Origin of the sequence: Enterobacter sp. KB-221C9 (assembly GCF_041320715.1) — a bacterium.
Classification (GTDB): Bacteria; Pseudomonadota; Gammaproteobacteria; order Enterobacterales; family Enterobacteriaceae; genus Enterobacter; species Enterobacter asburiae_D.
Window position 1 is genome coordinate 57,672 of sequence record NZ_JBGIWG010000014.1, and the last position, 57,671, is coordinate 115,342.

A 57,671-nucleotide genomic window follows, 5' to 3' on the forward strand; every position below is an offset into this window, starting at 1 on the left:
GGTTGGCCTCCGGGTCGAGCTGGACGTTGCGAAAGAACTTGCCGGAACCGGTGACGATAAACGGCGTGTTGGCGAGCAGCGGCATCGGCTGGCTCAGCGCGATATAGCGCGGCTTCTGGTGGAAATCGGCCGCGAACGGTTCGATATCCGCGTCGTCCAGGCGCAGCGTCAGGTTGCCGCCGTTGCGCTCGTCCCAGCCCTTCAGCCAGGCGTCGGAGGTGGCTTTGATCATGCCCTGGACGAACCAGGAAGTGGTGATGGTCTGCATACTGTGGTTCCTTTGAAAGTGCCGGGTGGCGCTACGCTTACCCGCCTACTCTTACCTGTAGGCCCGGCAAGCAACGCGCCGCCGGGCGATGTTTTTACTGACGAGCGGCGAGAACGTCTTTCTCATACGCCCGCACGTTGTCCAGCCACTGGCTGCCCGCCGGGGCGTCGTTACGCTGGCAGTACATTTCCCACACTGCCTGCCACGGCAGGGATTTCTGTTCTTCCAGCAGCGCCAGACGCGCGGTGTAGTCGCCGTTCGCCTCCAGCAGTTTCAGCGCGGCGACAGGCTCCAGCAGCGCGCGGAGCAGGGCTTTCTTCATGTTGCGGGTGCCGATAACCCACGCCGCGATGCGGTTGATGGAGGCATCGAAGAAGTCGAGGCCGATGTGCACGCGGTCAAAGAGGTCGTGGCGGATGATTTCGCTGGCAATCGCCTGGGTTTCGTCATCCAGCAGCACCACGTGGTCGCTGTCCCAGCGCACCGGACGGCTGACGTGCAGCAGCAGGCGCGGCACGTAGAGCATGGCGGCGGAGATTTTGTCGGAGATCACCTCTGTCGGGTGGAAGTGGCCGGCATCCAGACACAGCGCGGTCTGACGGCTGGTGGCGTAACCCATATAGAACTCGTTCGAGCCAACGGTATAGCTCTCGGCGCCAATGCCGAACAGCTTGCTCTCTACGGCGTCGATGTGGTGCGCCGGGTCCAGCTTCTCGCTGAGAGCCTCATCCAGCGCGGCCAGCAGGCGCTGGCGCGGAGCCAGACGATCGACGGTGATGTCCTTCATGCCGTCCGGGATCCAGATGTTCATCACCGACGGCGTGCCGAGCTGCTCGCCGAAATACGCCGAGACGCGGCGGCTGGCCTTCACGTGGTCGATCCAGAACTGGCGGATGTCGTCGTCCGCGTGGGCGAGGGTAAAACCGTCCGCGCTCAGCGGATGTGAGAAGCAGGACGGATTAAAGTCCAGGCCCAGCCGGTTGGCTTTCGCCCACTCTACCCAGTTCTTAAAGTGCTCCGGTTTGATTTCATTACGCGCCACCGGCTCGTCGGATTCGAGATAAATCGCGTGCAGGTTCAGGCGTTTTGGCCCCGGGATCAGGCTCAGCGCCAGCTCCAGGTCGGCGCGCAGTTCGGTCGCGTTACGCGCTTTGCCCGGGTAGTTACCCGTGGCCTGAATACCACCCGTGAGGGAACCGCCCGGGTTCTCGAAACCGGCGACGTCATCGCCCTGCCAGCAGTGCATGGAGACGGGCAGACGGTCGAGCTGGCGCAGCGCCTCTTCGACATCCACGCCGACGGCGGCGAAACGCTGTTTAGCCAGGCCCCAGGCTTGTTCTAATTGAGTTGTCATGCACAAAGCTCCTTAGTCACTCGGTTTTGCTGAAACTGCGCCCGAAAGCGAGCAATTTCACGGCAGGGATTGGGGGTAAAGGTGGTCAGGCTGGCGTTAGCCGCCACCACCGAACGGAAGTCGTCAACGTTGGAAAGTTCGTCCAGGGTCATCAGCTGAACGCCGATATTCCCGAGCGTGGAGGCCTCCACGGGACCTGCCACCACGGTGATGCCGCAGGCATCGGCGCAGAGCTGGTTCAGCAGCTGATTCTGGCAGCCGCCGCCCACGATATGCAGCTGGCTGAACGGTTTTCCGCGAAGGCTCGCCAGCTCGCTGAGGGTGTCGGCATACAGCAGGGCGAGGCTGTCAAAAATGCAGCGCGCCAGTTCGGAAGGGCTGGACGGCACCGGCTGCCCGCCCTCAACGCAGGCGGCCTGAATTTCCGCGCTCATGTGCGCCGGGTTGATAAAGCGGTCATCGTTCGGGTTGATCAGGAACGTGCAGGCCTTCAGCTTCTCGGTTTCGGCGATAAGCGCGGGCAGGTCGTTAACATTCTGCTCTTTCAGCACCCGCTGGAGCAGCCACAGCCCCATGATGTTTTTCAGTACGCGGTAGCGCCCTTCGGCACCGCCTTCGTTGGTAATGTTTGCGGCCATCGCGGCATCGCTGGCGTACGGGGTTTTGCTCTCAAAGCCCATCAGCGACCAGGTGCCGGACGAGAGGTAAGCCGCGTCTTTGCTGGCGAGCGGCGAGGCGATAACCGCGCTGGCGGTATCGTGGCTGGCGACGGCAACCACGGAGATTTCGTTCCCCTGCGGGCAAATCCAGTGGCCGATCACGTTGCCCGGATGGGTTGGCGTGCCGAACCAGGACGGTGACGCCCCCGTCCAGGCCAGCAGATGTTCATCCCAGCTATCCGAGTTGATGTTGACCAGCTGCGTGGTGGTGGCGTTGGTATATTCCCAGTTCATGTTCCCGGTCAGGCGGTAGCTCAGGTAGTCCGGGATCAGCAGCGCATGGGCCACGTCCGCGACCAGCTCCGGCTGTTGCTCGACCAGGGCACGCAGCTGATAAAGCGTGTTAAACGGCAGAAACTGAATGCCGCTGCGCCCGTAGATGTTGTCCTTGCCAAGCTGGGCGATAGCGTGCGCCATCAGGCCGTCGGTGCGGCTGTCGCGATAAGAAACCGGCAAGCCGACGCGCTCGCCATGGCTATCAAGCAGAACGTAGTCCACGCCCCAGGTATCAATGCCGATGCTGTCGATGCGAATGCCATCGTCGCAGACGTTGTTCAGTCCGATACGGATCTCCGCCTCCAGGGCATCGATATCCCAGGCCTCAAAACCGTCCTGCTTTTGCAGGCAGTTGGCGAAACGGTGCATTTCGCGAAGCGAAAGCGTGTGCTGCTCACGGTCCCAGCTCGCGAGCATTACGCGGCCGCTGGATGCGCCTAAATCGACAGCCACACAATGGCGAAAAGTCATGGTCGGGTCCTTTCTTAAGTCATTAGCGGTGAGTGTAAAAAAGGGAAGAAAAAGTCACCTTCTCACCACTGACAGGCCAAATCTCGCGCTGGCAAGAAAGCAAAGGTGAATGTGAGGGAGTTCACAGTTTCCGGCAGTGGCGGGATTCTCAGGCAGTGTGACGCTGGCCGCATTTCCCGATCTTTCCCCCTGTTTCTTGAAAAATGGACAGCTTTTGCGAGGTTTACTGCCAAAAATTGAAGGTGAGCGTGGGAGGCCTTAATTACTATTTTGAGAACATTTTTCATTGGTGGGGGCCGTTATGACCGTACTGCACAGCGTGGATTTTTTTCCTTCAGGAGGTTCGCCTGTCGCGATTGAGCCGCGGCTTCCTCAGGCCGCGTTCCCGGAGCATCATCATGATTTTCATGAAATTGTGATTGTTGAGCGCGGGACGGGGATTCATGTCTTCAATGGCCAGCCTTATACCATCAGCGGCGGTACGGTGTGCTTCGTGCGCGACCACGATCGGCACCTGTATGAACATACCGACAACCTGTATCTGACGAATGTGCTCTACCGTTCCCCGGACGCGTTCCAGTTTCTTTCGGGGCTGAGTAAGCTGTTGCCCCAGGAGCAGGACGGACACTATCCGTCGCACTGGCGGGTGAATCAGTCCATCCTGCAGCAGGTGCGTCAGCTGGTGGGCCAGATGGAGAAGAGCGAGGACGGGCAGGAGACGCACGCCATTGCCACGCGCGAACTGCTGTTTATGCAGCTTCTGGTGCTGCTGCGTCGCAGCAGCCTGGTGGAAGGGCTGGAAGATAACAACGCGCGCCTGAACCATTTGATGGCCTGGCTGGAAGATCATTTCGCCGAGGACGTCTGCTGGGAAACGCTTGCGGATGATTTTTCACTGTCGCTGCGCACCCTGCATCGCCAGCTTAAGCAGCACACCGGGCTGACGCCGCAGCGCTACCTTAACCGTCTGCGCCTGATCAAAGCGCGTCATCTTTTACGTCATACCGACGAAAGCGTCACAGATATTGCCTACTGCTGCGGTTTTGGCGACAGCAATCACTTTTCTACGCTGTTTCGCCGGGAATTTAGCTGGTCGCCGCGCGATATTCGTCAGGGGAAAGACGCGATGCTTCAGTAACGCGAGGGCAGTCACCGTTTTATTTTCGCAAAAAAGCTAATAGTGTCAGGTTATTCGGCGTAGAGGTCGTGGTGTGGCTGCTCAGTTAATCCTTCGCAAAGATGATTTTTATGCCTCCGCGAGTCAGGCCGTCACGGTGGCCGATCGCTACCCGCAAGACGTGTTTGCCGAACATACCCACGAGTTTTGCGAGCTGGTGCTGGTGTGGCGCGGTAACGGCCTGCACATCCTCAACGACCGTCCCTACCGCATCACGCGCGGCGATCTGTTCTACATTCGCGCGGAGGATAAACACTCCTACGCCTCGGTTAACGACCTGGTGCTGCAAAACGTTATTTACTGTCCGGACAGGCTCAAGCTTAACGTGGACTGGGCCGCGAGCATTCCAGGCTTTCTTAATGCTAAGGGTTCTCCGCACTGGCGCTTAAGCAGTAACGGCATGGCTCAGGTCCGGCAGGTTATTTCTCAACTGGAGCAGGAGAGCCAGAAGAACGACCCCGTGGCTAACCAGCTGGCGGAGTTGCTTTTCGCCCAGCTGGTGATGACGTTGAAGCGCTATCGTTACGCCACTGATAACCCCCCCGCCACGACGCAGGAAGCGCTGCTGGATAAGCTCATCACCCGGCTTGCGGGTAGCCTGAATAAAAACTTTGTACTGGAGAAATTCTGCGAGCAGGAACAGTGCAGCGAGCGCGCGCTGCGCCAGCAGTTCCGCACCCTGACCGGGATGACGGTGAACCACTATCTGCGCCAGCTGCGCATCTGCCATGCACAATATCTCCTCCAGCATACGGAGTGGATGGTCAGCGATGTGGCGATGTGCTGCGGCTTTGAGGACAGTAACTACTTTTCAGTGGTGTTTAACCGCGAGGTGGGGATGACGCCGGTACAGTGGCGTCATCGCAGTCGAAAAGGGTCGTAATCAGTTTGCCATGCCGAGGCCGACGATATTGGCAGCGATAATAATCACCACGCAGCCGAGGCTCAGTACGCCAACCGGACGACGTCCGGCGTTCTTCCACTCTTTCAGCACCAGCCCTACCAGCCCGCCGCAAAGTACGTAGAAACTCATGTGCAGCATCCAGCTTATGTAGTCGTATTGCGCCGGAATGCTGGCGTGGCCCCAGGCGTAAAAGAAGAACTGCAAATACCACATCAGGCCGCCGAGAGCGGAGAGCAGCACGTTGGTGATGATGAGCGATTTTGCCAGCGAGAAATCGGTTTTTACCGACAGGTTTTTGACTTTTGCCAGACGAATGAAGCAGAAGCCCAGGTTAACCATCGCGCCGCCACCCATAATCACGACATAGCTTGGCAGCGCAACGTACAGCGGATCGACGCCCAGCGCGGCGGCGGCTTCGTGCATCGGTTTGGCGGCGTTCATGGCGAACGACATACCGGCCGAGAAAATGCCGCACATCACCGCCAGCAGAAGGCCTTTCTTCAGGTTAAAATCCTCGGCTTTAATGCCCATCTTGCGCTCTTTCAACTGCCCCGCGCGAGTCACAATTCCAACGCCAATGACCGCTACCAGCACGCCCAGGAGCGTCATCCGCCCACCCTGAGTATTAATAAGCACGTCGAAGTTGCCGTTAAGAATTGGCGTCATCAGGGTACCGACGATCAGCGTGATGCCAATCGCGATACCAATGCCCATCGACATGCCGAGATAGCGCATGGTGAGGCCATAGTTGATGTTGCCGACGCCCCACATCGCGCCGAACAGGAACACCGGCAGCAGGGTAGAGGCGCTGAAGGAGGAGAAGTAGCCCCAGAAATCGGGCAGCAGCATGGCGCTAATGGTCCAGGGCAGAATCAGCCAGGACACGATCCCGCCAACGGACCACATGGTTTCCCATGACCAGCCCCTCACTTTTTTAAACGGAGCATAGAAACAGGCTGCACTGGCAGCGCCTATCAAATGCCAAAAGATACCCATCGTAATCGCATGATTCATTTTTACACCCTCATCGTTTTTATCGTCAGTGGCTTCCCACCGACCTGAGGAGTGTAAAAATTAAGCGGTTTGGGCACCTTCAGAAGGTTGCCGCACATGTGTTCTGGATGGCAATCAGCACGTTAACCGCGTGAGCAGACTCACATTTCCGCTATTAATCGAAAAACGAATAACCATATAAAAACTACGGCATTGATAATCATTTTCAATATCATTTAATTAACTATAATGAACCAACTGCTTACGCGGCATTAACAGCTGTGCCGCCCGACAATAATGGAGAGGATTATGAGTTATACACTGCCATCCCTGCCGTATGCCTACGACGCACTGGAACCGCATTTCGACAAGCAGACGATGGAAATCCATCACACAAAACACCACCAGACCTATGTGAACAACGCGAACGCCGCGCTGGAAAGCCTGCCAGAGTTCGCTAGCCTGTCTGCTGAAGAGCTGATCACCAAGCTGGACCAGCTGCCAGCGGACAAGAAAACCGTTCTGCGTAACAACGCTGGCGGCCACGCTAACCACAGCCTGTTCTGGAAAGGCCTGAAAACCGGTACCACCCTGCAGGGCGACCTGAAAGCGGCTATCGAGCGCGACTTCGGTTCTGTTGACAACTTCAAAGCGGAATTCGAAAAAGCCGCTGCAACCCGTTTCGGCTCTGGCTGGGCGTGGCTGGTTCTGAAAGGCGACAAGCTGGCGGTAGTGTCTACTGCTAACCAGGACTCCCCGCTGATGGGTGAAGCAATTTCTGGCGCATCCGGCTTCCCAATCGTGGGCCTGGACGTGTGGGAACACGCTTACTACCTGAAATTCCAGAACCGTCGCCCGGACTACATCAAAGCCTTCTGGGACGTGGTGAACTGGGACGAAGCAGCAGCACGTTTCGCCGCTAAAAAATAAGGTTGCATTGACGCCTGTGAGAAGCGAGTCTTATGACTCGCTTTTTTTGTATCTGCGTAATGGAGGCAGCAATGCATTACCCGGTGAACGTGTTTACAGGCAAGGTCAGGGAGTACGACGGCAGCCGCCCGAGCGCCATCGCTAAAATTCAGGTCGACGGCGAGCTGACGTTAACCGACCTCGGGCTTGCGGGTGACGAGCAGGCCGAAAAGAAAATCCACGGCGGGCCCGAGCGCGCGCTGTGCCACTATCCGCGCGAGCACTACCAGCACTGGAAAACCGAGTTCCCCGAGCAGGCTGACCTCTTCGTCGCTCCCGCGTTTGGCGAGAATCTCTCCACCGAAGGGCTCACCGAAGAGAACGTGTTTATCGGCGATATCTACCGCTGGGGCGATGCCCTGATTCAGGTGACGCAGCCACGCTCGCCGTGTTTTAAGCTCAACTTCCATTTCGGTATTCATGACATGTCGGCTCAGATGCAAAGCGCGGGTAAAACCGGTTGGCTGTACCGCGTGGTGCTGGCTGGGCAGGTTTCAGCGGACGCGCCGCTTGAGCTGGCGTCGCGCCTGAGCGATGTGTCTGTTTATGACGCCTGCGCCATTGCCTGGCATATGCCGTTTGACGACGAGCAGTATCACCGCCTCCTGTCGGCTGCGGGGTTATCCACCAGCTGGACGAGAACGATGCAGAAGCGGCGTTTAAGCAACAGGATCGAGGATAATTCGCGGAGATTGTGGGGGAAATAGTCCTCCGCAGAGAGTAGGCCGGGTAAGGCGAAGCCGCCACCCGGCACTAACAGCTACGAACGCTTATACAACGGTAGCCACAGCGTTAACCGTAGTCCACCCAGCGGGCTGTCGTCGGCTTTCACCCAGCCACGGTGCTGCTGCATGGCGGTTTCAACAATCGCCAGACCCAGTCCCGTACCACCCGATTCACGGTCGCGCGCTTCGTCGGTACGATAGAACGGACGGAAAATCTGCTCGCGGTCTTCCGGGCTCACGCCAGGACCGTCGTCATCGACAATGACCGTAATCCCGTCTTTATCCACCGAGAACGCCACCTCAATCTTCGTATGCGAGTAGCGCAGGGCGTTACGCACGATATTCTCCAGCGCGCTTTCCAGCGTGTTGGGGTTACCGTACAGCGGCCACGGGCCCGGCGGGAAGTTGACGGTGAAGGATTTACCCATCTGTTCCGCTTCGAACGCCGCGTTGTCCAGCACCTCGTGCCACAGGTGATTGGCTTTCACCGTTTCGCTGACCAGCGCGTTTTTCTGCTGATTGCGCGACATCACCAGCAGGTCGTTGATCATGCTGTCCAGGCGGTGAGCTTCCGTTTCAATACGCTCCAGCTCCTTGCTCTCACCGCTGCGGCGGCGCAGGAGCGCGGTGCCAAGCTGCAAGCGCGTAAGCGGGGTACGCAGCTCGTGTGAGATATCCGACAGCAGACGTTGCTGTGCGGTCATCATGCGATCGAGAGCGCTCACCATCTGGTTAAAACTGGTCCCGGCGGCAAGGAACTCCTGCGGTCCGGCTTCCAGTTCAGGGTGTTGTCGCAGGTTACCCTGCGCCACTTCATCGGCGGCATTCTTCAGCTTACGCGCCGGTTTTGCCAGGCTCCACGCCAGCCATAACAGCAGCGGCGAGCTGACCAGCATGGTGACAATCAGCAGCAGGAGAGGGCGGTCAAACAGTAGGTTGATAAAATCAGACTGGGAGTTGCTCGCAGGACGGATCAGGTAGAGCTGATAGTTATCCTCTCCGTCTCTGACGGAGAAAGGCCCGACCATCTCTACGCGGCCATATTTCTTCTTCTGGGGATGATCGGCGTTATCCGCCTGGCCAATGAAGTTACGGATAATCTGCATTTCATTGCGATCGGCCCCAATGACGCGGCCTTCGCTGGTCACCAGCAGCAGGCGTTGTCCGGGCGGCGCCCACTTGTCGATAGCGCGAAACAGCCTGCGCCACCACATTAAATCGTTCGGCGGATCGTTTGCCAGCTCGGCTTCCACGTGCTGCTCGATCATCACGCCCTGACGTTGCTCGCTGTCGAGAAGCTCCGTCATCTGCCGTGAGTCGAGTTTTGGCAACATCAGTACGAGCATTAAAACCAGTGCCAGCGTCAGCCAGAAGATGGCGAAGATGCGGGCGGTTAAGCTTCCTATCATGAAGCGGAAACCATCAGATAACCGCGACCACGCAGGGTTTTAAACCATGGATGACCGTCTTTACGCTCCGGCAGCTTGCGGCGCAGGTTAGAGATGTGCATGTCGATGGCGCGGTCAAACGGGGTCAGACGTTTGCCCAGCACTTCCTGACTTAAGTGTTCACGCGATACCACCTGGCCGAGGTGCTGTGCCAGCAGATACAGCAGGGTGAACTCCGTGCCGGTCAGTTCCAGCGTCTGGCCATCAAAGCTCGCTTCCTGACGGCCCGGGTTCAGGCTCAGGGAGTCGACTTCAAGAGTCGGTGAGCTGTTGTCGGTATTTTGCTGCTGCTCGCTCCAGTGGGAACGACGCAGGATAGCGCGAATACGGGCAACCAGTTCACGGTCGTTAAACGGCTTCGGTAAATAGTCATCCGCGCCCAGCTCAAGGCCGAGTACGCGGTCAAGTTCGCTGCCGCGTGCGGTCAGCATAATAACGGGGGTCTGGTGTGTCTGGCGAAGCTCTTTCAACGTATCAATGCCGTTTTTCTTCGGCATCATCACGTCGAGCAAAAGTAAATCGATGCTGTCGTCAAGGAGACTCAGCGCCTGCTCGCCATCATGGGCAACCAGGACGTTGAAACCTTCCATGTCGAGCAACTCCTTTAAAAGGGATGTGAGCTCTCGGTCATCATCAACTAACAGGATTTTATTCATTGTTTAAATACCTCCGAGGCAGAAATTACGACATCAAGGCTGTCTAATCCATGACTTTACGTTGTTTTACACCCCCTGACGCATGTTTGCAGCCTGAATCGTAGACTGTCTCTCGTTGAATCGCGACACGAAAGATTTTGGGAGCAAGTGATGCGCAAAGTTACCGCTGCCGTCATGGCCTCAACGCTGGCGTTCAGTGCGTTTAGCCAGGCTGCTGTAGCTATCATCAGCGATAACAGTCCCTTACAAGAGGGTGCAACGCAGAACAGCAGCCAAAGCCATATGTTTGACGGCATAAGTTTAACCGAACATCAGCGTCAACAGATGCGAGATCTGATGCAGAGGGCACGACACGACCAGCCCCCTGTTAATGTTAGCGAAATGGAGACAATGCATCGCCTTGTCACCGCAGAAAATTTTGACGAAAGCGCTGTACGCGCTCAGGCCGAAAAAATGGCACAGGAACAGGTTGCCCGCCAGGTAGAGATGGCGAAGGTCCGCAACCAGATGTTCCACCTGCTAACGCCCGAGCAGCAAGCGGTTTTGAACACCAGACATCAGCAGCGAATGGACCAGCTGCGTGAGGTTGCACGGATGCAGCGAAGCTCAGAAACGACGTTTTTCAGTAGCAATAGCAGTACCCGTAGTAACCAGTAAACCCTGTTTTCCTTGCCATAGACACCATCCCTGTCTTCCCCCACATGATGTGGGGGTTTTTTTTGCCTGTCATTCTCTTTTGTTAACCGTTTATTCATCCTTCGACTCCCCATGCTTCCGTTATAATAGCGGCATGACATGACAGGAGCGTTTATGAATCAATCCTATGGAAGACTGGTAAGCCGGGCCGCAATGGCCGCGACGGTAATGGCGTCGTGTTTGCTGGTCATCAAGGTTTTCGCGTGGTGGTATACCGGCTCGGTCAGTATTCTGGCGGCGCTGGTGGACTCGCTGGTGGATATTGCCGCCTCGCTGACCAACCTGCTGGTGGTGCGTTACTCGCTGCAGCCAGCGGATGAAGAGCACACGTTTGGTCATGGCAAAGCGGAGTCGCTGGCCGCGCTGGCGCAAAGTATGTTCATTTCAGGTTCTGCGCTTTTCCTGTTTCTTACCGGCATTCAGCATCTCGTCTCGCCGACACCGATGAACGATCCCGGCGTGGGCGTGATTGTGACGATCGTTGCGCTTATATGCACACTTGTTCTGGTAACGTTCCAGCGCTGGGTTGTTCGCAAAACGCAAAGTCAGGCAGTACGGGCGGATATGCTTCATTATCAATCTGATGTTATGATGAATGGGGCTATTCTTATTGCGCTCGGTCTGGCCTGGTATGGCTGGCATCGCGCCGATGCGTTGTTTGCGTTAGGGATTGGTATCTATATTTTATATAGTGCCCTGCGGATGGGGTATGAAGCGGTGCAATCACTGCTTGACCGCGCCCTCCCTGACTCAGAACGTAATGAAATTTTTTCTATTGTGACCTCCTGGCCTGGCGTCAGCGGTGCACACGATCTTCGAACGCGGCAGTCAGGGCCGACCCGCTTTATTCAGATTCATATTGAAATGGAAGACAACCTGCCACTGGTACAGGCTCACGTTATTGCTGAGCAGGTCGAGCAGGCGATTTTGCAGCGTTTTCCTGGTTCAGACGTCATCATTCACCAGGATCCCTGCTCGGTTGTACCCGGTCATGTTGGGCTTTCGTAATTCGTTGTAAAAAAGTGAGCCAGGCCAGCATTTTGTGTATAAATTACCGCCATTTGGTCTGACCTGAATCAATTCAGCTGGAAGGGATTGATATACTATTTGCAGTATTCGTTGGTCGATAAGTTTCTTCCGGCAACAGATTTCAATTTTGCATTCCTAAGTTCAGAGGTAGTCATGATTAAGAAAATCGGTGTGTTGACAAGCGGCGGTGATGCGCCGGGCATGAACGCGGCAATTCGTGGTGTTGTCCGTGCAGCGCTGACGGAAGGCCTGGAAGTTTTTGGCGTTTATGACGGTTATCTGGGCCTGTATGAAGATCGTATGGTTCAGCTCGACCGTTACAGCGTGTCTGACATGATCAACCGTGGCGGTACTTTCCTCGGTTCTGCACGCTTCCCGGAATTCCGTGATGAACACGTTCGTGAAGTGGCTATCGAAAACATGAAGAAACGCGGCCTGGACGCCCTGGTGGTTATCGGTGGTGACGGCTCCTACATGGGTGCAAAACGTCTGACCGAAATGGGTTTCCCGTGCATCGGTCTGCCGGGCACCATCGACAACGACATCAAAGGTACTGACTACACTATCGGCTTCTTTACTGCACTGGGTACCGTTGTTGAAGCGATTGACCGTCTGCGTGACACCTCGTCTTCTCACCAGCGTATCTCTATCGTTGAAGTGATGGGCCGTTACTGCGGCGACCTGACGCTGGCGGCAGCCATTGCGGGCGGTTGCGAATTTATCGTCGTGCCAGAAGTCGAATTTAGCCGTGAAGATCTGGTGGCTGAAATCAAAGCGGGCATCGCGAAAGGTAAAAAACACGCGATCGTGGCTATCACCGAGCACATCTGTGACGTTGACGAGCTGGCGAAGTACATCGAAGCCGAAACCAAACGCGAAACCCGCGCGACCGTACTGGGTCACATCCAGCGTGGCGGTTCCCCTGGCCCTTATGACCGTATTCTGGCGTCCCGTATGGGCGCGTACGCTATCGATCTGCTGCTGCAGGGTCACGGCGGCCGCTGCGTCGGTATTCAGAACGAAAAACTGGTTCACCATGACATCATCGACGCGATTGAAAACATGAAGCGTCCGTTCAAAGGTGACTGGCTGGACTGCGCGAAAAAACTGTACTGATCGGCTCTGTTGCCCGGTGGCGCTGCGCTTACCGGGCCTACAAAAGCACGACTCGTAGGCCGGGTAAGGCGTAGCCGCCACCCGGCTTTTTTATGCGCGCACGCTTTTTTATTCCACTACGTTATAGCCAATCTTTTTTTATTCTTTAATCCTCGATTCGCTTTCTGGCACGCTGCATTCATCAAAACACTACATAAGAGAGCTGGGCGATGAATAAATGGGGCGTGGGTTTTACATTATTGCTGGCATCGACCAGCGTTCTGGCAAAGGACATCCAGTTACTGAACGTGTCATACGACCCGACGCGTGAACTGTACGAGCAGTACAACAAAGCGTTTGCAGCACACTGGAAGCAGGAAACCGGTGACAATGTCGTGGTTCGCCAGTCTCACGGTGGTTCTGGCAAGCAGGCGACCTCGGTTATCAACGGGATTGAAGCCGACGTGGTGACCCTGGCGCTGGCCTACGACGTTGACGCGATCGCCGAGCGTGGCCGCATCGACAAAAACTGGATCAAACGCCTGCCGGATAACTCCGCGCCATACACGTCGACCATTGTTTTCCTGGTACGTAAAGGCAACCCGAAACAGATCCATGACTGGAACGACCTGATCAAACCGGGCGTTTCTGTGATTACCCCGAACCCGAAAAGCTCTGGCGGCGCTCGCTGGAACTACCTGGGCGCGTGGGGCTACGCGCTGCACCACAACAATGGCGACCAGGCCAAAGCGCAGGAATTCGTGAAAGCGCTGTATAAAAACGTCGAGGTGCTGGACTCCGGCGCGCGTGGCGCCACCAACACCTTCGTCGAGCGCGGGATTGGCGACGTGCTGATCGCATGGGAAAACGAAGCCCTGCTGGCGACCCACGAGCTGGGTAAAGACAAATTCGAGATCGTGACGCCGAGCGAATCTATTCTGGCTGAACCGACCGTCTCCGTGGTCGATAAAGTGGTTGAGAAGAAAGACACCAAAGCGGTGGCGGAAGCTTACTTGAAGTATCTCTACTCGCCGGAAGGCCAGGAAATTGCGGCGAAAAACTTCTATCGCCCACGCGATCCGGCCGTTGCGAAGAAATACGACAGCGTATTCCCGAAACTGAAGCTCTTCACCATTGATGACGAGTTCGGCGGCTGGACGAAAGCGCAGAAAGAGCACTTCTCTAACGGCGGCACTTTCGACCAGATCAGCCAGCGCTAACCCTTAGCCAATGACACGGTAACCCGGCGTGAGAAATCCGCCGGGTTTTTTATTTGGTCATCATTTTGCGTTACTCTTTTGCCTCTATTGAAAACAGGGAACGCGTTGTGAAAAAAATTATCTTATTGATCCTCATTGTCATCGCCCTTGCCGCAGGCGGCTGGTACTGGATGAAGGCGGGTAATCCGAATGCGTTGCGACATATCGTTCTCGACCAGTGTGTGCCGAATCAGATCCAGAACCGTAACCCGGCACCGTGTGCGCAGGTGAAAACGGATGCAGGCTATGTGGTATTTAAAGATCGCAACGGGCCGCTGCAGTACCTGCTGATGCCGACATATCGCATCAACGGTACCGAGAGCCCGCTGTTGACCGAAGCGCATACGCCGAACTTTTTCTGGCTGGCGTGGCAGTCGCGCAGCTTTATGACCCTGAAGCGTGGCTCCGAGGTGCCTGACAGCGCCATTTCGCTGACGATTAACTCCCCGACGGGTCGTACGCAGAACCATTTCCATATTCATATCTCCTGCCTGCGCCCGGACGTGCGCGAGAAGCTCAACGCGGCACAGGGAGAAATCAGCACCCAGTGGCTGCCTCTTCCTGGGGGGCTGGAAGGACATGAGTATCTTGCTCGCCGGGTGACGGAGAATGAACTGGTCCAGCGCAGCCCGTTTATGATGCTGGCAGAAGAGCTGCCGGAAGCGCGCGACCATATGGGGCGCTTTGCCCTGGCGATGGCGCAGCAGTCGGACGGTTCGTTTGTTTTGCTGGCGACCGAGCGAAATCTGCTGATGCTCAACCGCGCGTCGGCAGAGGAATTGCAGGATCATCAATGCGCTATCCTGAAGTAACCCCACCATAAATCGCGTTTACTCGGGCTGCCTGTCACCGTAGACTTGCTGAAAAATTCTACAGGAGACAGGTATGTCGCTCTGGTTAACGCATCCTCTGCTGCTGCCCTCACTGATCGTTGGCGTCACCATCGTGCTGTGGGCGACGTCGCTATTGCCGGAATTTATCACCGCGCTGCTGTTCTTCACGGCGGCGATGACCGCCAGAATCGCCCCGCCGGAGGTCATCTTCGGCGGTTTTGCCTCCTCGGCTTTCTGGCTGGTATTCAGCGGCTTTGTGCTCGGCGTGGCGATCCGTAAAACCGGACTGGCGGACAGGGCCGCCCGGGCGCTGTCGTCAAAGCTCACCGACTCCTGGGTGTTGATGGTGGCGAGCGTGGTGCTGCTGAGCTATGCGCTGGCGTTTGTGATGCCGTCGAACATGGGGCGTATTGCGCTGCTGATGCCGATTGTTGCGGCGATGGCAAAACGCGCCGGTATCGCCGACGGCTCCCGGGCCTGGTATGGGCTGGCGCTGGCCGTGGGGTTCGGGACTTTCCAGCTTTCGGCGACTATCCTGCCTGCTAACGTCCCTAATCTGGTGATGAGCGGTGCGGCGGAAGGCTCGTACGGCATCCATCTGAACTATGTCCCGTATCTGCTGCTGCACACGCCGGTGCTGGGCATTCTCAAAGGCCTGATCCTGATTGGCCTCATCTGCTGGCTATTTCCCGGTAGCCCGAAACCGCAGAAGGAACAGGCGCCGTCTGAGCCTATGGGGCGGGATGAAAAACGTCTTGCCTGGCTGCTGGCGGTGGTGCTGGGGATGTGGGTGACGGAGAGCTGGCACGGCGTGGGGCCCGCGTGGACGGGGCTGGCGGCGTCGATCATCGTCATGCTGCCGCGCGTTGGCTTTATCACCGGGGACGAGTTTTCAGCGGGCGTGAACATGCGTACCTGCATTTACGTCGCGGGTATCCTTGGGCTTGCGATCGTGGTGACGCAAACCGGTATCGGAGCGGCGGTGGGCGAGGCGTTGCTGCGTATTATGCCGCTGGATGCCGACAGACCGTTCACCAGTTTCCTGGCGCTGACCGGTATTACCACTGCGCTCAACTTCATTATGACCGCCAACGGCGTTCCGGCGCTGTACACCACCCTGGCTCAGAGCTTCTCGGACGCGACCGGTTTCCCGCTGCTGTCGGTGATCATGATTCAGGTGCTGGGCTATTCCACGCCGCTGCTGCCGTATCAGGCGTCGCCGATTGTGGTGGCAATGGGGCTCGGGAAGGTGCCTGCAAGGGCGGGGATGGTGCTGTGTCTCGCGCTGGCGGTGGCAACCTGGCTGGTGCTGCTGCCGCTGGATTATCTGTGGTTTAGCGTGTTGGGTAGGTTGTAGGGTTTTTGTAGGGCGGGTAAGCGCAAGCGCCACCCGCCACAAGGCAATTACGCCTGTTTAGCCGCTTCTGCCGCTTTAACGATCACCGCGAAAGCGTCAGCTTTCAGGGATGCACCGCCAACCAGCGCGCCATCGATGTCTGGCTGGGTGAACAGCTCAGCAGCGTTGGAAGCGTTTACGGAACCGCCGTACTGAATAATCACTTGCTCAGCGACCTTCGCGTCGGCTTTAGCAATGTGGTCACGAATGAATTTGTGAACCGCCTGAGCCTGCGCAGGGGTTGCAGATTTGCCGGTACCGATCGCCCAGACTGGCTCGTATGCGATAACCGCGCCTTCGAACGCTGCCGCGCCCTGGGTTTTCAGCACGGCGTCGATCTGACGTGCGCACACTTCTTCGGTTTTACCCGCTTCGTTTTCCGCTTCGGTTTCACCGATGCACAGAACCGGGATCAGACCCTGCTCTTTCAACACGGCAAATTTCTTCGCGATGAACTCATCTGATTCTTTGTGATAGGTGCGACGCTCGGAGTGGCCGATGATGATGTATTTCGCGCCGATATCTTTCAGCATTTCAGCGGAGGTTTCACCGGTGAACGCGCCAGACAGGTTAACGTCAACGTTCTGCGCGCCCAGAATGATGTGGCTGCCGTCAGCGGCGTGTTTAGCCAGATCCAGGTACATATCCGGCGGAGCGATAGCAACCGCGCAGCCCGTCACGCCAGCCAGCTCTTTACGCAGGTTCGCAACCAGCTCGTTTACCATGTGGCGGCTGCCGTTCAGTTTCCAGTTACCCATCACTAAAGGATGTCGCATTTCAATTCTCCACGCTAAATAAGCGAATTAAGGAATATGGCCACCCTGTCGGGCAGCATGGTCTGTGAATCAGTATAGAGATTTTCCCTCGAAAGGCTTTGCTTTTTGTCATTAATTCGCCCCGCCGAGAGTGTCAGATAGTGCCAGCTTAATCGGTTCAACAGCGAAGGTCAGTCCTTTTTCGCCGTTGTCCGCCACAACATAGCGGATCGCGCCTTCGGTATCGGCGTAGTAACGCTTGTTTTTACCGGCGGTAAGGAGTTTTTGCAGCTTTTGCTGACTTTGCTTTTTCGTCAGCGCAGGGGTAAAGGCCTGCAATACCGCGCTCATGTACTCCAGCGCTTTCGCCTTAGCGGCTTTCTGCTCTGGCCCCTGTATCGGTAGCCAGGTGATTTGCATGCTTTTGATTTTTAACGTACCGCGCTCCAGCGCCGTGGAGGCATACAAATTCTCGTTAATCTTGCTTGCCGCGCGGGTCAGGGTAGGCGTGTCGCGGGAGCCATCAATGGCGCGAAACTCATCCAGCGGCAGCGTGGGGTTGGTCTGATTGAAGGTTTCACGAAACTGGCTGATGGATTGATCGAACGACGGCGCGCCCGCCAGCAGATACGGTGCTGTGGTCGGGGCAGTGGTTTCGGCGGCGTGCAGGGGATAACCCACGCTGAGCAGCGCTAAACACAGGAAGAGAGAACGTGCCGAACTTTTCATCAACATTGCCCCTGGCCGTAAGTGCTCATGATTAAAACGATATCTGGTCGGCTTGTCAAAAGGTCACAACTCCAGGGTAAAATGCACGCTATACGATAATAAGGAACCTTACATGACCATACAGCAGTGGCTGTTTTCGTTCAAAGGGCGTATTGGACGCCGTGATTTCTGGATCTGGATGGTGACGTGGATTGTCGCCATGCTGCTTCTGTTTTTCGTTGCTTACAATGCATGGCTGAGCACGCAAACGGCGGCCTTTGCGCTGGTCTGCCTGCTATGGCCAACGGCGGCGGTTGTCGTAAAGCGCCTGCACGATCGCGGACGTTCCGGCGCGTGGGCATTTCTGATTATTCTGGCGTGGATGCTGGTGGCGGGAAACTGGGCGATGCTTCCGTCCATCCTGCCGTGGGTCGTGGGCAGGCTGCTGCCGTCGGTCATCTTCGTGATGATGATTGTCGATCTGGGCGCGTTTATTGGCACCCAGAACGAAAACAAATACGGTAAAGACACCGTTGAGGTGAAATACCGCTGATCACCAGTAGTGTTCGGCGGTCATATGGCCCGGTCGGCGGCGAAGATGTTTCGTCATCTGCCGGGTATCCTTCAGAAGCTGCTGCGTGTCACGTACCATCTGCGGGTTGCCACACAGCATGACGTGGCTGGTTTCAGCATTCAGCGGCAAACCCACCGCGTCTTCCAGGGCTCCACTCTCAATTAACGCCGGGACGCGACCGGTAAGCGCTCCTGCTACGGTCTCACGGCTGACCACCGTCTGAATCTTTAACTTCCCGCCGTACTGCTGTTCAAGCGCCTGCATCTGCGGCAAATAGCTCAGGTCTGCGGCGTAGCGCGCAGCGTGAACCAGCACGATGTTTTTAAAGCGCTCCAGATCTTTGCCGTACTGCAAAATAGAGAGATAAGGGCCGATGGCCGTACCGGTTGCCAGCATCCAGAGCGTGTCACAGTCAGGGATCTCTTCGAGCACAAAGAAGCCTGCCGCTTCACTCACAATTTGCACCTCGTCGCCGGGCTTTAGGGCGGCAAGGCGCGGGCTGAGCTTACCGTCAGGAACGGTGACCAGATAGAACTCGAGATCCGGGTTATCAGGCGCGTTAACGTAAGAGTAGGCGCGCTGCACGCGCTCGCCGTCGACGTCCAGCCCCAGCTTCGCAAATTGCCCGGCTTTAAACGGGTGAACGGGAGCATGTACGGTGAGACTAAATAGCGCATCGGTCCAGAACTGTACCTTTGTGACTTTACCTGTTACCCAGTCCGCCATGATCTTCTCCTGTGCTGTTTCTCTGTTCTATCTTCCGTACTTGTGGTGACAATTTCCAGCCCGTTAGGGCCGGAAAGCTCTATCGATCAAACGGTTTTACAGAATATGCGTCTGCACGTCCGGGTCTTTACGATCGAGATAGTGGATAGACTGGATGCGGCGAATGGTGCGTGATTTGCCGCGGATCAGCAGCGTTTCAGTGGTCGCCATGTTGCCCTTGCGGGTAATGCCGTCCAGCAGATCGCCTTTGGTGATGCCGGTGGCGGAGAAGATAACGTTGTCGCTGCGCGCCATCTCGTCCAGAGCCAGCACTTTATTGGCCTCGATGCCCATCGCTTCGCAGCGCGCCAGCTCGTCTTCGCCTATACGGCGGTTCTCTTCGCTGTCGCCTTTCACCTCATGGCGGGGCAGCAGACGCGCCTGCATATCGCCGTCCAGCGCGCGGATCACTGCCGCTGAGACCACACCTTCCGGCGCGCCGCCGATGCCGTACAGCACGTCGACTTCGCTGTCCGGCATACAGGTCAGGATCGAGGCGGCAACGTCACCGTCCGGAATGGCAAACACGCGCACGCCGAGCTTTTGCATCTGCGCGATGGTGGCGTCGTGGCGCGGTTTTGCCAGAATAGTCACGGTAAGTTCGCTAATGGGTTTGCCCAGGGCTTTGGCGATGTTGTGCAGGTTCTCTTCCAGCGGCAGGCTAAGGTCGATTGCGCCTTTCGCGCCAGGGCCGACAATCAGCTTTTCCATGTACATATCCGGCGCATTGAGGAAGCAGCCTTTATCGCCCACCGCCAGCACTGCCAGGGCGTTCGCCTGGCCCATCGCCGTCATGCGGGTGCCTTCGATCGGGTCAACCGCGATATCCACGGCATCGCCTTTGCCGGTACCGACTTTTTCACCGATGTAGAGCATCGGCGCTTCGTCGATCTCGCCTTCGCCGATCACGATGGTGCCGTCGATGTTGACCTGGTTAAGCACAATGCGCATGGCATGGACGGCTGCGCCGTCTGCGGTATTTTTGTCGCCACGACCCAGCCATTTATAGCCTGCGAGGGCGGCTGCTTCGGTGACGCGGGAAAACTCGATAGCAAGTTCACGTTTCATGAGGTACTCGTGCAATCAAAAGGAATTGCACGAAGTTTATCACAGAGTGGGTAAGGTGCGGTCTGTACTCCCCTCACCCTAACCCTCTCCCCAAAGGGGCGAGGGGACTTAAAACACCCTCTCCCCAGGGGAGAGGGGATTCAGGACCATTACTCTTCGTGCTCTTCCCACGCCAGGGCGCGTTTCACCGCTTTTTTCCAGCCGCTGTAGCGGAAGTTACGCTCGGTGGTTTCGATGCCTGGGCGGAATTCGCGTTCGATAACCGCTTTTTCCTGCAGCTCGTCCAGGTTCTGCCAGAAGCCGACCGCCAGACCGGCAAGGTACGCCGCGCCCAGCGCCGTCACTTCACGCACTTCAGGGCGCTCAACGCGGGTGCCCAGAATGTCGGACTGGAACTGCATCAGGAAGTTATTCGCTACCGCGCCGCCGTCCACGCGCAGGGCGTGCAGACGAATGCCGGAGTCAGCCTGCATCGCTTCCAGCACGTCGCGCGTCTGGTAGGCGATGGATTCCAGGGTGGCGCGAATAATGTGGTTAGAGTTCACACCGCGCGTCAGGCCGAAAATCGCGCCGCGTGCATACGGATCCCAGTACGGCGCGCCCAGACCGGTGAACGCAGGCACCACGTACACGCCGTTGGTGTCTTTCACTTTGGTCGCGAAGTACTCGGAATCGAACGCATCGCTGATCAGCTTCATCTCGTCGCGCAGCCACTGAATGGATGCGCCCGCCATGAACACCGCACCTTCCAGCGCATAGTTCACTTCGCCGCGTGGACCACACGCGATGGTGGTCAGCAGGCCGTTTTCTGATTTCACCGCTTTCTCGCCGGTGTTCATCAGCATAAAGCAGCCGGTGCCGTAGGTGTTCTTCGCCATCCCTTCCTTGACGCACAGCTGGCCGAACAGCGCCGCCTGCTGGTCACCGGCGATACCGGCGATAGGAATACGGGTGCCGCCTTTACCGCCGATGTTGGTCTGGCCGTACACTTCTGAAGACTTACGCACTTCAGGCAGCATCGCGCGCGGAATGTCCAGCGCGTCCAGCATCTTGTCATCCCACTCCAGGGTGTTGATGTTGAACAGCATGGTACGCGAGGCGTTGGTGTAGTCGGTGACGTGAACGCGTCCCTGGGTCATTTTCCAGATAAGCCAGGTATCGACGGTGCCGAACAGCAGCTCGCCGCGTTTAGCACGCTCGCGTGAACCTTCCACGTGGTCGAGGATCCATTTCACTTTGGTACCGGAGAAATACGGGTCAATCACCAGGCCTGTTGCGCTACGGATGTAATCTTCCATGCCCTCGCGCTTCAGCTTTTCGCAAATTTCTGCGGTACGGCGGCACTGCCAGACGATGGCGTTGTAAATAGGCTTACCGGTTTCGCGCTCCCAGACAACGGTGGTTTCACGCTGGTTGGTAATACCAATCGCGGCAATCTCGTCGGAACTGATATCGGCTTTCGCCAGCACTTCGACCAGCGTGGAGCTTTGTGACGCCCAAATCTCCATCGGATCGTGTTCTACCCAGCCTGGACGAGGATAAATTTGCTCAAATTCGCGCTGTGACACGCTGACGATGTTCGCGTCATGATCCATTACGACAGCGCGGGAGCTGGTAGTGCCCTGGTCGAGCGCAACGATATATTTTTTTTCGGTCATGGTATGTGTCCCGTAGTCAGATTACAGCGAAGCTTTTTGTTGTGCGGTAGAAGTCGTTTCCTTCTCCTCTTCCACACAGGTGTCGCACGGTAAGTGGCGACCAATTAATTTTCGATAGCTAAACGCACCCAGCGCAGCCCCGACAACCGGCGCAAACAGCGGTACCAGGAAGTAAGGAATGTCTTTGCCGCCGGTGAAGGCGACGTCGCCCCAGCCTGCGATAAAGGCGAACGCTTTTGGTCCGATATCACGTGCCGGGTTCATCGCGAATCCGGTCAGCGGACCCATGGATGCGCCAATCACCGCAATCAGCAAACCAATCAGCAGAGGTGCCAGCGGGCCGCGCGGAATGCCGTTTCCGTCGTCGGTCAGCGCCAGGATAACGCCCATCAGAATAGCGGTAATCACCATTTCAACTGCGAACGCCTGCACAAAATTGATATGCGGGTTAGGGTAGGTTGAGAAGATGCCCGCCAGATCCAGACTTTCGACGCTGCCGCGTACCATATGATGCGTCTGTTCGAAGTCGATGAAAAGATTGTAATAAAGCCCGTAAACTAACGCCGCTGCGCAAAACGCGCCGGCAAACTGAGAAAAAATGAAAGGTACAACTTTGCGTCCGTCGAAGCACGCGAACAGCCACAGTGCGATTGTCACCGCCGGGTTAAGATGTGCACCAGACACTCCTGCGGTTAGGTAGATGGCCATCGCCACGCCCAGACCCCAGATGATACTGATTTCCCACTGACCAAAACTGGCACCCGCCACTTTCAGTGCAGCGACACAGCCCACTCCGAAGAATATCAACAACCCGGTACCAAGGAACTCGGCAATGCACTGGCCTTTTAAGGTTGATGTCTGACTCATAATCGGAATCCTGAAGAAATTGATGTTTATTGTTAGCATGACCGCCCGTGACAGCCACGATGTCCTGTAGACATAGTGTTAATTTATCGTTAACGAGCAAAAACGAGAAATATCGAAATCAAAATGTGTGGTCTGCGTCAATAAAATGAGCGTTTTCGCGCCATAAAGCACATTTTTGCATCAGTACAGGAATGTGAGCTGAATCATTTCATTAACGAATCAGTTAACAATTTAGGGGTATATGACGCGAACGCACCAGGACCAGACCTAAAAGTGTTGCAAACCGCGATCTGCGCGGTGTGTCGCTGGACACAGAGCGCCGCGCTCCATACAATCGACGGTATATGTCGTGCGCGTTTATGTTAAAGCGTCGCCTTGCAATTCAGGAGAGGTAGCATCATGTCTTTAGAAGTGTTTGAGAAACTGGAATCGAAAGTACAGCAGGCGATTGACACCATCACCCTGCTGCAGATGGAAATTGAAGAGCTGAAAGAGAAGAACAACAGCCTGGCGCAGGAAGTTCAGAACGCTCAGCACGGCCGCGAAGAACTGGAGCGCGAAAACAACCAGCTGCGCGAACAGCAGAACGGCTGGCAGGATCGCCTGCAGGCGCTGCTGGGACGTATGGAAGAGGTCTAATTCCGATTGGGATTACTGAGTAGGCCGGGTAAGGCGAAGCCGCCACCCGGCTTTTTTTATGGTTTGATGTCAGTCGGCGATAACCATAAAAAAGGCCGCCAAAGGCGGCCTTAACGCTACTTGTCCTGCGCTGTCATAGTAAGAGCAATCAACACATTCGGTTCATCACTCTTTACAACGAGTACGCTGGCGACAATGAACGCGATACATAAATAGCGTTTCATTATGCGGTCCCTGCAGCTAACCGCTCCACCGTTCACCACCGGTGATAAGTCGGTGGACACAAGCCCTGGTGTTAGCCTGCTTTACGGTAGTGAATAGACCTTTCCCTGGACCGATGCCCATTTGCGAGATGGCGGAAAGGGACGCTGCATCATAATGAGCATCAACCGTGGAGTTAAGGTATTCATAGACAATTAGGATTTTATAAAGGTTCTGAGGGGTTGCCCAAGGTTTGGACGAGAGTATGATCAAGCTCCTTGGTGTTAGTCTGCAAAACTTCCCAACGGACCGCGAATCCCGAGGGACAAAAAAAACCGCCACATTGCTGTTGGCGGTTTTTTTATGGTTCACGCTTACGGTTTTTACTACTCGATATCCAGTGCATCCTCGGAAAGGATAATGCCGGTATTATCAGCGTAAAGATGGTCCCCGGAGAAGAAGGTCACGCCGCCGAAATTGACGCGCACGTCGCTTTCGCCGATGCCGTCACCTGCCGCCCCTACCGGTATGGCCGCGATGGCCTGAATCCCGATATCCAGGTCTTCCAGATCGTCCACCTGACGCACGGAACCGTACACCACAAGGCCTTCCCACTCATTCTGGACGGCAATGCCTGCCAGTTCAGCATCAATTAATGCACGGCGCACGGAACCGCCGCCGTCGACCACAAGAACGCGGCCGCGGCCATTCTGTTCGAGCAGATCGTACAGCAACCCGTTGTCCTCGAAACATTTCACCGTGACGATTTGACCGCCAAACGACGACCTCCCACCAAAGTTGGAGAACAGCGGTTCAACGACGTTGACATCTTCCTGGTAGATGTCACAAAGCTCGGAGGTATCGTATTTCATAGGTTTAACGCTCAGTTGCTGCGAATGTGTTCAGTATATCGTGCGAAATGCGTTGTTGGCAAAATCATCAATTGTTAATTGATATTTGTCAGCTAACGCAGCGTCTGGCTTAAAACAATCCCGATGACGAACAACAGGTTAGTCAGCAGCGCGCCTTTTACCGTGCGCTCCAGCATTGGCGGCATGGCGGACGGGCTGATTTCACGCATCACAAAGCGGGCCTGCTTAATCAGCAGCGGCGCGGCAAGTACAAACAGCCAGCCCCACAGGCTCTGCAAGGAAATCAGGTTAAACAGCGCCAGACAAACCAGCGCGCCAATGAGCAGGCAGGCATGATAGCGGCGGGCATTGACCGGCCCCAGACGAACCGCCAGGGTATTTTTGCCGTTCTCGCGATCGCTGTCGATGTCGCGCAGGTTGTTGATGTTGAGCACCGCCGTCGCCAGCAGGCCGCAGGCGGTTGCGGGCAGGAACAGGGCAGGGATGACCGTATGCGCCTGTAAGTACCAACTGCCCATCACGCTCAGCCAGCCGAAGAAAACCAGTACGGAGATATCACCGAGCCCAATATAACCGTAAGGACGCGTGCCGACGGTGTAGGTGATGGCCGCGATAATGGCCAATAAACCCAGCACCAGGAAGCCAATAAAATCGCTGGTGGTCTTAGACGCCACCGTCACCAGCGCCAGGCCGGATACGCAGATCAGCACTACGGTGATAATCAGCGCGCGTTTCATCTGCGCCTGGGTAATCACCCCTTTCTGCATTCCGCGCAGTGGCCCTATGCGGTCCGGCTTGTCGCTGCCTTTTACCGCGTCGCCGTAGTCGTTAGCGAGATTGGAGAGAATTTGCAGCAGGCCAGCGGTAATCAATGCCAGCGCGGCGACCAGCGGATCAAAATAACCCTGCCACCAGGCAAGGGCGGTGCCGACGATAATCGCGGCAAAGGCCAGAGGAAGTGTTTTAGGGCGCAGACTTTCGAGCCACGCCTGCGTACGGCTGATGTCAGTCATAAGTATTTAGCCAATAAAAATGGGGGCATTAGCCCCCATTAAACGTGATGAGAATCCAGTAACCGCGATTATAGGATAAAACGGCTCAGATCTTCATCTGCCACTAACGCATCCAGATGTTTACTCACATATTCTGCGTCAATGATAACGGTTTGACCGTTAAGGTCGCTCGCGTCGTAAGAGATATCTTCTACCAGGCGTTCCAGCACGGTATGCAGGCGACGCGCACCGATGTTCTCGGTGGTTTCGTTGACCTGCCATGCGGCTTGGGCGATACGTTTGATACCGTCTTCGGTGAACTCGAGGTTCACGCCTTCGGTCGCCATCAGCGCTTTGTACTGTACGGTAGCAGAGGCGTTAGGCTCGGTCAGGATACGTTCGAAATCTTCGGTGGTCAGCGCCTGCAGCTCAACGCGGATAGGCAGACGGCCCTGCAGTTCGGGGATCAGATCCGACGGGCTGGCAACCTGGAACGCACCGGAAGCGATAAACAGGATGTGGTCCGTTTTCACCATGCCGTGCTTGGTGGAGACGGTGCAGCCTTCAACCAGCGGCAGCAGGTCGCGCTGAACGCCTTCGCGGGACACGTCCGGGCCGGAGCTGTTGCCGCCGCGCTTACATATTTTGTCGATTTCGTCGATAAACACGATGCCGTGCTGCTCAACTGCGTCGATAGCATCCTGCTTCAGCTCTTCCGGGTTTACCAGCTTCGCCGCTTCTTCTTCAATCAGCAGCTTCATCGCGTCTTTAATTTTCAGCTTACGCGCTTTCTGCTTCTGGCCGCCCAGGTTCTGGAACATGGACTGCAGCTGGCTGGTCATCTCTTCCATGCCCGGAGGTGCCATGATTTCCACACCCATTGGCGCGGCAGCGAGATCGATCTCAATCTCTTTGTCGTCCAGCTGGCCTTCACGCAGCTTCTTGCGGAATGCCTGGCGCGCAGCGGACGGTTCCGCCTGCTGTTCTGCCTGGCCCCAGTTGTTTTTTGCCGGTGGGATCAGCACGTCGAGAATGCGCTCTTCCGCCATCTCTTCCGCACGGTAGCGGTTTTTCTCGATCGCCTGGACGCGCACCATCTTGATCGCCGAGTCGGTCAGATCGCGGATGATGGAGTCCACTTCTTTACCCACATAGCCCACTTCGGTGAACTTGGTGGCTTCCACTTTGATGAACGGTGCGTTAGCCAGCTTCGCCAGACGACGGGCGATTTCGGTTTTACCGACGCCGGTCGGGCCGATCATCAGAATGTTTTTCGGCGTTACTTCGTGGCGCAGCTCTTCGTCAAGCTGCATACGACGCCAGCGGTTACGCAGAGCGATTGCCACGGAACGCTTGGCGTTATCCTGGCCGATAATGTGTTTGTTCAGTTCGCTGACAATTTCGCGTGGGGTCATTTCAGACATGGGAGATCCTTACGCTTTGGAGGTCAATTCTTCGATGGTGTGGTTGTGGTTGGTATAAATGCAGATATCGCCTGCAATATCCAACGCCTTCACCGCGATATCACGCGCGTTCATGTCGGTATTTTCCAACAGCGCGCGGGCTGCAGCCTGGGCATAAGGGCCGCCAGAGCCGATGGCAATCAGGTCATTTTCCGGCTGAATCACGTCACCGTTACCGGTGATGATCAGCGAGGCGGTTTCATCGGCTACCGCCAGCAGCGCTTCGAGCTTGCGCAGCATGCGGTCGGTACGCCAGTCTTTTGCCAGCTCAACGGCAGCTTTCACCAGATGACCCTGGTGCATTTCCAGTTTGCGTTCAAACAGTTCAAACAGCGTGAAGGCATCCGCCGTGCCGCCTGCAAAACCGGCGATCACTTTGTCGTTGTAGAGGCGGCGCACTTTCTTCACGTTGCCTTTCATGACGGTATTACCCAGCGTGGCCTGGCCATCACCGGCGATTACCACATGGCCGTTACGGCGTACACTTACTATTGTTGTCACGAGCAGACCCCCTGGTTACAGAATCGGGAAACAGAAGCCCTGAGCCTGTGCTCAGGGCTGAATTAAATGATAGATGGGGGGGATTTTGGGGGTTTCAACCCCCGGAGGCGAGTCGAATGCAGTTTGTGTGGCCGGCCACTTTCAAACGTGAAATGGTGCCATCGGCATTTTCTTTGCCTTTGACCGGACCAATCACCACGCGATTCCAGCCGTTATTGGTGGTAATACGCGAATCAAACCCTTCAAAGGCCAGCTGAGCACGTACCGTTTCCGCCTGCTCGGCACCTTTGAACGAACCGCACTGTACCATCCAGCGGCGTTCATCTTTTTTCTCCGCCGTCTGCTTCGGCGCTTCGGTCTCTTTGGTGACCGGCGCGGCCTGCTGCGTTTTCGGCTGCTGCGCGGTGGTATGCGCTGGCGTCTGGAGCAGATCCTGATACGGCTGAGCCGCCTGTTTCTGTGGCTGCGTTTTCGGCGGCTGTTGCACAGGCTGAGACTGCACCGTACGCGTCTGCTGCTGGTATGGCTGTTCCGTTACCCGCGGCTGTGCTTTCGGCTGCTGCACCGGCTGGGTTTGCGCCCATTGCTGCTGCTGTTGTTGCTGTTGCTGAATCTGCTGTTGCGCCTGACGTCGCTGCAGCGTTTGCTGGCGCTGCGCCGGGGTCTGCTCATTCCACGGCACTTCGTTCAGCTGCGTAGGCTGCTGGCGCATATCGGCCTGCATTTGTGCCAGCAGCTGACGCTGTTCATCCGTCAGCTGATTCGCATTCTGCACTTCACCACCCGCAGAAGGTTCGGTTGGCGCACGCACCCCAGGCTGACGGCTTTCCAGCTCTTTGATATAGCGCCAGCGCTCTTCAGGCTTAGGAGGAAGGCCATTTCCGGCAACTTTACTGGCCTGAAGCGCCTCAGACTCTTCTTTTTTATGGTGCGTGATAAAGTACAGGCCACCAATAAAGGCGACGACTACAGCCGCAGCAATAGCGACCATTGCTGGCGAGACAGCAGGCAGGTTACGTTGCTTTTTCCTTGAGCTACTCTTTTTGCGTCGCGAAGGTGCCGGCTGGCCGCGACGTACATAATCTCGTTGTGCCACTATCGTTTCGCTGTATTTATTCGTTCGTCAGTCCGCCATGTTACTTAAGCGGCGGGGCTTTGACCAGATAAGGGTATCCGAAAGACGTTTACTTTAAGTCAATGCCTGGGTAGTGCCGCGAACAATCAGTTCGCAGTCCAGCAACCGCGAGCCGCTGCTAACTGTTTGACCATGAAGCTGATCCAGCAGAAGCAGCATCGCTTCGCGGCCGATTTGATAGCGCGGCTGAGCGACCGTTGAGAGCGGCGGATCGCAAAATTCTGAAAGCGAAATATTATCGAATCCGACGATCGATAAATCTTTCGGTATCCGCAGGCCGCGGCGTTTGGCGTACGACAATGCGCCCAGCGCCATCACGTCGCTGTGACAAAATACGGCGGTTGGCGGTTCAGGCAGGTCCAGAAGTTTCTCCAGCGCTTGTCCACCCGCGGCGAAGGTAAAGTCACCGCGCGCAATGTAGTGCGGATCGACGGTGACGCCGGTACGGCGCAGCGCCTGAACGTAGCCCTGCAAGCGATAATGACACAGCGGCATCTCTTCCGGCCCGGCAATACAGCCAATGCGCTTATGCCCCAGCTCCTGGAGATAGTTTACGGCGTTGAACGCGGCGGTGAGGTTATCAATGTGGACCGTCGGCAGCTCCAGCTCTGGCGCAAACTCGTTGGCCATGACCATCGGCGGCAAATTACGCTGCTCTTCAATGCTGGCATCAAACGGCAGGCGCGAGCCAAGCAGCAGCATCCCGTCGATCTGCTTGGTGATAATGAGATCGATGAAGGTTTTTTCCTGCTGATTCTGGTGAGCACAGTCGCCAATCAGCACCAGATAACCCTGTTCCGCTGCGGTGACTTCAATACCGCGGATAATCTCGCTGAAGAAGGGGTCACAGATGTCCGGCACAATCACCAGAATGGTGCGCGACTCATTGCGTTTAACGTTACGCCCCATCGCCTGTGGGAAATAGCCCACTTCAAGCGCAGCCTGCTCTACCCGGTTACGGGTCGCCTGGGAGACTTTATCCGGGTTCATTAATGCGCGGGATACCGTTGCCGTAGAGACTTGTGCTTTCTGGGCAACGTCTTTCATGGTCGCCGGTGCAACCTCTTTCCTGGACTTCAACGTCTTCTCCTCGCCTGAACACCGAACTTCTGACATCACCATTTTTACAGATAGTTAATGGAATCGGTTACAGAATTTTCATAAAAAGTGTGAGGAGCGTTAAATTTTTCGATCCGTCTTCAGCCTTCGATGGGATCGACGTCCAGTACCCACTTCACTTTTCGCGCTTCCGGCAGGGTATTAATCAGTACCAGCGCGCCGCTGACGATGTGCTGAAGACGAATACGCGAGGGGTGCTGGAGTAAAATTTGCCAGCGGAAACGTCCGCCGCGTTTTGGGGCGAGTGCCGGCACCGGGCCCAAAATCCACAGCTGATTATCCACCAGCGGGCTGGCCTGCAGGAGGTTTCTCAGCTGCTGCAGGAAAAGCGGCGCCTGCTGGTTGTTGTGATCTTCCGCGCGGATGATGACGTGGCTGGTCCACGGCGGCAGCTGCATGGTCTGGCGTTCGGCCAGCGCCTGCTCGGCAAAGGCGTCATAGCCTTTATGCAGGAGGGTTTGCAGCAACGGGTGCTCTGGATGGTGCGTTTGCAACACCACTTCACCCTGTTTACCGGCGCGACCGGCACGCCCTGCCACCTGGGTATAAAGCTGGGCGAAGCGCTCGGCTGAGCGGAAATCTGCCGAGAACAGCGCGCCGTCTACGTCCAGCAGGGCGACCAGCGTCACGTCCGGGAAGTGGTGGCCTTTGGCCAGCATCTGAGTACCAATCAGGATGCGCGCGCCGCCGCGATGCACTTCCGCCAGCTGCTGTTCCAGCGCGCCTTTGCGGCTGGTGGTGTCCCGGTCAATACGCGAAATAGGCACGTCCGGGAAGAAGGGGCCAAGCGCCTGTTCCAGCTGTTCCGTTCCCAGACCCACCGGCACGATATGCGTGGAACCACATGACGGGCACTGGCGCGGCACCGGGCGCTGGCTGTCGCAGTGGTGGCAGCGCAAATGCCGCTGGGCCTGGTGGAAGGTATAGTAGTGGTCGCAGCGCGGGCACTCGGCAATCCAGCCGCAGTCGTGGCACAGCAGCGCGGGCGCGAAACCGCGTCGGTTAAGGAACAGGATCACCTGATTGCCCGCCTGCAAATGCTGGCGCATTCGGGTAATTAAGGCAGGCGCAAGCCCTGCCTGAACCTGCTGACCTTTGAGATCCAGCACGTGTTGAATAGCCGGACGGGCATTCCCCGCGCGACGCGTCAGGCGCAGCATGTGGTATTTCCGCTGGCGCACGTTGTGCAGCGTTTCGAGCGCAGGCGTGGCGGAGCCGAGAATAATAGGGATCTGCTCACTGTGCGCGCGATAAACAGCCAGATCGCGGGCGTGATAGCGCCAGCCTTCCTGCTGTTTATAGGAGCTGTCGTGTTCTTCGTCGATCACGATAACGCCAAGATTTTTAAACGGCGTAAACAGCGACGAGCGGGTGCCGATCACAATCGCCGCTTCGCCGTTTTTCGCTTTCAGCCAGGCGCTGAGGCGTTCGCTGTCGTTCAGGCCGGAGTGCAGCACCTCAACCGGCGCGTTAAAGCGTTCGCGGAATCGGGCGATGGTTTGCGGCGTCAGGCCAATTTCCGGCACCATCACCAGCGCCTGTTTGCCCTGAGCGAGCACGTTTTCCAGCACGCTCAGGTAGACCTCCGTTTTGCCGGAACCCGTCACCCCTGCCAGCAGCCAGGCAGAGAAATGATCGGAAGCGCTATGAATCGCGCCCACGGCGGTGGCCTGCTCGGTATTCAGACGCAGGCGATCCCCTGAAACGGAGAAACTCTCGCGCCAGTCGTAAAGGGCAGGTGCTTCGCTTGCCAGTTCGCTCAGCCCTTTCTTTCTTAATGCCTGTAGCGCTGTTTCGCTGACCTCAAGCTCGTCGACCTGATGCCGCCAGATTTTCCCCTGACGCAGCGCCGCCAGGGCCTGCTGCTGTTTCTGCGAGCGTTTCAGGCTGTTAATATCGACCGCCTGACCCTGCTCGGTGGCAAACCAGTACCACATCGGCGCGTGGCTGGCGCTCTTGCCCTGACGCAGCATGATGGGCAGGGCGTGGAACAGGACGTCGCCAATCGGGTGATGATAATAATCTGCCGCCCACAGCAGCAGTCGCCAGGTGCTGGTGGAGTAAACGGGCTCGCTGTCCAGCACCTCAACGACCGACTTCAGTTCAATGAGCGGCAGTTCGCTTTGATCGCTGACGGAGACTACAATCCCCACGCGCTGCTGTTTGCCAAACGGCACGGTCACGCGACAGCCCGCTTTGGCGCTCATGCTGTCGGGCAGCAGGTAGTCAAAGGTGCGGGGAAGCGGAACGGGCAGGGCAACGTGAGCGACGGGCATCGAATCTTCCTGACTTGAAAAGTGGCGCGTTAGTATACACATTAGTGAAAGCGGCGTGCGGATCAGTTTGCATACGTTGGTCAAATTCTGTATGATTCGCCGCCTTTGGTGTATATTACGCCAGAGAAATTACATTCAACATCGCGTGGTGTCTGGCGTTAGGGCTGGAAGAGCGACGCGGCCTTAACTGAGGTTCTCCCATGAAAAAAGATATTCACCCGAAATACGAAATGATTACTGCAAACTGTTCTTGCGGTAACTCTATCCAGATCCGCTCTACCGTGGGCCACGATCTGAACCTGGACGTGTGCGGCAAATGCCACCCGTTCTACACTGGTAAGCAGCGTGATGTTGCAACCGGTGGCCGTGTTGACCGCTTCAACAAGCGTTTCAGCATCCCGGGCGCTAAATAAGCATCCAGGAAAAACCGCCTTCGGGCGGTTTTTTTGTGCCTGTCATATCCCTTCTGAATAAATCATATCTTAATATTTATATCTAAAATAATTAATTACGTATCATTCTATTAAATATATTTGTCTGGTGTATTCTTTAACGGATAGTGAACTGCATCTTTCATTTCTTTAATTCTTTGCCACCTTTTAATGGATGTGTCAAAAAATAAAAGGTTTCTCTCGTTTCGTAAACTTACACTGCGCCCGTCATACATTCTTATTTGCCATGACGACACAGTGGCTTTCAGGGCGCGTTTACTTCGAGGGAAATATTATGAAATTGAAGCAACTTTTATTTGTGCTTCCGTTAATATCGTGCGCGGCGCAGGCGGGATATGTGGATTACCGACACGAGTATTACGACGATGGGCGTAACTACGACCGTGTGTACATGTCCCACCGCTTTGGCACCGGCTTTGGCGTAGCGGTTGAGGCGGTATCGCGCTCCGATAACAAGCAGTCTAACGACGCGCTTAATAATATGGAAAGTAACAGCAACGAATATACCGCAAGCTATCAATTTACCTGGCAAGGTTTTATCTGGCAGCCGGGCGTCGCCGTTGAAATGGGTGATGACATGGCCATCTATAAGCCTTATCTGCGCGTGCAGTATAATATTAATGACAGCTGGTGGACGGCGTTTCGTTATCGTACGGAATACACTCGCCGCAATGCGGACGGAAAAGATGACCGTATGGTTTATCGTCCGGAAATGTGGCTGGGTTATAATATTGATGGCTGGATGTTCGAGTTAAACGGCATTTATAAAATCGCCGACAACGAAGACCTGTATAACAATAAAAAAGAAGATTACGAATATAACTTCCGCGTGGCGTATAACATCGACTCGTGGATCCCCTTTGTGGAAGTGGGCAACGTCTCTTCCGGCTATAACACCGCCACCAGCGACGACCGCCAGACGCGTCTGCGCGTGGGTTTAGGCTACAACTTCTAAGAAACCATCCCGCTGAGTAACCTCAGCGGGATCGCACCGCAGTTAGTATTCCCACGTCTCCGGGTCAATGCCCAGTTCACGCATGATGACTTTCGCCTCTTCCGGAATTTCATCACTACGCTCTTTGCGCAGATCTTCATCGTTCGGCAACGGTTGACCGGTAAACGCATGCAGGAACGCTTCACACAGCAGTTCGCTGTTGGTCGCGTGACGCAGGTTGTTCACCTGACGACGCGTACGTTCATCGGTGAGGATCTTCAACACCTTCAGAGGAATAGAAACCGTAATTTTCTTTACTTGTTCACTCTTCTTACCGTGCTCAGCGTATGGGCTGATATATTCGCCGCTCCATTCAGCCATGAGATACCTTTAATCCTCTCAGTCATTTATCTAAAGGTGCAAAACCTGTAACCACCCGTTTTGAACCGCAATCTTCCCTAGTTTACCGTAGAGACGATACCGTGGCACGGATATTGCCGCTGCAGCGTGCACTAAAGCATATAATTTTAACGGCTATTTGCGCATTGCTCAATCTATACGCAAAGAAGTTTAGATGTCCAGATGTATTGACGTCCATACTTTCAATGTTTACTCTGGTGCCTGACTTTTCACCTCATTCGCCAGGAAGCCCTCACCATGACGCGTAAACAGGCCACTATTGCAGTGCGTAGCGGATTAAATGATGACGAGCAGTACGGCTGCGTTGTCCCGCCGATTCATCTTTCCAGTACCTACAATTTCACCGGATTTAATGAACCCCGCGCGCATGATTATTCGCGTCGTGGCAACCCTACGCGTGACGTGACCCAGCGTACGCTGGCCGAGCTGGAAGGTGGCGCAGGTGCAGTATTAACCAATACGGGGATGTCCGCCATTCACCTGGTGACCACGGTGTTCCTGAAGCCTGGTGACCTGCTGGTCGCGCCGCACGATTGCTACGGCGGCAGCTATCGCCTGTTTGATAGCCTGGCGAAACGCGGCTGCTATCGCGTGCTGTTTGTCGATCAAAACGACGAACAGGCGCTGAAACAGGCGCTGGCAGAGAAACCAAAGCTGGTTCTGGTGGAAAGTCCAAGCAATCCATTGTTGCGCGTTGTCGATATTGCGAAAATTTGTCAGCTCGCAAGGGATGCGGGAGCGATAAGTGTAGTGGATAATACGTTCCTCAGTCCGGCCCTTCAGAACCCACTCGCACTGGGTGCCGATCTGGTATTGCATTCATGCACTAAATATCTGAACGGCCATTCTGATGTGGTAGCGGGCGTGGTGATTGCCAAAGATCCCGACGTTGTCACCGAACTGGCATGGTGGGCCAATAATATTGGCGTCACCGCGGGTGCCTTCGACAGCTATCTGCTGTTGCGCGGTATCCGCACGCTGTCGCCGCGCATGGAAGTGGCGCAGCGCAATGCCCAGGCGATTGTCGATTTCCTGAAAACCCAGCCGCTGGTGAAGAAGCTCTATCACCCATCGCTGCCGGAAAACCAGGGGCACGAGATTGCCGCGCGCCAGCAGAAGGGATTTGGCGCGATGTTAAGTTTTGAACTGGACGGTGACGAGCAAACGCTGCGTCGCTTCCTGAGCGGGCTGTCATTGTTTACGCTGGCGGAATCATTAGGTGGGGTTGAAAGCTTGATCTCCCACGCCGCGACCATGACGCACGCAGGTATGGCACCCGAAGCACGTGCCGCCGCCGGGATTTCTGAGACGCTGCTGCGGATCTCAACCGGTATTGAAGATTCTGAAGATTTAATTGCCGATCTGGAAAATGCCTTCCGGATCGCAGCCAAGGGGTAATCATGAGTGTGATAGCGCAGGCAGGGGCGAAGGGTCGTCAACTGCACAAGTTTGGTGGTAGTAGTCTTGCTGATGTGAAATGTTACCTGCGTGTCGCAGGGATCATGACGGAATATTCACAGCCGGGTGACATGATGGTTGTCTCGGCGGCGGGCAGCACCACCAACCAGTTGATTAGCTGGCTGAAACTGAGCCAGACCGATCGCCTTTCTGCGCATCAGGTGCAACAGTCCTTACGCCGTTACCAGAGTGAGCTGATTGCCGGCCTGCTGCCTGCGGACGTGGCGGACGGGCTGATCGGCGCCTTCACGCATGACCTTGAGCGTCTGGCCGCCCTGCTGGACAGCGGGATTACCGACGCGGTGTATGCCGAAGTGGTAGGCCACGGTGAAGTGTGGTCCGCGCGCCTGATGGCCGCCGTGCTGCAGCACCAGGGTGTGGAAGCGGCCTGGCTCGACGCGCGTGATTTCCTGCGCGCCGAACGTGCCGCGCAGCCGCAGGTGGATGAAGGGTTGTCCTACCCTCTGCTGCAACAGCTGCTGGTGCAGCATCCGGGCAAACGTATTGTCGTCACCGGCTTTATCAGCCGCAGCAACGCGGGCGAAACCGTGCTGCTGGGCCGTAACGGCTCGGACTACTCGGCAACGCAGATTGGTGCCCTGGCGGGTGTTTCCCGCGTCACCATCTGGAGCGACGTGGCTGGTGTTTACAGCGCGGACCCGCGTAAAGTGAAAGATGCCTGTCTGCTGCCGCTGCTGCGTCTCGACGAAGCCAGCGAGCTGGCGCGTCTGGCCGCGCCGGTACTGCACGCGCGCACGCTGCAGCCGGTTTCCGGCAGCGATATCGACCTCCAGCTGCGCTGCAGCTATACCCCGGATCAAGGCTCTACCCGTATTGAACGCGTACTGGCCTCCGGTACGGGCGCACGTATTGTCACCAGCCACGACGACATCTGCCTGATTGAGTTCCAGGTGCCTGCGGGCCAGGACTTCAAACTGGCGCATAAAGATATCGACCTGGTATTAAAGCGCGCGCAGGTACGCCCGCTGGCCGTTGGCGTTCACAATGACCGCCAGTTGCTCCAGTTCTGCTATACCGCTGAAGTGGCTGACAGCGCGCTGAAAATTCTGGATGAAGCGGGCCTGCCGGGCGAGCTTCGCCTGCGTCAGGGGCTGGCGCTGGTGGCGATGGTGGGCGCGGGCGTCACCCGTAACCCGCTGCACTGCCACCGCTTCTGGCAGCAGCTAAAAGGCCAGCCGGTGGAGTTCACCTGGCAGTCGGAAGAGGGCATCAGCCTGGTCGCCGTCCTGCGTAAAGGGCCAACCGAGAGCCTGATTCAGGGTCTGCACACCTCCCTGTTCCGCGCGGAAAAGCGCATCGGTCTGGTGCTGTTTGGTAAAGGCAACATCGGTTCCCGCTGGCTGGAGCTGTTCGCCCGCGAGCAGGTCACGCTCTCGGCGCGTACCGGATTCGAATTCATTCTCGCGGGCGTTGTGGACAGTCGCCGCAGCCTGCTGAACTACGACGGGCTGGATGCCAGCCGCGCGCTTGCCTTCTTTAATGATGAAGCCGTAGAGCAGGATGAAGAGTCGCTGTTCCTGTGGATGCGCGCGCACCCGTATGACGATCTGGTGGTGCTGGACGTTACCGCCAGCGAACAGCTTGCCGATCAGTATCTTGATTTCGCCAGCCACGGTTTCCACGTCATCAGTGCGAACAAGCTGGCGGGGGCGAGCAGCACCGATAAATACCGTCAGATCCACGACGCGTTTGAAAAAACCGGTCGTCACTGGCTCTACAACGCCACCGTTGGCGCGGGGCTGCCGGTTAACCACACCGTGCGCGACCTGATTGAAAGCGGCGACAGCATTCTGGCGCTGAGCGGTATCTTCTCCGGCACGCTCTCATGGCTGTTCCTGCAGTTCGACGGCACCGTGCCGTTCACCGACCTGGTGGATCAGGCGTGGCAGCAGGGTTTAACCGAGCCCGATCCGCGCGTGGACCTTGCCGGGAAAGACGTGATGCGTAAGCTGGTGATCCTGGCGCGTGAAGCCGGTTACGACATCGAACCGGATGCCGTACGCGTCGAATCGCTGGTGCCTGCCGGCTGTGAAGAAGGCTCTGTGGACCATTTCTTTGAGAATGGTGAAGAGCTTAACGAGCAGATGGTGCAGCGTCTGGAAGCGGCGAACGAGATGGGGCTGGTGCTGCGCTACGTGGCGCGTTTCGAGGCCAACGGAAAAGCGCGAGTCGGCGTCGAGGCGGTGCGTCCTGAACATCCGCTGGCGGCGCTGCTGCCGTGCGATAACGTCTTCGCCATCGAAAGCCGCTGGTACCGCGATAACCCGCTGGTGATCCGCGGTCCGGGCGCGGGGCGTGATGTCACCGCCGGGGCGATCCAGTCCGACATCAACCGTCTGGCTAAGCTGCTGTAACCCCCTCACCCTAACCCTCTCCCCAAAGGGGAGAGGGGACTGCTCGGTGCGGTCTTTCCCCCCTCGCCCCTTTGGGGAGAGGGCCGGGGTGAGGGGCCTTCTCACCCTCATCCTGAATTTCTCTCACATTCCCTGAGCAAACCTCACCGTTATTGTTGATTATTTATGTTGACGTCCCTCCGCTTTTCCGTCATTTTTACATCTGGACGTCTAAACGTATAGAAGTTCACAACACAACAGACAACGACATGCGATTGATAGAGGTAAGGTATGAGCTTTTTTCACGCCAACCAGCGGGAAGCACTGAATCAGAGCCTGGCTGAAGTAAACGGCCAGATTAACGTCTCTTTTGAATTTTTCCCGCCGCGCACCAGTGAAATGGAGCAAACCCTGTGGAGCTCTATCGATCGTCTCAGCAGCCTGAAACCGAAGTTTGTCTCCGTGACTTACGGTGCGAACTCCGGCGAGCGTGACCGTACGCACAGCATCATTAAAGGAATTAAAGATCGTACCGGTCTGGAAGCGGCGCCGCACCTCACCTGTATCGACGCCACCCGCGATGAGCTGCGGGCTATCGCCCAGGATTACTGGAATAACGGCATTCGTCATATTGTCGCGCTGCGCGGTGACCTGCCGCCGGGTAGCGGTAAGCCGGACATGTATGCCGCCGATCTGGTCGCGCTGCTGAAAGACGTTGCCGACTTTGATATCTCCGTTGCCGCTTATCCTGAAGTGCATCCGGAAGCGAAAAGCGCCCAGGCCGATCTGCTTAACCTCAAGCGTAAAGTGGACGCCGGCGCGAACCGCGCCATTACCCAGTTCTTCTTTGATGTGGAAAGCTACCTGCGCTTTCGTGACCGCTGCGTCTCGGCGGGCATCGACGTTGAAATTATCCCGGGTATTCTGCCGGTCTCTAACTTCAAACAGGCGAAGAAATTTGCCGATATGACCAATGTGCGCATTCCGCTGTGGATGTCTAAAATGTACGAGGGGCTGGACGATGACCCGGAAACACGCAAGCTGGTGGGCGCAAATATCGCGATGGACATGGTGAAGATCTTAAGTCGTGAAGGGGTGAAGGATTTCCACTTCTACACGCTGAACCGTGCAGAGATGAGTTACGCCATATGCCATACGCTCGGCGTTAGACCAGGCGTGTAACAAAAAAAGAGCCCTCTTCGGAGGGTTTTTTGATTTATAAGGGTTTTATTTTCCTGCCATATCAGCAATGCTGCCTTTGACGTACAAAACTCATGTATTTTCCATGGGAAATTAAACGGATTTAACTATCGAATCTGTGGGTTATCTCAACTATACCTTATCAACAAGGGCGTATATCGTAACGGTAACACTGTAAAAGGGAGCAAAGCGATGAGCACGTCAGACGAGACCAATAAAGCGGCATCAGTCGGCAAATGCCCGTTCCATCAGGGCGGCGTCGATCACAGCGCGGGCGCAGGTACAGGCAGCCGCGACTGGTGGCCAAAACAACTCCGCATCGATCTTCTTAACCAACATTCCAATCGTTCGAACCCTCTGGGTGAAGACTTTGACTACCGCAAAGAATTTAGCAAGCTGGATTACTCCGCGCTTAAAGGCGACCTCAAAGCACTTTTAACCGACTCCCAACCGTGGTGGCCTGCCGACTGGGGCAGCTATGCGGGCCTGTTTATCCGTATGGCCTGGCACGGCGCGGGTACCTATCGCTCCGTTGACGGGCGCGGTGGAGCAGGACGCGGTCAACAGCGCTTTGCGCCGCTGAACTCCTGGCCGGATAACGTGAGCCTGGATAAGGCGCGCCGCCTGCTGTGGCCAATCAAGCAAAAATACGGACAAAAAATTTCCTGGGCTGACCTGTTTATCCTCGCGGGTAACGTGGCGCTGGAGAACTCCGGCTTCCGCACCTTTGGTTTTGGCGCCGGGCGTGAAGACGTCTGGGAACCGGATCTGGACGTGAACTGGGGCGATGAAAAAGCCTGGCTGACCCACCGCGACCCGGAAGCGCTGGCGAAGCGCCCTCTGGCCGCCACCGAAATGGGCTTGATCTACGTTAACCCGGAAGGGCCAAACGCCAGCGGTGAACCCCTGTCTGCTGCGGCGGCCATTCGCGCGACCTTCGGTAACATGGGGATGAACGACGAAGAGACCGTTGCGCTGATCGCGGGCGGCCACACTCTCGGCAAAACCCACGGCGCGGGTGAAGCCACGCACGTGGGCACCGACCCGGAAGCCTCGCCGATTGAAGCGCAGGGCCTGGGCTGGGCCAGCACACACGGCACGGGCGTTGGCGCAGATGCCATTACCTCCGGTCTGGAAGTTATCTGGTCGCAAACCCCGACCCAGTGGAGCAACTACTTCTTCGAGAACCTGTTCAAATACGAATGGGTGCAGACCCGCAGCCCGGCGGGTGCGATTCAGTTTGAAGCCGTGGATGCGCCGGAAATCATGCCCGATCCGTTCGACCCGTCGAAAAAACGCAAACCTACCATGCTGGTCACCGACCTGACGCTGCGTTTTGACCCGGAATTCGAGAAAATTTCCCGCCGCTTCCTGAACGATCCGCAGGCTTTCAACGAGGCCTTCGCCCGTGCCTGGTTCAAGCTGACCCACCGTGATATGGGGCCAAAAGCGCGTTACATTGGCCCTGAAGTGCCGAAAGAAGATCTGATTTGGCAGGACCCGCTGCCGCAGGCGGTGTTCAATCCGTCGAAAGAAGACATTGAAAGCCTGAAGGCGGAGATTGTGGCATCCGGTCTGTCCGTGAGCGAACTGGTTTCGGTTGCCTGGGCGTCAGCTTCAACCTTCCGCGGTGGCGATAAGCGCGGCGGTGCCAACGGCGCGCGTCTGGCGCTGGCTCCTCAGCGCGACTGGGATGTTAACGCTGCGGCGGTTCGCGCGTTGCCGGCTCTGGAAGCTATCCAGCGCACCACCAACAAAGCCTCACTGGCCGATATCATCGTGCTGGCGGGCGTCGTGGGCGTTGAGCAGGCCGCAAAAGCCGCGGGCGTTTACGTCAACGTGCCGTTCACCCCAGGCCGCGTGGACGCGCGTCAGGATCAGACGGATATCGAGATGTTTAACCTGCTCGAACCGATTGCCGACGGCTTCCGCAACTACCGTGCGCAGGTGGATGTGTCCACCACTGAGTCACTGCTGATCGACAAAGCCCAGCAGCTGACGCTGACCGCGCCTGAGCTGACGGTGCTGATCGGTGGCCTGCGCGTGCTGGGTGCAAACTTTGACGGTAGCAAAAATGGCGTGTTCACCGACCGCGAGGGCGTGCTGAGCAACGATTTCTTCGTGAACCTGCTGGACATGAACACCCAGTGGAAGGCGACCGACGAATCTAATGAACTGTTTGCCGGAAGCGATCGCGCCAGCGGTGAAGTGAAATACACCGCCACCCGCGCCGATCTGGTCTTTGGTTCGAACGCCGTCCTGCGCGCGCTGGCAGAGGTTTATGCCAGTGATGATGCGCATGAGAAGTTTGTCCGCGACTTCGTTGCCGCATGGGCGAAGGTGATGGATCTGGACAGGTTTGACCTGCAGTAACCCTTGTGCCGGGTGGCGCTAACGCTTACCCGGCCTACGGCCAAAAAAATCCCCGCATCAGCGGGGATTTTTATTCACGCTATTTACTCCCACTCCTGCAGGAACCGCTGCCCATACTGGTCAGCCACCAGCAGTGCCGCATATACCTGATCCGGCGTTACGCCGCCGGGCATGTTGTGGATCGTTTCCCCTTCGGCACAGGAGGCTTCCGCGATCAGTCGCATTTTGGCCGGAATATCCTCTTTAATGTTCAGCTGCGCCAGGGTGATCGGCAGCCCAACGCTGTGACAAAGCGCGGCGACGGTCTCTATTTCTTCTACCGGTGCGTTTTCCAGTACCAGCTGCGTCAGCGTACCAAACGCCACTTTCTCGCCGTGATAGAAGTGATGCGCGTCCGGTACCGCCGTCATACCATTATGAATAGCGTGTGCCGCCGCCAGACCACCGCTTTCAAAGCCTACGCCGCTGAGATAGGTGTTGGCTTCGATAATGCGTTCCAGCGCCGGTGTAACCACATGCTGTTCCGCGGCCAGCATGGCTTTTTCACCCTCTTCAACCAGCGTGTTGTAGCACAGCTCGGCCAGCGCGAGTGCTGCTTGCGTACATTTGCCTCCCGCCATGGTGGTCGCGCCGCTGCGCGAGCAGGCGCGTGCTTCAAACCACGTCGCCAGCGCATCGCCAATCCCGGCGGCAAGCAGACGTGCCGGCGCACCCGCTACCACTTTGGTATCGACAATAACCATGTTCGGGTTGTGCGGCAGCATCAGGTAGCGATCGAACTCACCGCTGTCGGTGTAAATGACGGAAAGGGCGCTGCACGGCGCATCGGTGGAGGCAATCGTTGGGGCAATAGCCACGGGTACGTCCATAAAATGGGCCAGCGCCTTGGCGGTATCCAGCGTTTTACCGCCACCAATGCCCAGCACCGCCATGCAGTCGGCGCTGTCGGCCAGCTTTTTCAGTCTGTCGATTTCATTTTGTGAACATTCGCCACCAAATGGTGCGATTTCAGCATGCAGTTCAGCTTTTTTAAAACTCTGACGCAGGGTCTCTTCGGCAAAACCCAGCACAAATTTATCGCCGACAACCAGCCAGCGCTGTGCCAGCGGTTTCAGATAGTCGCCGAGACGGGTAAGCACATCAGCACCCTGGATGTATTTCCCAGGTGATTGAATAATACGGTCCATAACAGTTCTCCCTTAGAGGTTGAGGTTACCAAACGCGTTTTTCCAGTCCTGCTCGAACTTCTCTATGGCTGACTCTACCGCTGGCGTGCCGAGCATTTGTTGCGCTACGTCTAAGGGAAGCGTGATTGCCTCGCATCCCGCCAACAGGCAGTCCAACGCCTGACGCGGCGTTTTGAAACTGGCGGCCAGCACTCTGCTTTCCGGCGCGTGCAGTTCCAGTAGGGATTGCAGCTCCTGAACCATGCGAATGCCGTCACCGCCCTGAGCGTCAACGCGGTTTACATACGGCGCGACATATTTCGCGCCTGCCAGTGCGGCAAGCAAACCCTGTGCCGCGCTGTAAACGGCGGTGCCCAGCGTGGTTATCCCCTCTTTTTTTAACGCCTTAATTGCAATAAGCCCCTGAGCCGTCACCGGGATTTTCACCACGATGTCCGGGAGGGCGTTACTCAGGCGTTTTGCCTCTGCCACCATGCCTTCGGCATCGCGGCTCATGGTTTGAGCAAACAGCGTGCCTTCCGGTCCAATGGCTTTTTGGAGACGCGGCAGCACGTCCCAGATGGATTCACGGCTGGCGGCAATGATGCTCGGGTTGGTGGTGACGCCCACAATGGGAAAGATGCGCGCCAGGCGTTCAACTTCCGCCACGTTGGCGGTATCCAGATACAGTTCCATTATTTTTCCTTAAGTCAGAAAGGCTAAATAAAGGATAAGGCCCTGCCAGGCGCGGCCGATACAGGTCAATTTTGCCAAATACTGGACAAATGTATTCTGCTTAACGAAGTGCGATGCCGATCACAGTGCTAGTTTTTGGCGATCAGCTGGCTGTGATACTGGCGGCGATATTCGGAAGGTGAACGTTCGGTGTGTTTGCGAAAGAGACGGCAGAAATAGTTGCTGTCCATAAACCCACAGCGTACCGAAATATCCTTAATTTTTAAATCGTACCCCTTGAGCAGCTGGCGCGCGTGTTCCAGACGCGTCTGTGTCAGGTATTCATTGAACCCAACATTTCCGGTCTTCTGAAAAAGGTGAGAGAGATAGTTAGGGGAAATGTAAAACGCCTCGGCAACGGAATCCCGGGTCAGCGCTGAGGCATGATGTTCGTCAATAAAGCGACGAATGGCTTCGAAGAGCGCGCGACTGCGGCTATCAGTGTGGATCTCGCTGCCAAGCAGATCGCGGCAGTGGCTGAGCAGACTTAAGACTACCAGCCTGGCCGTGTCCTGCTCGGTCGGCTGCATGTGCAGTTCGTTGAGCGTTTGCAGGAGAAACGCGCCCGTCCGGGGGCCTCGCCTGGCGACCTGCTGCTGTTGTAAAAGGATGTTATTCCGATGAAGCTGAAGCGTCAGCTGCTGTTTGCCGAAGCTTATTCTGAGAGAGTGCGAAGAATGAAGCGGGACGTGCCCGGATGTGGAAAAGAATGCCTCGCAGCGGGTTTCCAGGATAACCGAGAGACAAGGTGACGTTCGGGTATTCTTGCCGGCAGACGCGACAAAATGCACCTGACGCAGCGGCGTTGTACCGTTGATCAGGTCAGTCAGGATGTGGGTAATGTCGTGGTGCATGGTGTGGATACCAGGGTATTGCCCGGCGGCGCTGGCGCTTACCGGGCCTACGAAAAGCATATTGTAGGCCGGGTAAGCGTAAGCGCTACCCGGCAAAACCGATTAGCCGGTGTTACGCATACCCGCCGCAACGCCTGCAATCGTCACCATCAACGCCTGTTCAACGCGCGGATCCGGCTCTTTACCTTCCTCTTCCGCCTGACGTGAACGGTGCAGCAGCTCTGCCTGCAGGACGTTAAGCGGATCGGTGTAGATATTACGCAGCTGGATAGATTCGGCAATCCACGGCAGGTCTTCCATCAGGTGCGAGTCGTTGGCGATATCCAGCACCACTTTGATGTCGCCTTCCAGCAGTTCGCGCAGCTCTTTACCCAGCGTCCACAGCTCGGGTTTCACCAGACGCTGGTCGTAATATTCTGCCAGCCACAGGTCAGCTTTCGAGAAGACCATCTCCAGCATGCCAAGACGCGTGGAGAAGAACGGCCAGTCGCGGCACATGGTTTCCAGTTCGCTTTGTTTGCCATCTTCCACCACTTTTTGCAGTGCGGCACCGGCACCCAGCCAGGCGGGCAGCATCAGGCGGTTCTGCGTCCAGGCGAAGATCCACGGAATCGCACGCAAAGACTCCACGCCACCGGTCGGGCGACGTTTGGCCGGACGTGAACCCAGCGGCAGTTTACCCAGCTCTTGCTCAGGCGTGGCCGAGCGGAAGTAAGGCACGAAATCTTTGTTCTCGCGCACATAGCCACGGTACAGATCGCAGGAGATATCGGACAGCTCGTCCATGATGTGGCACCAGGACTCTTTCGGCTCCGGCGGTGGCAGCAGGTTCGCTTCCAGAATCGCGCTGGTATAAAGCGACAGGCTACTGATGGTCACTTCCGGCAGGCCGTATTTGAAGCGGATCATCTCGCCCTGCTCGGTGACGCGCAGGCCGCCTTTCAGGCTTCCCGGCGGCTGCGACAGCAGCGCTGCGTGCGCTGGTGCGCCGCCACGGCCAATTGAACCACCGCGTCCGTGGAACAGGGTCAGTTCAATACCGGCTTTCTCGCAGGTTTTGATCAGTGCGTCCTGCGCCTGATACTGCGCCCAAGATGCCGCCATCACGCCCGCATCTTTAGCGGAGTCGGAATAGCCAATCATCACCATCTGTTTGCCCTGAATAAAGCCGCGGTACCAGTCGATATTCAACAGCTGGCTCATGACGTCGTTGGCATTGTTCAGGTCGTCGAGGGTCTCAAACAGCGGGGCGACCGGCAGAGCGTAGTCGATACCCGCTTCTTTCAGCAGAAGGTGTACGCCCAGCACGTCAGACGGGGTCTTCGCCATGGAGATCACATAGGCGGCCACCGATCCTTTCGGCGCATCAACGATCGCTTTACAGGTGTTGAGCACTTCGCGGGTTTCGTTGCTTGGCTCCCAGTTGCGCGGCAGCAGAGGGCGCTTCGAGTTCAGCTCGCGGATCAGGAAGGCCTGTTTGTCGGCTTCGGACCAGCTTTCATAATCGCCGATGCCGAGATAGCGGGTCAGCTCGCCCAGCGCTTCGGTATGGCGGGTACTTTCCTGACGCACGTCGATACGCACCAGCGGCACGCCGAAACACTTCACGCGACGCAGGGTGTCGAGCAGTTCGCCGTTGGCGATGATGCCCATCCCGCAGGCCTGCAGTGATTTATAGCAGGCGTAGAGCGGCTCCCAGAGCTGTTCGTTCTGGCTGAGCAGGCCTTCCGGTTTTGGCAGGCGCTGACCTTTCAGACGCGCTTCGAGCCAGGCCTGAGTGGCCATCAGCTGACCACGCAGTTTTTTCATCAGGAAACGGTAAGGCTCGCTGGCACCTTCTTCCCCGGCCAGTGCGCGCAGTTCAGGCGTCGCCTCAACCATCGACAGCTCGGAGATCAGCACCTGAATGTCTTTCAGGAAAAGGTCGGTCGCTTTCCAGCGGCTCAGCAGCAGGACGTGACGGGTGATTTCCGCGGTCACGTTCGGGTTACCGTCGCGGTCGCCGCCCATCCAGGAGGTGAAGCGCACCGGAACAAAGTCGACCGGCAGGCGGTAGCCGAGGTTCTCTTCCAGCTGTTCGTTCAGCTCGCGCAGGTAGTTAGGCACCCCTTCCCACAGGCTGTTTTCCACCACCGCAAAGCCCCATTTGGCTTCGTCGACCGGGCTTGGGCGATGCTTACGAATTTCATCGGTGTGCCAGGACTGGGCAATCAGCTGGCGCAGACGGCGCATCAGCTGGTTGCGTTCGTAGTCGGCAATGTCTTTGTTATCCAACTGCTTCAGACAGTTGTTCACTTCCACCATTTTGTGGATCAGGGTGCGACGGGTGATCTCGGTTGGGTGAGCGGTCAGCACCAGCTCCAGCGAAAGCGACTCCACCGCTTTTTTGATGGTGGCTTCGTTGAGGTCTGGCTGGTCTTTCAGTTTACGAAGGGTGCGGGCAATGACTTCCGGGTTGCTGGCCGCTTCGCCGTTTGGCGAAATGCTGTGGTATTGCTCAGCGGTGTTGGCCAGGTTCAGGAACTGGCTGAATGCGCGCGCAACGGGCAGCAGCTCGTCGTTAGAGAGGTTCTGCAACGTCGTAAGCAGCTCCTGGCGACTGGCCTCGTTACCTGAACGGGAAGATTTAGACAGCTTGCGGATGGTTTCAACGCGGTCGAGGATGTTCTCCCCCAACGCATCTTTGATGGTATCTCCAAGCACTTTGCCGAGCATACTGACATTACTACGCAACGCGGAATATTGTTCGTTCATAAAAACCCAGTCACCCCATCATTTTTGTTTATGCCCAGGCGAGAATCTTCTGGACATTATTTTGTCATCTCCCTTTATAAAGCCACGTAAAACCCCCGTCGTCAATTGCTGCGAAAACGGTTCAGCAAACGAATAAATGCGGGCAATTTACGAAATTTAATTCGCATTGCGTCAGATAAGAGATGCTTATGGGAATGTGACGGAGATCATGCGATTTGTTGTCCTCACCCTAAACCCTCTCCCACAGGGAGAGGGGACTCTTCGGTGCGGTTTTAATGCCAGCAGAAGTGATGAACAACCTGGGTAATCAGTTCGCGGGTGGGCTTGATGAAGCGGGTTTCCAGATATTCATCCGGCTGGTGCGCCTGGTTGATGGAGCCAGGGCCAAGGACCAGCGTTGGGCAAAGCGTCTGAATAAACGGCGCTTCGGTGCAGTAGTTCACCACGTCGGTTTTCTCACCGAGCAGTTTTTCCACCACTTCGACCAGCTGGTGATCCGGCGGGCATTCGTAACCCGGGATCGGCGGATGCAGTTCGGAGACCGTCAGGCGGCCCGGCCAGCGCTCGCTCACCGGGGCCAGCGCCTCATTCAGCAGGCCGTCGAGATCGCTCAGGGTCATGCCCGGCAGCGGGCGGATGTCCATATGCAGTTCGCAGCAGGCGCAGATACGGTTGGAGGCATCGCCGCCGTGCAGGCTGCCGAGGTTCAGCGTCGGATACGGTACGGTGAACGCCTCGTAGTGATAACGTTCTTTCAAATCGTCGCGCAGGGTCATGATGCGGCCGATGGCGTCATGCATCAGCTCGATGGCGTTCACGCCGCGCGCCGGATCGCTGGAGTGGCCGGACTGGCCCAGCACGCGCACGGCGGTAGAAATATGGCCTTTGTGCGCGCGGATCGGCTGCAGAGAAGTCGGCTCACCGATGATCGCGCAGTCCGGGCGAATGGAGGTGTTTTCAGAGAAGTAGCGCGCGCCCGCCATGCTGGTCTCTTCATCGGCGGTTGCCAGAATGTAGAGCGGTTTTTTCAGCTTCGTCACGTCTACGTCACGCAGCGCGTCGAGGATAAAGGCGAAGAAGCCTTTCATGTCGGCGGTGCCCAGACCGTAGAGCTTGTTGTCGTGCTCGGTCAGGGTAAACGGGTCGCGGGTCCAGCGGCCGTCGTCAAACGGCACGGTGTCGGTATGACCGGCCAGCAGCAGGCCGCCCGCACCGGTTCCGGTGCTGGCAAGCAGGTTAAATTTGTGGCGTGTTCCGGGTACGGGCTGAACCTCAACGTTAAACCCAAGATCGCTAAACCAACCCGCCAGCAGATTGATTAAAGACTCATTGCTCTGATCCAGCGCTTCTTCCGTTGCGCTGATGGACGGTGTGGCAATCAGGGCGCGGTAGATCTCGATAAATGGCGGTAAGTTCATTTTCATTGTTGACACACCTTAGGTCGTGATAGTATCAATATTCATGCAATAAATGTGAATAAAAATACATTAACGTTGAGCATAAAGGAACCCGATGTTGAATACGCTGATTGTAGGCGCTAGCGGTTATGCGGGCGCAGAGCTTGTAAGCTACGTGAATCGCCATCCACATATGACCATAACCGCTTTGACCGTGTCAGCGCAAAGCAATGATGCAGGAAAGTTAATTTCCGATTTGCATCCGCAGCTTAAAGGCATTGTCGATCTGCCGCTGCAGCCAATGTCTGACATCAGCGAGTTTACCGACGGCGTCGACGTGGTGTTTTTAGCCACCGCGCACGAGGTCAGCCACGACCTGGCGCCGCAGTTCCTGGCGGCGGGCTGCGTGGTCTTCGACCTCTCCGGCGCATTCCGCGTTAACGACGGCGCGTTTTACGAAAAATATTACGGTTTCACCCATCAGCATCCGGATCTGCTTGAAAAAGCGGTGTACGGCCTGGCGGAGTGGAGCGCAGACAAGCTGAAAGAAGCGGACCTGATTGCCGTTCCGGGCTGCTACCCGACGGCGGCGCAGCTTTCCCTGAAGCCGCTGATCGACGCGGGTCTGCTGGATCTCAACCAGTGGCCGGTGATCAACGCCACCAGCGGCGTGAGCGGAGCAGGGCGTAAGGCCGCTATCTCTAACAGCTTCTGCGAAGTGAGCCTTCAGCCGTATGGCGTGTTTAACCACCGTCATCACCCTGAAATCACGACGCATCTGGGCGCCGAGGTGATTTTCACCCCGCACCTTGGCAGCTTCCCGCGTGGGATCCTCGAAACGATTACCTGCCGCCTGAAGCCCGGCGTGACCAAAGAGCAGGTGAACGAGGTCTTCACCCAGGCCTATGCGGATAAACCGCTGGTGCGCCTGTACGACAAAGGCGTGCCGGCGCTGAAAAACGTAGTCGGCCTGCCGTTCTGCGACATCGGCTTTGCCGTGCAGGGCGAGCATCTGATTGTGGTCGCCGCAGAAGATAACTTACTCAAAGGTGCTGCCGCACAGGCAATGCAGTGTGCAAATATTCGTTTCGGTTTCCCGGAAACGCAGGCTCTTATTTAAGGTGTGATGATGAACCCATTAATTATCAAACTCGGTGGTGTACTGCTGGACAGCGAAGAAGCGCTGGAGCGTCTGTTTACCGCGCTGGTGAACTATCGCGAATCACATCAACGTCCGCTGGTGATTGTGCACGGCGGCGGCTGCGTGGTGGATGAGCTGATGAAAGGGCTCAACCTGCCGGTGAAAAAGAAAAACGGCCTGCGCGTGACGCCTGCTGACCAGATTGACATCATTACCGGCGCGCTGGCGGGTACGGCGAACAAAACGCTGCTGGCGTGGGCGAAGAAACACCACATCGCGTCCGTTGGCCTCTATCTGGGCGATGGCGACAGCGTAAAAGTGACCCAGCTCGACGAAGAGCTCGGCCACGTTGGACTGGCGCAGCCAGGTTCGCCTAAGCTGATTAACACGCTGCTGGAAGGCGGTTTCCTGCCGGTGGTGAGCTCTATCGGCGTGACCGAAGAGGGCGAGCTGATGAACGTCAACGCTGACCAGGCGGCGACGGCACTGGCGGCAACGCTGGGTGCGGATCTGATCCTGCTCTCCGACGTGAGCGGCATTCTGGACGGTAAAGGCCAGCGCATTGCGGAAATGACGGCAGAGAAAGCCGAGCAGCTGATTGCTCAGGGCATTATTACCGACGGCATGATCGTCAAAGTGAACGCCGCGCTGGATGCCGCGCGCACGCTGGGCCGCCCGGTGGATATCGCCTCCTGGCGTCACGCGGAGCAGCTCCCGGCGCTGTTTAACGGCACGCCGATTGGCACGCGTATTTTAGCCTAAGTTTTATTGAATGACCGTAGGCCGGGTAAGCGTAGCGCCACCCGGCGGAACTAACGAATAAAGGAAGCATGTTATGGCACTTTGGGGTGGGCGTTTTACACAGGCAGCGGATCAGCGGTTCAAACAGTTCAACGACTCTTTGCGCTTCGACTACCGCCTGGCCGAACAGGATATTGTCGGCTCTGTGGCCTGGTCCAAAGCGCTGGTGACGGTGGGCGTACTGACCGCAGACGAACAATTACAGCTGGAAGAAGCGCTGAACAATCTGCTGGAAGAGGTGCGTCTTAATCCTCAGCAGATCCTCGAAAGCGATGCCGAAGATATTCACAGCTGGGTGGAAGGCAAGCTTATCGACAAAGTCGGCCAGCTGGGTAAAAAGCTTCACACCGGGCGCAGCCGTAACGACCAGGTCGCCACCGACCTGAAGCTGTGGTGTAAAGATACCGTCGGCGAACTGCTGGCGGCCAACCGTCAGCTGCAGAGCGCGCTGGTGGAAACCGCGCAGAACAACCAGGACGCGGTGATGCCGGGTTATACTCACCTGCAGCGCGCGCAGCCGGTGACCTTTGCGCACTGGTGTCTGGCCTACGTTGAGATGCTGGCGCGTGATGAAAGCCGTCTGCAGGATACCCTGAAGCGTCTGGACGTCAGCCCGCTGGGCAGCGGCGCGCTGGCGGGTACGGCGTATGAAATTGACCGCGAACAGCTGGCAGGCTGGCTGGGCTTTGCCTCCGCCACCCGTAACAGCCTGGACAGCGTCTCTGACCGCGACCACGTGCTGGAGCTGCTCTCCAATGCCTCTATCGGGATGGTGCACCTGTCGCGCTTTGCCGAAGACCTGATCTTCTTTAACTCTGGCGAAGCGGGCTTCGTCGAGCTGTCCGACCGCGTGACTTCAGGCTCATCCCTGATGCCGCAGAAGAAAAACCCGGACGCGCTCGAGCTGATCCGCGGCAAATGTGGCCGCGTGCAGGGTGCGCTGACCGGCATGATGATGACCCTGAAAGGGCTGCCGCTGGCGTACAACAAAGACATGCAGGAAGACAAGGAAGGGCTGTTCGACGCGCTCGACACCTGGCTGGACTGTCTGCATATGGGCGCGCTGGTGCTGGACGGCATTCAGGTGAAACGTCCGCGCTGCCAGGAAGCGGCGCAGCAGGGCTACGCGAACTCTACCGAACTGGCGGATTACCTGGTGGCGAAAGGCGTACCGTTCCGTGAAGCGCACCATATTGTGGGTGAAGCGGTAGTGGAAGCGATTCGCCAAGGTAAGCCGCTGGAGGATCTGCCGCTTGCCGACCTGCAGAAATTCAGCGCGGTTATCGGGGATGATGTGTATCCGATTCTGGCGCTGCAGTCCTGTCTGGACAAGCGTGCCGCAAAGGGCGGCGTGTCGCCGAAGCAGGTGGCGCAGGCGATTGCGGATGCGAAAAACCGGTTGGTTTGAACCGTGCGGGCGGGTGCCCTCACCCCGGCCCTCTCCCACGGGGAGAGGGAGCAAAACGAAGCCTGGCTTAGCGCCGGGCTTTTTTATGCAAAAAAAAAGCGGACCACGGGGTCCGCAAAAGTTCACGTTGGCTTTAGTTGTTCGAGTTTTGAGAGAAACTCGCTGACGGTGCAGGGTCGTTTTGGGTCAAACACGTGCCGCCTCGTCTATGTGGTGTATTATTCAACAGAATGCTTGATAGGGATAATCGTTCGTTGCTATGCTATCTATCGCCATGAACTATCGTGGCGACGGAGGATGAATAATGAATATTCGTGATCTTGAATACCTGGTAGCGTTAGCCGAGCATCGTCACTTTCGCCGCGCGGCAGATTCTTGCCACGTCAGCCAGCCCACGCTGAGCGGTCAGATCCGCAAGCTGGAAGACGAGCTGGGCGTGATGCTGCTGGAGCGCACCAGTCGTAAGGTTCTGTTCACACAGGCAGGTCTTCTGCTGGTGGATCAGGCGCGCACCGTGCTGCGCGAGGTCAAAGTGCTCAAGGAAATGGCAAGCCAGCAGGGGGAGGCGATGTCCGGCCCGCTGCATATTGGCCTGATCCCTACCGTTGGCCCGTACCTGTTGCCGCAGATCATTCCGATGCTGCACCAGACGTTCCCGAAACTCGAAATGTACCTGCATGAAGCGCAAACCCATCAGCTGCTGGCACAGCTGGACAGCGGTAAGCTCGACTGCGCCATTCTTGCGCTGGTAAAAGAGAGTGAAGCCTTTATAGAAGTGCCGCTGTTCGATGAGCCGATGATGCTGGCGATCTATGAAGATCACCCGTGGGCGAACCGCGATCGCGTACCGATGGCCGATCTGGCCGGTGAAAAGCTGCTGATGCTGGAAGACGGCCACTGCCTGCGCGATCAGGCTATGGGCTTCTGCTTCGAAGCGGGTGCGGATGAGGATACCCACTTCCGCGCAACCAGCCTGGAAACGCTGCGTAATATGGTCGCGGCGGGAAGCGGCATCACGCTGCTGCCTGCGCTGGCCGTGCCGCGCGAGCGTAAACGAGATGGCGTGGTTTATCTGCCGTGCATTAAGCCGGAGCCGCGTCGCACTATCGGCCTGGTGTATCGTCCGGGTTCACCGCTGCGCAGCCGCTATGAGCAGCTGGCAGAGGCCATCCGTGGTTCGATGGATGGCCATTTCGACAGCGCGTTAAAACAGGCGGTTCAGGCCGTTTAGTGCCGCTACCCGGTAGGCTTCCGCCATGGTCGGGTAGTTAAAGGTGGTGTTAACGAAGTACTCAATGGTGTTACCACCACCTTTCTGCTCCATGATTGCCTGGCCGATATGAATGATTTCCGCCGCGCGTTCACCGAAGCAGTGAATCCCGAGGATCTCTTTCGTCTCGCGGTGGAACAGGATCTTCAGCGTACCCACGCTCATCCCCACGATTTGCGCCCGCGCCAGATGTTTAAACTGCGCACGCCCCACCTCGTAAGGTACCTTCATGGCCGTCAGCTGCTGCTCGGTTTTCCCGACAGAACTGATTTCCGGAATGGTATAGATGCCCGTCGGAATATCTTCGATCAGGTGCGCCGTCGCTTCGCCTTTTACCAGCGCCTGTGCGGCAATGCGTCCCTGGTCGTAAGCGGCTGAGGCCAGACTTGGGTAACCAATCACGTCGCCGACCGCGTAAACGTGCGGCAGGGCGGTCTGGTACATGCTGTTGACCTTCAGCTGACCGCGGCTGTCGGTTTCAAGACCGATGTTCTGCAATTGCAGTGAATCGGTGTTGCCGGTACGGCCGTTGGCGTACAGCAGGCAGTCTGCTTTCAGCTTCTTACCGGACTTCAGGTGCATGATCACCCCGTCGTCGCAGCCTTCGATCTTCTCGTACTCTTCGTTGTGGCGAATCACCACGCCGCTGTTCCAGAAGTGGTAGGAGAGAGAGTCCGACATCTCCTGATCGAGGAACGCCAGCAGGCGGTCGCGGGTGTTGATCAGGTCAACTTTGACCTCCATTCCGCGGAAGATCGACGCATATTCGCAGCCAATGACCCCTGCACCATAGATAATGACGTGGCGGGGTTCATGGTGCAGGCTCAGAATCGAGTCGCTGTCGTAGACGCGCGGGTGCGAGAAGTCCACGTCGGCCGGATGGTAAGGGCGTGAACCGCAGGCAATCACAAATTTTTCAGCCGTGATGGTTTCAACCGAACCGTCGTGGCATTCGAGTGCCAGGGTGTGTTCATCCACAAAATGCGCGTTGCCCTGCAAAATTTCACAGTGGTTACGCTCATAAAACCCCTGACGCATACGTGTCTGCTGGTTAATAACGGTATCCGCGTGATTCAGGATGTCAGCAAAAGAGGAACGAAGAAGTCGGGAGTGGTCGCTGTAAAGAGGGTTCTGGTTAAATTCGATAATGCGGCTAACGGCGTGGCGGAGGGCTTTGGAAGGGATGGTGCCCCAGTGGGTGCAACCGCCGCCGACATTATGGTAGCGCTCAATGACCGCTACTCTGGCTCCCTGTTTCACCAGACCCATAGCAGCACCTTCGCCGCCGGGGCCGGAACCAATAACTATTGCGTCGTAATCGTAGGAATGTGGCATGGCAAGGCTTACCTGTTCTTATACATAAAAGCAACAGAATCATAACATCATTGACAGAGTAACCCAATTATCGTTGTGCTTTTTTCCGGCAGTGGAGCACAAACCGCACGTAAACAATCATTCACAAAGCCAGGCAAACAGATTAATTTTATTCTCTGGTATAGTGCCATCAGGCCTTTGGAAGGATTCAACTATCGTGATGGGCGTAAGAGCACAACAAAAAGAGAAAACCCGGCGTTCGCTGGTGGAAGCCGCATTCAGTCAACTGAGTGCTGAGCGGAGTTTTGCCAGTTTGAGCCTGCGCGAAGTCGCACGCGAGGCCGGGATTGCGCCAACGTCCTTCTATCGTCATTTCCGTGATGTGGATGAACTGGGCCTGACCATGGTCGACGAGAGCGGTTTAATGCTGCGCCAGCTGATGCGCCAGGCGCGTCAGCGTATCGCCAAAGGGGGCAGCGTGATCCGCACCTCCGTATCAACCTTTATGGAATTTATCGGCAATAACCCCAACGCGTTTCGTCTTCTTCTGCGCGAGCGTTCGGGCACGTCGGCGGCGTTTCGTGCCGCCGTCGCGCGTGAAATTCAGCACTTCATCGCGGAACTTGCCGACTATCTTGAACTCGAAAACCATATGCCGCGTGCGTTTACTGAAGCACAGGCCGAGGCGATGGTGACGATTGTTTTCAGCGCGGGTGCCGAAGCGCTGGATGTCAGCATTGAACAACGCAAGCAGCTCGAAGAGCGACTGGTATTGCAGCTGAGGATGATCTCCAAAGGCGCGTACTACTGGTATCGCCGAGAACAAGAGAAACTGGCACATCAAACCGAAGAGTGAAGGTGAGTAATGAAACAGTCAGGTCAGGATAAAGGGACGCTGTTGCTGGCATTGATCGCTGGCTTATCCATTAATGGTACGTTTGCCGCTATTTTTAGCTCAATCGTTCCATTTTCGATTTTCCCGCTTATTGCGCTGGTGCTGACGGTTTACTGCCTGCATCAACGTTACCTGAACCGCACCATGCCGGTGGGGTTACCGGGGCTGGCCGCTGCCTGCTTTATTCTGGGCGTATTGCTGTATAGCACCGTGGTTCGCGCGGAATATCCGGATATCGGCTCTAACTTCTTCCCTGCGGTACTGTCTGTGGCGCTGGTGTTCTGGATTGGCTCGCGCATGCGTAGCCGCAAGAGCCAGTTACCAGAGTAAAGGGTTTCTTCATTGTAGGCCGGATAAGCGAAGCGCCATCCGGCTTTTTTGGCAGGTGGCGCTTCGCTTACCTGCCCTGCAAGTCCCACATTACTTCGCCGTGAGCAGTACGCCGCACTCCATATGGTGCGTATACGGGAACTGATCGAACAGCGCCAGACGTTCAATATTGTGCGTCTGGCCTAATGTTTCGAGATTCTTGCACAGCGTCTCCGGGTTACAGGAGATGTACAAAATACGCGGGTACGCCTGCACCATCTTCTCGGTTTCGCTGTCCAGGCCACTGCGCGGCGGGTCGACAAAAATTGTCTCACACTGGTAGCTCTTCAGATCGATCCCTTCCAGGCGGTTAAACTGGCGCACGCCGTTCATGGCCTGCGTGAACTCTTCTGCGGCCATACGAACGATCTGCACATTGTCGATATGGTTAGCGGCAATGTTGTACTGCGCGGCGGCCACCGACGGCTTGGCGATTTCCGTTGCCAGGACGCGATCGAAGTTACGCGCCAGCGCCAGCGAGAAGTTGCCGTTACCGCAGTAGAGCTCAAGCAAATCGCCCGTTGACCCTTCCGTCGCCTTCAGCGCCCACTCCAGCATCTGCACGTTCATCGCGGCGTTCGGCTGGGTGAAGCTGTTCTCGACCTGACGATACACCATCTCTTTACCTGCCACCGGCAGGCGCTCGTCGATGTAATCCTGATCCAGCATGATTTTGGTTTTTGTCGCGCGGCCAATCAGGTGGACGTTGATGTTCTGCGCACGCAGCGCATCGCGCAGCGCTTCCGCCTGCTCGCGCCACTCGTCATTCAGCGCTTTGTGGTACAGCAGAGAGACAATCGCCTGATTGCTTTGCGTGGTCAGGTAGTCAATCTGGAACAGCTTGTTACGCAGTACCGGATTGTTGCGCACGCCGTCCATTATCAGCGTCATTAATTGGTTAATGAGCTCGCTCGCTGCCGGAAAGCTGTCCACGCGGATACGGGACTTCGTCTGCTGATCGAAAATGATGTGGTACAGGTCGTCACCGTCGTGCCAGATGCGGAATTCGGCGCGCATGCGGTAGTGGCTGACGGGAGAGCGGAACACCTCGGGAACGGGCGCGTTGAAAGGCGTCATCATACTTTGCAGGCGGACAACTTTCTCAGCCAGCTGCGCGTCGTACTGTTCTGTCGGGAGGTGTTCTGGGGTCATGATGCGTCCTGAGTGATAAAGAATTACGCGGGGATTGTAGGCATTGTTCAGGGGATGTCCAGATTTAATGGCCAATAGCTGTCTGGACATCTATACGTGTCTAATTGTAGCATTCTGTTTCCGGTCTCCTGAGAGTGAAAAGGGAATCCAGTGTAAATCTGGAGCTGACGCGCAGCGGTAAAGTCTGGCGGGATGAGCGTTGTAGACACTGTGAAAATGGGAAGTCTTCATCCTTATATAGCCACCTAGCCCGAAGACCTGCCGGGATCACGTCGCATTTGGTTTCATCATCGCGTGCTATCGATGAGGCCTGCGGCATCCTTCTTATATTGTGGATGCTTTAACAATGATTAAAAAAGTATCGCTGTTGACGGCGTTGTCCGTTACGGCATTTTCGGGCTGGGCGCAGGATAGCGCCGACTCGTTGGTGGTGACGGCAAATCGTTTTGAACAACCGGCAAAAACTGTTCTGGCGCCGACGTCCGTCGTAACGCGTGAAGATATTAATCGCTGGCAGGCAAAGAGCGTGGTGGAAATCATGTCACGTCTGCCTGGCGTGGATATCGCGCAAAGCGGTGGACTGGGCTCGACCTCTTCGACTTTTATTCGCGGAACGGAATCTCGCCATGTGCTGGTGCTGATTGACGGTATTCCTTTGAATAACGCCGGGATCAGCAACGTTCCCGATCTGAGCCAAATCCCGACCTCGCTGATTCAGCGTATTGAGTACATCCGTGGTCCGCGTTCGGCCCTGTATGGTTCCGACGCGATTGGTGGCGTGATTAACATCATCACCGGACGTGATAAGCCGGGTGCAGAAATCTCAGCGGGCGTTGGCTCTAAGGGTTATCAGACCTATGATGGCGCTTTCCAGCAGGTGCTGGATAAAACCAAAATCACCATGGCGGGCAACTACACCTATACCCGTGGTTTTGACATCGCCGCAAAAGATGCGCCGCGCCAGCCTGACCGCGATGGCTTTATGAGTAAATCGCTGTACGGCTCCGTGGAACAGCAGATTACCGACAGCGTGAGCGGGTTCTTCCGTGGATTTGGTTACGACAACCGTAACGGTTATGATGGCTATGACAGTTACGACGATAACTTTAATAAAACGGGCACGCCGGATACGCGTCAGCTTTATAGCCAAAACTGGGATACGGGGCTGCGCTATAGTCAGGGAATTTACCAGTCTCAGCTGGTGGCGGGTTATGGCCGTAGCAAAGACCTGAACTATGATCCGAGCAAAGGGCGCTATGCGGCATCCTCCACTATGGATGATGTGAAGCAATATACCGCTCAGTGGATGAATAACGTGACAGTCGGTCACGGTAACATCGGTGCAGGTCTGGACTGGCAAAAG

Annotated in this window: 52 protein-coding genes and 1 riboswitch (2 of these 53 cut by a window edge); of the genes, 25 read left to right on the top strand and 27 right to left on the bottom strand. The window is 56.6% G+C overall.

The features are described 5' to 3' along the window. The 3 genes from rhaD to rhaB form a co-directional block, all read right to left on the bottom strand. A protein-coding gene (rhaD, locus tag AB8846_RS18610) for a rhamnulose-1-phosphate aldolase (protein WP_063144334.1) crosses the window boundary here: on the bottom strand, window positions 1-268 show its start. The gene continues 563 nt to the left of window position 1, outside the view; 268 of the gene's 831 nt are visible here — the first part of the coding sequence; the start codon lies at window positions 266-268; the stop codon falls past the left edge of the window. A gap of 94 nt (window positions 269-362) precedes the next feature. Continuing rightward, on the bottom strand, window positions 363-1,622 hold the full coding sequence (gene rhaA, locus AB8846_RS18615; RefSeq protein ID WP_370733375.1) for an L-rhamnose isomerase: 1,260 nt from the start codon (window positions 1,620-1,622) through the stop codon (window positions 363-365). Next, a complete protein-coding gene (gene rhaB / locus AB8846_RS18620) occupies window positions 1,619-3,088 on the bottom strand; it encodes a rhamnulokinase (RefSeq protein ID WP_370733376.1) in 1,470 nt (489 codons plus the stop codon). The genes rhaA and rhaB overlap by 4 nt, the downstream gene beginning before the upstream one ends. A 301-nt stretch (window positions 3,089-3,389) precedes the next feature. Here rhaB and rhaS point away from each other — a divergent pair, with 301 nt between their 5' ends. Together rhaS and rhaR are read left to right on the top strand one after the other, a co-directional pair. Continuing rightward, window positions 3,390-4,226 carry an HTH-type transcriptional activator RhaS gene (gene rhaS / locus AB8846_RS18625; protein ID WP_370733377.1) on the top strand — a complete coding sequence of 279 codons (837 nt, stop codon included), beginning with the start codon at window positions 3,390-3,392 and terminating at the stop codon, window positions 4,224-4,226. 73 nt (window positions 4,227-4,299) lie between these two features. Beyond that, window positions 4,300-5,148, top strand: a complete 849-nt coding sequence (gene rhaR, locus AB8846_RS18630) for an HTH-type transcriptional activator RhaR (RefSeq protein WP_063144339.1) — start codon at window positions 4,300-4,302, stop codon at window positions 5,146-5,148. Here the strand turns inward: rhaR and rhaT are convergent, their stop codons facing one another. Beyond that, window positions 5,149-6,183 (bottom strand): L-rhamnose/proton symporter RhaT, encoded by a 1,035-nt coding sequence (rhaT, locus tag AB8846_RS18635; protein WP_063144340.1) that lies wholly within the window; start codon window positions 6,181-6,183, stop codon window positions 5,149-5,151. It lies immediately after the preceding gene. A 288-nt stretch (window positions 6,184-6,471) separates the two neighbouring features. Between rhaT and sodA the strand changes: the two genes are divergently transcribed. Both sodA and yiiM read left to right on the top strand, forming a co-directional pair. Beyond that, window positions 6,472-7,092: a superoxide dismutase [Mn] gene (gene sodA, locus AB8846_RS18640; protein ID WP_063144341.1), complete on the top strand. Its 621-nt coding sequence runs from the start codon at window positions 6,472-6,474 to the stop codon at window positions 7,090-7,092. A 71-nt stretch (window positions 7,093-7,163) separates the two neighbouring features. Next, a complete protein-coding gene (yiiM, locus tag AB8846_RS18645; protein WP_370733378.1) occupies window positions 7,164-7,838 on the top strand; it encodes a 6-hydroxyaminopurine reductase in 675 nt (224 codons plus the stop codon). A gap of 53 nt (window positions 7,839-7,891) precedes the next feature. Here yiiM and cpxA read toward each other — a convergent pair whose 3' ends face one another. Together cpxA and cpxR are read right to left on the bottom strand one after the other, a co-directional pair. Beyond that, window positions 7,892-9,265 carry an envelope stress sensor histidine kinase CpxA gene (gene cpxA, locus AB8846_RS18650; protein ID WP_023309731.1) on the bottom strand — a complete coding sequence of 458 codons (1,374 nt, stop codon included), beginning with the start codon at window positions 9,263-9,265 and terminating at the stop codon, window positions 7,892-7,894. Then, a complete protein-coding gene (gene cpxR, locus AB8846_RS18655; protein ID WP_006179159.1) occupies window positions 9,262-9,960 on the bottom strand; it encodes an envelope stress response regulator transcription factor CpxR in 699 nt (232 codons plus the stop codon). Before cpxR ends, cpxA begins: the two co-directional genes overlap by 4 nt. Before the next feature lie 150 nt (window positions 9,961-10,110). Between cpxR and cpxP the strand changes: the two genes are divergently transcribed. From cpxP to AB8846_RS18685, 6 genes are all read left to right on the top strand, one after another. Continuing rightward, complete coding sequence (cpxP, locus tag AB8846_RS18660) at window positions 10,111-10,617, top strand: cell-envelope stress modulator CpxP (RefSeq protein WP_063144343.1); 507 nt, start codon at window positions 10,111-10,113, stop codon at window positions 10,615-10,617. 153 nt (window positions 10,618-10,770) lie between these two features. Continuing rightward, window positions 10,771-11,664 (top strand): CDF family cation-efflux transporter FieF, encoded by an 894-nt coding sequence (gene fieF, locus AB8846_RS18665; protein ID WP_148244653.1) that lies wholly within the window; start codon window positions 10,771-10,773, stop codon window positions 11,662-11,664. Window positions 11,665-11,838: 174 nt separating this feature from the next. Then, entirely contained in the window at window positions 11,839-12,801 is a 963-nt protein-coding gene (pfkA, locus tag AB8846_RS18670; RefSeq protein ID WP_023309696.1) for a 6-phosphofructokinase, read from the top strand. A gap of 209 nt (window positions 12,802-13,010) precedes the next feature. After that, complete coding sequence (locus AB8846_RS18675) at window positions 13,011-14,000, top strand: sulfate ABC transporter substrate-binding protein (RefSeq protein ID WP_063144376.1); 990 nt, start codon at window positions 13,011-13,013, stop codon at window positions 13,998-14,000. 107 nt (window positions 14,001-14,107) lie between these two features. Beyond that, a complete protein-coding gene (locus AB8846_RS18680) occupies window positions 14,108-14,851 on the top strand; it encodes a CDP-diacylglycerol diphosphatase (protein WP_063144377.1) in 744 nt (247 codons plus the stop codon). Window positions 14,852-14,924: 73 nt separating this feature from the next. Then, the gene (locus AB8846_RS18685; RefSeq protein ID WP_370733379.1) at window positions 14,925-16,229 is read left to right on the top strand and encodes an SLC13 family permease; all 1,305 of its coding nucleotides are present in this window, start codon (window positions 14,925-14,927) and stop codon (window positions 16,227-16,229) included. A gap of 47 nt (window positions 16,230-16,276) precedes the next feature. On the opposite strand, the gene tpiA is transcribed toward AB8846_RS18685, so the two are convergent. Next, entirely contained in the window at window positions 16,277-17,044 is a 768-nt protein-coding gene (gene tpiA / locus AB8846_RS18690) for a triose-phosphate isomerase (protein ID WP_014172206.1), read from the bottom strand. A gap of 111 nt (window positions 17,045-17,155) precedes the next feature. Then, window positions 17,156-17,752: a DUF1454 family protein gene (locus tag AB8846_RS18695; RefSeq protein ID WP_063144379.1), complete on the bottom strand. Its 597-nt coding sequence runs from the start codon at window positions 17,750-17,752 to the stop codon at window positions 17,156-17,158. Between the two features lie 112 nt (window positions 17,753-17,864). Between AB8846_RS18695 and AB8846_RS18700 the strand changes: the two genes are divergently transcribed. Continuing rightward, window positions 17,865-18,284, top strand: a complete 420-nt coding sequence (locus tag AB8846_RS18700) for a DUF805 domain-containing protein (RefSeq protein ID WP_370733380.1) — start codon at window positions 17,865-17,867, stop codon at window positions 18,282-18,284. Here AB8846_RS18700 and fpr read toward each other — a convergent pair whose 3' ends face one another. From fpr to AB8846_RS18720, 4 genes are all read right to left on the bottom strand, one after another. Further along, window positions 18,285-19,031 (bottom strand): ferredoxin--NADP(+) reductase, encoded by a 747-nt coding sequence (gene fpr, locus AB8846_RS18705; protein ID WP_029739198.1) that lies wholly within the window; start codon window positions 19,029-19,031, stop codon window positions 18,285-18,287. Window positions 19,032-19,127: 96 nt separating this feature from the next. Next, complete coding sequence (glpX, locus tag AB8846_RS18710; RefSeq protein ID WP_370733381.1) at window positions 19,128-20,138, bottom strand: class II fructose-bisphosphatase; 1,011 nt, start codon at window positions 20,136-20,138, stop codon at window positions 19,128-19,130. Between the two features lie 149 nt (window positions 20,139-20,287). Continuing rightward, complete coding sequence (glpK, locus tag AB8846_RS18715) at window positions 20,288-21,796, bottom strand: glycerol kinase GlpK (protein ID WP_063144383.1); 1,509 nt, start codon at window positions 21,794-21,796, stop codon at window positions 20,288-20,290. Window positions 21,797-21,817: 21 nt separating this feature from the next. Beyond that, window positions 21,818-22,663 (bottom strand): MIP/aquaporin family protein, encoded by an 846-nt coding sequence (locus AB8846_RS18720; RefSeq protein ID WP_063144384.1) that lies wholly within the window; start codon window positions 22,661-22,663, stop codon window positions 21,818-21,820. 399 nt (window positions 22,664-23,062) lie between these two features. Between AB8846_RS18720 and zapB the strand changes: the two genes are divergently transcribed. After that, on the top strand, window positions 23,063-23,302 hold the full coding sequence (gene zapB, locus AB8846_RS18725; RefSeq protein ID WP_010436935.1) for a septal ring assembly protein ZapB: 240 nt from the start codon (window positions 23,063-23,065) through the stop codon (window positions 23,300-23,302). Between the two features lie 587 nt (window positions 23,303-23,889). Here zapB and rraA read toward each other — a convergent pair. The 7 genes from rraA to priA all read right to left on the bottom strand — a co-directional run bounded on the left by rraA (window position 23,890) and on the right by priA (window position 31,861). Further along, window positions 23,890-24,375 carry a ribonuclease E activity regulator RraA gene (gene rraA / locus AB8846_RS18730; protein WP_032662736.1) on the bottom strand — a complete coding sequence of 162 codons (486 nt, stop codon included), beginning with the start codon at window positions 24,373-24,375 and terminating at the stop codon, window positions 23,890-23,892. A 92-nt stretch (window positions 24,376-24,467) separates the two neighbouring features. Beyond that, complete coding sequence (gene menA / locus AB8846_RS18735) at window positions 24,468-25,388, bottom strand: 1,4-dihydroxy-2-naphthoate polyprenyltransferase (RefSeq protein ID WP_370733382.1); 921 nt, start codon at window positions 25,386-25,388, stop codon at window positions 24,468-24,470. Between the two features lie 68 nt (window positions 25,389-25,456). Continuing rightward, window positions 25,457-26,791: an HslU--HslV peptidase ATPase subunit gene (gene hslU / locus AB8846_RS18740; protein ID WP_047646960.1), complete on the bottom strand. Its 1,335-nt coding sequence runs from the start codon at window positions 26,789-26,791 to the stop codon at window positions 25,457-25,459. A gap of 9 nt (window positions 26,792-26,800) precedes the next feature. Beyond that, window positions 26,801-27,331 (bottom strand): ATP-dependent protease subunit HslV, encoded by a 531-nt coding sequence (gene hslV, locus AB8846_RS18745; RefSeq protein ID WP_008501802.1) that lies wholly within the window; start codon window positions 27,329-27,331, stop codon window positions 26,801-26,803. Window positions 27,332-27,425: 94 nt separating this feature from the next. Further along, window positions 27,426-28,427 (bottom strand): cell division protein FtsN, encoded by a 1,002-nt coding sequence (ftsN, locus tag AB8846_RS18750; RefSeq protein ID WP_331414049.1) that lies wholly within the window; start codon window positions 28,425-28,427, stop codon window positions 27,426-27,428. 93 nt (window positions 28,428-28,520) lie between these two features. Further along, on the bottom strand, window positions 28,521-29,546 hold the full coding sequence (cytR, locus tag AB8846_RS18755; protein ID WP_063144386.1) for a DNA-binding transcriptional regulator CytR: 1,026 nt from the start codon (window positions 29,544-29,546) through the stop codon (window positions 28,521-28,523). A 119-nt stretch (window positions 29,547-29,665) separates the two neighbouring features. After that, window positions 29,666-31,861, bottom strand: a complete 2,196-nt coding sequence (gene priA / locus AB8846_RS18760; protein WP_370733383.1) for a primosomal protein N' — start codon at window positions 31,859-31,861, stop codon at window positions 29,666-29,668. Between the two features lie 200 nt (window positions 31,862-32,061). Between priA and rpmE the strand changes: the two genes are divergently transcribed. Beyond that, a complete protein-coding gene (rpmE, locus tag AB8846_RS18765; RefSeq protein WP_003862040.1) occupies window positions 32,062-32,274 on the top strand; it encodes a 50S ribosomal protein L31 in 213 nt (70 codons plus the stop codon). 313 nt (window positions 32,275-32,587) lie between these two features. Beyond that, complete coding sequence (locus AB8846_RS18770) at window positions 32,588-33,268, top strand: oligogalacturonate-specific porin KdgM family protein (RefSeq protein ID WP_331414051.1); 681 nt, start codon at window positions 32,588-32,590, stop codon at window positions 33,266-33,268. Between the two features lie 42 nt (window positions 33,269-33,310). On the opposite strand, the gene metJ is transcribed toward AB8846_RS18770, so the two are convergent. After that, the gene (gene metJ / locus AB8846_RS18775; RefSeq protein ID WP_015966498.1) at window positions 33,311-33,628 is read right to left on the bottom strand and encodes a met regulon transcriptional regulator MetJ; all 318 of its coding nucleotides are present in this window, start codon (window positions 33,626-33,628) and stop codon (window positions 33,311-33,313) included. Window positions 33,629-33,904: 276 nt separating this feature from the next. On the opposite strand from metJ, the gene metB reads away from it, so the two are divergent. From metB to katG, 4 genes are all read left to right on the top strand, one after another. Then, a complete protein-coding gene (gene metB, locus AB8846_RS18780; RefSeq protein ID WP_063144389.1) occupies window positions 33,905-35,065 on the top strand; it encodes a cystathionine gamma-synthase in 1,161 nt (386 codons plus the stop codon). Window positions 35,066-35,067: 2 nt separating this feature from the next. Next, the gene (locus AB8846_RS18785) at window positions 35,068-37,500 is read left to right on the top strand and encodes a bifunctional aspartate kinase/homoserine dehydrogenase II (RefSeq protein WP_370733384.1); all 2,433 of its coding nucleotides are present in this window, start codon (window positions 35,068-35,070) and stop codon (window positions 37,498-37,500) included. Between the two features lie 270 nt (window positions 37,501-37,770). Beyond that, the gene (gene metF / locus AB8846_RS18790) at window positions 37,771-38,661 is read left to right on the top strand and encodes a methylenetetrahydrofolate reductase (protein WP_010436968.1); all 891 of its coding nucleotides are present in this window, start codon (window positions 37,771-37,773) and stop codon (window positions 38,659-38,661) included. Window positions 38,662-38,871: 210 nt separating this feature from the next. Beyond that, window positions 38,872-41,052 (top strand): catalase/peroxidase HPI, encoded by a 2,181-nt coding sequence (gene katG, locus AB8846_RS18795; protein ID WP_063144391.1) that lies wholly within the window; start codon window positions 38,872-38,874, stop codon window positions 41,050-41,052. A gap of 83 nt (window positions 41,053-41,135) precedes the next feature. Here the strand turns inward: katG and AB8846_RS18800 are convergent, their stop codons facing one another. The 5 genes from AB8846_RS18800 to argE form a co-directional block, all read right to left on the bottom strand. After that, the gene (locus AB8846_RS18800) at window positions 41,136-42,239 is read right to left on the bottom strand and encodes a glycerol dehydrogenase (protein ID WP_063144392.1); all 1,104 of its coding nucleotides are present in this window, start codon (window positions 42,237-42,239) and stop codon (window positions 41,136-41,138) included. A gap of 12 nt (window positions 42,240-42,251) precedes the next feature. Beyond that, the gene (gene fsa, locus AB8846_RS18805) at window positions 42,252-42,914 is read right to left on the bottom strand and encodes a fructose-6-phosphate aldolase (protein ID WP_370733385.1); all 663 of its coding nucleotides are present in this window, start codon (window positions 42,912-42,914) and stop codon (window positions 42,252-42,254) included. A 128-nt stretch (window positions 42,915-43,042) separates the two neighbouring features. After that, window positions 43,043-43,807, bottom strand: coding sequence for a helix-turn-helix transcriptional regulator (locus AB8846_RS18810; protein WP_370733388.1), 765 nt, complete (start codon window positions 43,805-43,807; stop codon window positions 43,043-43,045). Between the two features lie 102 nt (window positions 43,808-43,909). After that, window positions 43,910-46,561, bottom strand: a complete 2,652-nt coding sequence (ppc, locus tag AB8846_RS18815) for a phosphoenolpyruvate carboxylase (RefSeq protein WP_063144394.1) — start codon at window positions 46,559-46,561, stop codon at window positions 43,910-43,912. Window positions 46,562-46,833: 272 nt separating this feature from the next. Beyond that, complete coding sequence (argE, locus tag AB8846_RS18820) at window positions 46,834-47,985, bottom strand: acetylornithine deacetylase (protein WP_008501790.1); 1,152 nt, start codon at window positions 47,983-47,985, stop codon at window positions 46,834-46,836. A gap of 88 nt (window positions 47,986-48,073) precedes the next feature. Between argE and argC the strand changes: the two genes are divergently transcribed. The 4 genes from argC to oxyR all read left to right on the top strand — a co-directional run bounded on the left by argC (window position 48,074) and on the right by oxyR (window position 52,539). After that, the gene (gene argC, locus AB8846_RS18825) at window positions 48,074-49,078 is read left to right on the top strand and encodes an N-acetyl-gamma-glutamyl-phosphate reductase (RefSeq protein WP_063144395.1); all 1,005 of its coding nucleotides are present in this window, start codon (window positions 48,074-48,076) and stop codon (window positions 49,076-49,078) included. Window positions 49,079-49,084: 6 nt separating this feature from the next. Beyond that, window positions 49,085-49,861, top strand: coding sequence for an acetylglutamate kinase (argB, locus tag AB8846_RS18830; protein ID WP_090420882.1), 777 nt, complete (start codon window positions 49,085-49,087; stop codon window positions 49,859-49,861). Window positions 49,862-49,934: 73 nt separating this feature from the next. After that, on the top strand, window positions 49,935-51,308 hold the full coding sequence (argH, locus tag AB8846_RS18835; protein ID WP_370733386.1) for an argininosuccinate lyase: 1,374 nt from the start codon (window positions 49,935-49,937) through the stop codon (window positions 51,306-51,308). Window positions 51,309-51,612: 304 nt separating this feature from the next. After that, window positions 51,613-52,539: a DNA-binding transcriptional regulator OxyR gene (gene oxyR / locus AB8846_RS18840; protein ID WP_063144397.1), complete on the top strand. Its 927-nt coding sequence runs from the start codon at window positions 51,613-51,615 to the stop codon at window positions 52,537-52,539. Here the strand turns inward: oxyR and sthA are convergent. After that, window positions 52,513-53,913 carry a Si-specific NAD(P)(+) transhydrogenase gene (gene sthA / locus AB8846_RS18845; RefSeq protein ID WP_063144398.1) on the bottom strand — a complete coding sequence of 467 codons (1,401 nt, stop codon included), beginning with the start codon at window positions 53,911-53,913 and terminating at the stop codon, window positions 52,513-52,515. The two genes, oxyR and sthA, sit on opposite strands and share 27 nt — an antisense overlap. A 196-nt stretch (window positions 53,914-54,109) precedes the next feature. On the opposite strand from sthA, the gene fabR reads away from it, so the two are divergent. Together fabR and AB8846_RS18855 are read left to right on the top strand one after the other, a co-directional pair. Beyond that, window positions 54,110-54,748 (top strand): HTH-type transcriptional repressor FabR, encoded by a 639-nt coding sequence (gene fabR / locus AB8846_RS18850; RefSeq protein WP_008501784.1) that lies wholly within the window; start codon window positions 54,110-54,112, stop codon window positions 54,746-54,748. Between the two features lie 9 nt (window positions 54,749-54,757). Continuing rightward, window positions 54,758-55,117 carry a YijD family membrane protein gene (locus AB8846_RS18855; protein ID WP_008501783.1) on the top strand — a complete coding sequence of 120 codons (360 nt, stop codon included), beginning with the start codon at window positions 54,758-54,760 and terminating at the stop codon, window positions 55,115-55,117. 90 nt (window positions 55,118-55,207) lie between these two features. Here the strand turns inward: AB8846_RS18855 and trmA are convergent, their stop codons facing one another. Continuing rightward, window positions 55,208-56,308 (bottom strand): tRNA (uridine(54)-C5)-methyltransferase TrmA, encoded by a 1,101-nt coding sequence (gene trmA / locus AB8846_RS18860; protein WP_063144399.1) that lies wholly within the window; start codon window positions 56,306-56,308, stop codon window positions 55,208-55,210. A gap of 104 nt (window positions 56,309-56,412) precedes the next feature. After that, window positions 56,413-56,589, top strand: a riboswitch (cobalamin riboswitch). Between the two features lie 65 nt (window positions 56,590-56,654). On the opposite strand from trmA, the gene btuB reads away from it, so the two are divergent. Continuing rightward, window positions 56,655-57,671: the 5' portion of a TonB-dependent vitamin B12 receptor BtuB gene (gene btuB, locus AB8846_RS18865; protein ID WP_370733387.1), read on the top strand. Its footprint extends 828 nt past the window's final position; 1,017 of the gene's 1,845 nt are visible here — the first part of the coding sequence; its start codon is at window positions 56,655-56,657; the stop codon falls past the right edge of the window.

Coding starts and splice junctions, on each gene's coding strand:
- rhaA (WP_370733375.1), bottom strand. CDS start 1,622: ATGACAACTCAATTAGAACAAGCCTGGGGCCTGGCTAAACAGCGTTTC.
- rhaB (WP_370733376.1), bottom strand. CDS start 3,088: ATGACTTTTCGCCATTGTGTGGCTGTCGATTTAGGCGCATCCAGCGGC.
- rhaS (WP_370733377.1), top strand. CDS start 3,390: ATGACCGTACTGCACAGCGTGGATTTTTTTCCTTCAGGAGGTTCGCCT.
- rhaT (WP_063144340.1), bottom strand. CDS start 6,183: ATGAATCATGCGATTACGATGGGTATCTTTTGGCATTTGATAGGCGCT.
- sodA (WP_063144341.1), top strand. CDS start 6,472: ATGAGTTATACACTGCCATCCCTGCCGTATGCCTACGACGCACTGGAA.
- yiiM (WP_370733378.1), top strand. CDS start 7,164: ATGCATTACCCGGTGAACGTGTTTACAGGCAAGGTCAGGGAGTACGAC.
- cpxA (WP_023309731.1), bottom strand. CDS start 9,265: ATGATAGGAAGCTTAACCGCCCGCATCTTCGCCATCTTCTGGCTGACG.
- cpxR (WP_006179159.1), bottom strand. CDS start 9,960: ATGAATAAAATCCTGTTAGTTGATGATGACCGAGAGCTCACATCCCTT.
- cpxP (WP_063144343.1), top strand. CDS start 10,111: ATGCGCAAAGTTACCGCTGCCGTCATGGCCTCAACGCTGGCGTTCAGT.
- fieF (WP_148244653.1), top strand. CDS start 10,771: ATGAATCAATCCTATGGAAGACTGGTAAGCCGGGCCGCAATGGCCGCG.
- pfkA (WP_023309696.1), top strand. CDS start 11,839: ATGATTAAGAAAATCGGTGTGTTGACAAGCGGCGGTGATGCGCCGGGC.
- AB8846_RS18675 (WP_063144376.1), top strand. CDS start 13,011: ATGAATAAATGGGGCGTGGGTTTTACATTATTGCTGGCATCGACCAGC.
- AB8846_RS18685 (WP_370733379.1), top strand. CDS start 14,925: ATGTCGCTCTGGTTAACGCATCCTCTGCTGCTGCCCTCACTGATCGTT.
- tpiA (WP_014172206.1), bottom strand. CDS start 17,044: ATGCGACATCCTTTAGTGATGGGTAACTGGAAACTGAACGGCAGCCGC.
- AB8846_RS18695 (WP_063144379.1), bottom strand. CDS start 17,752: ATGAAAAGTTCGGCACGTTCTCTCTTCCTGTGTTTAGCGCTGCTCAGC.
- AB8846_RS18700 (WP_370733380.1), top strand. CDS start 17,865: ATGACCATACAGCAGTGGCTGTTTTCGTTCAAAGGGCGTATTGGACGC.
- fpr (WP_029739198.1), bottom strand. CDS start 19,031: ATGGCGGACTGGGTAACAGGTAAAGTCACAAAGGTACAGTTCTGGACC.
- glpX (WP_370733381.1), bottom strand. CDS start 20,138: ATGAAACGTGAACTTGCTATCGAGTTTTCCCGCGTCACCGAAGCAGCC.
- glpK (WP_063144383.1), bottom strand. CDS start 21,796: ATGACCGAAAAAAAATATATCGTTGCGCTCGACCAGGGCACTACCAGC.
- AB8846_RS18720 (WP_063144384.1), bottom strand. CDS start 22,663: ATGAGTCAGACATCAACCTTAAAAGGCCAGTGCATTGCCGAGTTCCTT.
- zapB (WP_010436935.1), top strand. CDS start 23,063: ATGTCTTTAGAAGTGTTTGAGAAACTGGAATCGAAAGTACAGCAGGCG.
- rraA (WP_032662736.1), bottom strand. CDS start 24,375: ATGAAATACGATACCTCCGAGCTTTGTGACATCTACCAGGAAGATGTC.
- menA (WP_370733382.1), bottom strand. CDS start 25,388: ATGACTGACATCAGCCGTACGCAGGCGTGGCTCGAAAGTCTGCGCCCT.
- hslU (WP_047646960.1), bottom strand. CDS start 26,791: ATGTCTGAAATGACCCCACGCGAAATTGTCAGCGAACTGAACAAACAC.
- priA (WP_370733383.1), bottom strand. CDS start 31,861: ATGCCCGTCGCTCACGTTGCCCTGCCCGTTCCGCTTCCCCGCACCTTT.
- rpmE (WP_003862040.1), top strand. CDS start 32,062: ATGAAAAAAGATATTCACCCGAAATACGAAATGATTACTGCAAACTGT.
- AB8846_RS18770 (WP_331414051.1), top strand. CDS start 32,588: ATGAAATTGAAGCAACTTTTATTTGTGCTTCCGTTAATATCGTGCGCG.
- metJ (WP_015966498.1), bottom strand. CDS start 33,628: ATGGCTGAATGGAGCGGCGAATATATCAGCCCATACGCTGAGCACGGT.
- metB (WP_063144389.1), top strand. CDS start 33,905: ATGACGCGTAAACAGGCCACTATTGCAGTGCGTAGCGGATTAAATGAT.
- AB8846_RS18785 (WP_370733384.1), top strand. CDS start 35,068: ATGAGTGTGATAGCGCAGGCAGGGGCGAAGGGTCGTCAACTGCACAAG.
- metF (WP_010436968.1), top strand. CDS start 37,771: ATGAGCTTTTTTCACGCCAACCAGCGGGAAGCACTGAATCAGAGCCTG.
- katG (WP_063144391.1), top strand. CDS start 38,872: ATGAGCACGTCAGACGAGACCAATAAAGCGGCATCAGTCGGCAAATGC.
- AB8846_RS18800 (WP_063144392.1), bottom strand. CDS start 42,239: ATGGACCGTATTATTCAATCACCTGGGAAATACATCCAGGGTGCTGAT.
- fsa (WP_370733385.1), bottom strand. CDS start 42,914: ATGGAACTGTATCTGGATACCGCCAACGTGGCGGAAGTTGAACGCCTG.
- AB8846_RS18810 (WP_370733388.1), bottom strand. CDS start 43,807: ATGCACCACGACATTACCCACATCCTGACTGACCTGATCAACGGTACA.
- ppc (WP_063144394.1), bottom strand. CDS start 46,561: ATGAACGAACAATATTCCGCGTTGCGTAGTAATGTCAGTATGCTCGGC.
- argE (WP_008501790.1), bottom strand. CDS start 47,985: ATGAAAATGAACTTACCGCCATTTATCGAGATCTACCGCGCCCTGATT.
- argC (WP_063144395.1), top strand. CDS start 48,074: ATGTTGAATACGCTGATTGTAGGCGCTAGCGGTTATGCGGGCGCAGAG.
- argB (WP_090420882.1), top strand. CDS start 49,085: ATGATGAACCCATTAATTATCAAACTCGGTGGTGTACTGCTGGACAGC.
- argH (WP_370733386.1), top strand. CDS start 49,935: ATGGCACTTTGGGGTGGGCGTTTTACACAGGCAGCGGATCAGCGGTTC.
- oxyR (WP_063144397.1), top strand. CDS start 51,613: ATGAATATTCGTGATCTTGAATACCTGGTAGCGTTAGCCGAGCATCGT.
- sthA (WP_063144398.1), bottom strand. CDS start 53,913: ATGCCACATTCCTACGATTACGACGCAATAGTTATTGGTTCCGGCCCC.
- AB8846_RS18855 (WP_008501783.1), top strand. CDS start 54,758: ATGAAACAGTCAGGTCAGGATAAAGGGACGCTGTTGCTGGCATTGATC.
- trmA (WP_063144399.1), bottom strand. CDS start 56,308: ATGACCCCAGAACACCTCCCGACAGAACAGTACGACGCGCAGCTGGCT.